Annotated in this window: 47 protein-coding genes, 4 pseudogenes and 1 riboswitch (1 of these 52 running past the window's edge); of the genes and pseudogenes, 13 read left to right on the top strand and 38 right to left on the bottom strand. The window is 36.7% G+C overall.

Annotated features, from left to right (window positions below; all coding sequences use genetic code 11):
* The 5 genes from I6L50_RS10535 to I6L50_RS10515 form a co-directional block, all read right to left on the bottom strand.
* Positions 1-556, bottom strand: the 5' end (the start) of a protein-coding gene (locus I6L50_RS10535; RefSeq protein WP_219301339.1) for a fatty acid--CoA ligase. Its footprint begins 1,001 nt before the window's first position; only the first 556 of its 1,557 coding nucleotides appear in the window; it begins with the start codon at positions 554-556; its stop codon lies off the left edge, out of view.
* Positions 557-826: 270 nt separating this feature from the next.
* Complete coding sequence (locus I6L50_RS10530; protein WP_002010930.1) at positions 827-2,317, bottom strand: coproporphyrinogen III oxidase; 1,491 nt, start codon at positions 2,315-2,317, stop codon at positions 827-829.
* A gap of 141 nt (positions 2,318-2,458) precedes the next feature.
* Positions 2,459-3,124 carry a prealbumin-like fold domain-containing protein gene (locus I6L50_RS10525; protein WP_257475378.1) on the bottom strand — a complete coding sequence of 222 codons (666 nt, stop codon included), beginning with the start codon at positions 3,122-3,124 and terminating at the stop codon, positions 2,459-2,461.
* 65 nt (positions 3,125-3,189) lie between these two features.
* A complete protein-coding gene (locus I6L50_RS10520; protein WP_257475377.1) occupies positions 3,190-7,434 on the bottom strand; it encodes a SpaA isopeptide-forming pilin-related protein in 4,245 nt (1,414 codons plus the stop codon).
* A 418-nt stretch (positions 7,435-7,852) separates the two neighbouring features.
* The gene (locus I6L50_RS10515; protein ID WP_219301338.1) at positions 7,853-8,725 is read right to left on the bottom strand and encodes a Cof-type HAD-IIB family hydrolase; all 873 of its coding nucleotides are present in this window, start codon (positions 8,723-8,725) and stop codon (positions 7,853-7,855) included.
* A 134-nt stretch (positions 8,726-8,859) separates the two neighbouring features.
* Here I6L50_RS10515 and I6L50_RS10510 point away from each other — a divergent pair, with 134 nt between their 5' ends.
* Positions 8,860-9,474: a DNA-3-methyladenine glycosylase gene (locus I6L50_RS10510; protein WP_219301337.1), complete on the top strand. Its 615-nt coding sequence runs from the start codon at positions 8,860-8,862 to the stop codon at positions 9,472-9,474.
* Positions 9,475-9,653: 179 nt separating this feature from the next.
* On the opposite strand, the gene I6L50_RS10505 is transcribed toward I6L50_RS10510, so the two are convergent.
* The 4 genes from I6L50_RS10505 to alsS form a co-directional block, all read right to left on the bottom strand.
* Complete coding sequence (locus I6L50_RS10505) at positions 9,654-10,763, bottom strand: glycosyltransferase family 2 protein (RefSeq protein WP_113936699.1); 1,110 nt, start codon at positions 10,761-10,763, stop codon at positions 9,654-9,656.
* A gap of 50 nt (positions 10,764-10,813) precedes the next feature.
* Entirely contained in the window at positions 10,814-11,893 is a 1,080-nt protein-coding gene (locus I6L50_RS10500; protein WP_215576785.1) for a tetratricopeptide repeat-containing glycosyltransferase family 2 protein, read from the bottom strand.
* A gap of 218 nt (positions 11,894-12,111) precedes the next feature.
* Positions 12,112-12,870 (bottom strand): acetolactate decarboxylase, encoded by a 759-nt coding sequence (gene alsD / locus I6L50_RS10495; protein WP_215599015.1) that lies wholly within the window; start codon positions 12,868-12,870, stop codon positions 12,112-12,114.
* 16 nt (positions 12,871-12,886) lie between these two features.
* On the bottom strand, positions 12,887-14,575 hold the full coding sequence (gene alsS, locus I6L50_RS10490; RefSeq protein WP_219301335.1) for an acetolactate synthase AlsS: 1,689 nt from the start codon (positions 14,573-14,575) through the stop codon (positions 12,887-12,889).
* Between the two features lie 399 nt (positions 14,576-14,974).
* Between alsS and I6L50_RS10485 the strand changes: the two genes are divergently transcribed.
* Positions 14,975-15,532 carry an HAAS signaling domain-containing protein gene (locus I6L50_RS10485; protein ID WP_219301334.1) on the top strand — a complete coding sequence of 186 codons (558 nt, stop codon included), beginning with the start codon at positions 14,975-14,977 and terminating at the stop codon, positions 15,530-15,532.
* Between the two features lie 24 nt (positions 15,533-15,556).
* On the top strand, positions 15,557-16,153 hold the full coding sequence (locus I6L50_RS10480) for an NDxxF motif lipoprotein (protein ID WP_219301333.1): 597 nt from the start codon (positions 15,557-15,559) through the stop codon (positions 16,151-16,153).
* A gap of 153 nt (positions 16,154-16,306) precedes the next feature.
* Here the strand turns inward: I6L50_RS10480 and I6L50_RS10475 are convergent, their stop codons facing one another.
* Positions 16,307-16,660, bottom strand: coding sequence for a YlbF/YmcA family competence regulator (locus I6L50_RS10475; protein ID WP_088035249.1), 354 nt, complete (start codon positions 16,658-16,660; stop codon positions 16,307-16,309).
* Positions 16,661-16,803: 143 nt separating this feature from the next.
* Positions 16,804-17,949: a DUF445 domain-containing protein gene (locus I6L50_RS10470; RefSeq protein WP_219301331.1), complete on the bottom strand. Its 1,146-nt coding sequence runs from the start codon at positions 17,947-17,949 to the stop codon at positions 16,804-16,806.
* Between the two features lie 125 nt (positions 17,950-18,074).
* Here I6L50_RS10470 and I6L50_RS10465 point away from each other — a divergent pair, with 125 nt between their 5' ends.
* Positions 18,075-19,127 carry a YheC/YheD family protein gene (locus tag I6L50_RS10465; RefSeq protein ID WP_219301329.1) on the top strand — a complete coding sequence of 351 codons (1,053 nt, stop codon included), beginning with the start codon at positions 18,075-18,077 and terminating at the stop codon, positions 19,125-19,127.
* 19 nt (positions 19,128-19,146) lie between these two features.
* A complete protein-coding gene (locus I6L50_RS10460) occupies positions 19,147-20,607 on the top strand; it encodes a YheC/YheD family endospore coat-associated protein (protein ID WP_113936707.1) in 1,461 nt (486 codons plus the stop codon).
* A gap of 16 nt (positions 20,608-20,623) precedes the next feature.
* On the opposite strand, the gene I6L50_RS10455 is transcribed toward I6L50_RS10460, so the two are convergent.
* Entirely contained in the window at positions 20,624-20,869 is a 246-nt protein-coding gene (locus I6L50_RS10455; protein ID WP_002087367.1) for a hypothetical protein, read from the bottom strand.
* A gap of 655 nt (positions 20,870-21,524) precedes the next feature.
* On the opposite strand from I6L50_RS10455, the gene sasP reads away from it, so the two are divergent.
* A complete protein-coding gene (gene sasP, locus I6L50_RS10450) occupies positions 21,525-21,728 on the top strand; it encodes a small acid-soluble spore protein, SasP family (RefSeq protein WP_000013349.1) in 204 nt (67 codons plus the stop codon).
* A 51-nt stretch (positions 21,729-21,779) separates the two neighbouring features.
* Here sasP and I6L50_RS10445 read toward each other — a convergent pair whose 3' ends face one another.
* The 5 genes from I6L50_RS10445 to I6L50_RS10425 form a co-directional block, all read right to left on the bottom strand.
* Positions 21,780-22,514 carry an amino acid ABC transporter ATP-binding protein gene (locus I6L50_RS10445; RefSeq protein WP_219301327.1) on the bottom strand — a complete coding sequence of 245 codons (735 nt, stop codon included), beginning with the start codon at positions 22,512-22,514 and terminating at the stop codon, positions 21,780-21,782.
* Positions 22,515-22,542: 28 nt separating this feature from the next.
* Positions 22,543-23,241 (bottom strand): amino acid ABC transporter permease, encoded by a 699-nt coding sequence (locus I6L50_RS10440; RefSeq protein ID WP_033706449.1) that lies wholly within the window; start codon positions 23,239-23,241, stop codon positions 22,543-22,545.
* Entirely contained in the window at positions 23,228-24,025 is a 798-nt protein-coding gene (locus tag I6L50_RS10435; RefSeq protein WP_002030008.1) for an amino acid ABC transporter substrate-binding protein, read from the bottom strand. The genes I6L50_RS10440 and I6L50_RS10435 overlap by 14 nt, the downstream gene beginning before the upstream one ends.
* Positions 24,026-24,328: 303 nt before the next feature.
* Entirely contained in the window at positions 24,329-26,329 is a 2,001-nt protein-coding gene (locus tag I6L50_RS10430) for an ABC transporter ATP-binding protein (protein WP_219301326.1), read from the bottom strand.
* Positions 26,326-28,086 (bottom strand): ABC transporter ATP-binding protein, encoded by a 1,761-nt coding sequence (locus I6L50_RS10425; RefSeq protein ID WP_219301325.1) that lies wholly within the window; start codon positions 28,084-28,086, stop codon positions 26,326-26,328. The genes I6L50_RS10430 and I6L50_RS10425 overlap by 4 nt, the downstream gene beginning before the upstream one ends.
* Before the next feature lie 628 nt (positions 28,087-28,714).
* Between I6L50_RS10425 and gapN the strand changes: the two genes are divergently transcribed.
* The 4 genes from gapN (at position 28,715) to I6L50_RS10405 (ending at position 33,706) form a co-directional block, all read left to right on the top strand.
* The gene (gene gapN, locus I6L50_RS10420) at positions 28,715-30,154 is read left to right on the top strand and encodes an NADP-dependent glyceraldehyde-3-phosphate dehydrogenase (RefSeq protein ID WP_002010835.1); all 1,440 of its coding nucleotides are present in this window, start codon (positions 28,715-28,717) and stop codon (positions 30,152-30,154) included.
* Between the two features lie 177 nt (positions 30,155-30,331).
* A riboswitch (Lysine riboswitch) is annotated at positions 30,332-30,513 on the top strand.
* A 146-nt stretch (positions 30,514-30,659) separates the two neighbouring features.
* Entirely contained in the window at positions 30,660-32,084 is a 1,425-nt protein-coding gene (locus I6L50_RS10415; protein WP_219301324.1) for an amino acid permease, read from the top strand.
* Positions 32,085-32,144: 60 nt separating this feature from the next.
* The gene (locus I6L50_RS10410) at positions 32,145-33,344 is read left to right on the top strand and encodes an ABC transporter permease (protein WP_219301323.1); all 1,200 of its coding nucleotides are present in this window, start codon (positions 32,145-32,147) and stop codon (positions 33,342-33,344) included.
* A gap of 158 nt (positions 33,345-33,502) precedes the next feature.
* A complete protein-coding gene (locus I6L50_RS10405; RefSeq protein ID WP_219301322.1) occupies positions 33,503-33,706 on the top strand; it encodes a hypothetical protein in 204 nt (67 codons plus the stop codon).
* Between the two features lie 54 nt (positions 33,707-33,760).
* On the opposite strand, the pseudogene I6L50_RS10400 reads toward I6L50_RS10405, so the two are convergent.
* Positions 33,761-34,468, bottom strand: a pseudogene (locus I6L50_RS10400) (MFS transporter); the annotation flags it as partial.
* 337 nt (positions 34,469-34,805) lie between these two features.
* On the opposite strand from I6L50_RS10400, the gene I6L50_RS10395 reads away from it, so the two are divergent.
* The 3 genes from I6L50_RS10395 (at position 34,806) to I6L50_RS10385 (ending at position 37,374) form a co-directional block, all read left to right on the top strand.
* A complete protein-coding gene (locus I6L50_RS10395; RefSeq protein WP_219301321.1) occupies positions 34,806-35,696 on the top strand; it encodes a cytosolic protein in 891 nt (296 codons plus the stop codon).
* A 187-nt stretch (positions 35,697-35,883) separates the two neighbouring features.
* Positions 35,884-36,792, top strand: a complete 909-nt coding sequence (locus tag I6L50_RS10390; RefSeq protein ID WP_219301320.1) for an IS982 family transposase — start codon at positions 35,884-35,886, stop codon at positions 36,790-36,792.
* A gap of 291 nt (positions 36,793-37,083) precedes the next feature.
* The gene (locus I6L50_RS10385; RefSeq protein WP_219301319.1) at positions 37,084-37,374 is read left to right on the top strand and encodes a DUF4183 domain-containing protein; all 291 of its coding nucleotides are present in this window, start codon (positions 37,084-37,086) and stop codon (positions 37,372-37,374) included.
* 52 nt (positions 37,375-37,426) lie between these two features.
* Here the strand turns inward: I6L50_RS10385 and I6L50_RS10380 are convergent, their stop codons facing one another.
* The 20 genes and pseudogenes from I6L50_RS10380 to I6L50_RS10285 form a co-directional block, all read right to left on the bottom strand.
* A complete protein-coding gene (locus tag I6L50_RS10380) occupies positions 37,427-38,212 on the bottom strand; it encodes an NTTRR-F1 domain (protein WP_219301318.1) in 786 nt (261 codons plus the stop codon).
* A gap of 61 nt (positions 38,213-38,273) precedes the next feature.
* Positions 38,274-39,100: pseudogene (locus I6L50_RS10375) on the bottom strand (IS5 family transposase).
* 180 nt (positions 39,101-39,280) lie between these two features.
* Positions 39,281-40,281, bottom strand: a pseudogene (locus tag I6L50_RS10370) (N-acetylmuramoyl-L-alanine amidase).
* 60 nt (positions 40,282-40,341) lie between these two features.
* The gene (locus I6L50_RS10365) at positions 40,342-40,545 is read right to left on the bottom strand and encodes a hypothetical protein (protein WP_219301317.1); all 204 of its coding nucleotides are present in this window, start codon (positions 40,543-40,545) and stop codon (positions 40,342-40,344) included.
* Positions 40,546-40,547: 2 nt separating this feature from the next.
* Positions 40,548-40,829 (bottom strand): hypothetical protein, encoded by a 282-nt coding sequence (locus tag I6L50_RS10360; protein WP_219301316.1) that lies wholly within the window; start codon positions 40,827-40,829, stop codon positions 40,548-40,550.
* Positions 40,830-41,596: 767 nt separating this feature from the next.
* On the bottom strand, positions 41,597-41,821 hold the full coding sequence (locus tag I6L50_RS10355) for a hypothetical protein (protein WP_219301315.1): 225 nt from the start codon (positions 41,819-41,821) through the stop codon (positions 41,597-41,599).
* A gap of 118 nt (positions 41,822-41,939) precedes the next feature.
* Entirely contained in the window at positions 41,940-43,799 is a 1,860-nt protein-coding gene (locus I6L50_RS10350; protein ID WP_219301314.1) for a BppU family phage baseplate upper protein, read from the bottom strand.
* 100 nt (positions 43,800-43,899) lie between these two features.
* On the bottom strand, positions 43,900-46,956 hold the full coding sequence (locus I6L50_RS10345) for a phage tail spike protein (RefSeq protein ID WP_219301313.1): 3,057 nt from the start codon (positions 46,954-46,956) through the stop codon (positions 43,900-43,902).
* Positions 46,953-48,443 (bottom strand): distal tail protein Dit, encoded by a 1,491-nt coding sequence (locus tag I6L50_RS10340; protein WP_219301271.1) that lies wholly within the window; start codon positions 48,441-48,443, stop codon positions 46,953-46,955. Before I6L50_RS10340 ends, I6L50_RS10345 begins: the two co-directional genes overlap by 4 nt.
* A gap of 14 nt (positions 48,444-48,457) precedes the next feature.
* The gene (locus tag I6L50_RS10335) at positions 48,458-52,303 is read right to left on the bottom strand and encodes a phage tail tape measure protein (RefSeq protein WP_219301270.1); all 3,846 of its coding nucleotides are present in this window, start codon (positions 52,301-52,303) and stop codon (positions 48,458-48,460) included.
* Between the two features lie 15 nt (positions 52,304-52,318).
* The gene (locus tag I6L50_RS10330) at positions 52,319-52,495 is read right to left on the bottom strand and encodes a hypothetical protein (RefSeq protein ID WP_219299817.1); all 177 of its coding nucleotides are present in this window, start codon (positions 52,493-52,495) and stop codon (positions 52,319-52,321) included.
* 29 nt (positions 52,496-52,524) lie between these two features.
* A complete protein-coding gene (gene gpG / locus I6L50_RS10325) occupies positions 52,525-52,842 on the bottom strand; it encodes a phage tail assembly chaperone G (protein WP_219299819.1) in 318 nt (105 codons plus the stop codon).
* A 12-nt stretch (positions 52,843-52,854) separates the two neighbouring features.
* On the bottom strand, positions 52,855-53,460 hold the full coding sequence (locus I6L50_RS10320; protein WP_219299821.1) for a major tail protein: 606 nt from the start codon (positions 53,458-53,460) through the stop codon (positions 52,855-52,857).
* On the bottom strand, positions 53,461-53,820 hold the full coding sequence (gp17, locus tag I6L50_RS10315; RefSeq protein WP_219299823.1) for a tail completion protein gp17: 360 nt from the start codon (positions 53,818-53,820) through the stop codon (positions 53,461-53,463).
* Positions 53,817-54,251 (bottom strand): HK97-gp10 family putative phage morphogenesis protein, encoded by a 435-nt coding sequence (locus tag I6L50_RS10310; protein ID WP_219299825.1) that lies wholly within the window; start codon positions 54,249-54,251, stop codon positions 53,817-53,819. Before I6L50_RS10310 ends, gp17 begins: the two co-directional genes overlap by 4 nt.
* Entirely contained in the window at positions 54,244-54,567 is a 324-nt protein-coding gene (locus I6L50_RS10305; RefSeq protein WP_219299827.1) for a phage head closure protein, read from the bottom strand. Before I6L50_RS10305 ends, I6L50_RS10310 begins: the two co-directional genes overlap by 8 nt.
* Positions 54,554-54,841, bottom strand: coding sequence for a head-tail connector protein (locus I6L50_RS10300; RefSeq protein ID WP_219299829.1), 288 nt, complete (start codon positions 54,839-54,841; stop codon positions 54,554-54,556). Before I6L50_RS10300 ends, I6L50_RS10305 begins: the two co-directional genes overlap by 14 nt.
* A 20-nt stretch (positions 54,842-54,861) precedes the next feature.
* Positions 54,862-56,034 carry a phage major capsid protein gene (locus tag I6L50_RS10295; RefSeq protein WP_219299831.1) on the bottom strand — a complete coding sequence of 391 codons (1,173 nt, stop codon included), beginning with the start codon at positions 56,032-56,034 and terminating at the stop codon, positions 54,862-54,864.
* Between the two features lie 37 nt (positions 56,035-56,071).
* Positions 56,072-56,782 carry a head maturation protease, ClpP-related gene (locus tag I6L50_RS10290; RefSeq protein ID WP_219299833.1) on the bottom strand — a complete coding sequence of 237 codons (711 nt, stop codon included), beginning with the start codon at positions 56,780-56,782 and terminating at the stop codon, positions 56,072-56,074.
* Positions 56,769-57,671: pseudogene (locus tag I6L50_RS10285) on the bottom strand (phage portal protein); the annotation flags it as partial. The pseudogene I6L50_RS10285 and the gene I6L50_RS10290, both read right to left, overlap by 14 nt.

Below are 57,671 nucleotides of genomic sequence, written 5' to 3'. Positions count from 1 at the left end.
TATCACGATGACGATGTAGTACGCCTTTCGGATGACCAGTCGTTCCGCTCGTATAAAGCATAGAACAAAAATCCATTTCATCGACTACAATATCTACTTTTTCAGCTGATGCTTCATTTACTTTTTCATGGTAAGAACTAGCATAGGAAGGTGCATCGTCTTCCACGTACCAAAAAGACGAATTTGGAAAATCTCGTTCAATCATAGCAACTGTTGATTCGACTGCTTTTTCAAAGACAACTACTTTCGAGGCTGCATCTTGGAGGATATACGATAGTTCTTTTGCTTTTAAGCGGAAATTAATCGGGTTAAAGATCGCCCCAATTTTGGCACAGGCTAAGTAAACGTTTACAAATTCACGACAGTTATATAAGTAAACAGATACAGAGTCTCCTTTTCTTACTCCTTCTTTCAATAGAGCTTGCGCCGTTTTATTTATTTGCTCATCCCACTGTTTATATGTCCAACGAATATTTTTTTCTGGTTCTACTAACGCCTCTTTATTCGGATATTTGCCAACTGTCAAATCAAAAATTCTCCCTATCGTCATGTACATGCCAACAATTTCCCCCTTTTCTCTTTCATAAATCTATCATTTCGTCTATAAGTAGACATTGTCCTCTAATAATATGACTAATTTTTCTGATTATTATCGACATAGTTTTACAAATGGACCGTTTGATGGTAAATGAAATTATATTGGCGATTTTTTGAATATATCGAACGCAACCAAATTTATATCAGCTATTTTTCGAATATATCGACTTACCGACAAAAACTGACAATATAAAAAAGGCTGTTCCCAATCGGAACAACCCCCTTCTTCTTACACGAATAGCTCTTCTAAAATTTTCAGTTTATCTTCTGTATATTTCACGAAGCCATCGTTATATGATTTTGGATCTTTCGGATTCGCAAAGTGTGTAATTGCTCCTGTTTGTGGGTGAACAAATTTACTTGATGCCCCGCAACCAAGTCCGATAATCGATTGTACTTCTTCCATAATAACAATATTGTAGATACTTTCTTGCGTCGGTATTGCATACCCAACGTTTTCTAAGTTACCTAAAATATTTTTTTGACGATATAAATAGTATGGTACGTAATTATGGTTCTTCGTCCACTCTTCCGCCTCATGCATCATCGCAGTAATTTCTTCGCGACCTGCTACTTTATATTTACGTTTGTTTTGCGTCATTTCAGAAGCACGTTTAAATGATAACGTATGAACTGTTAACGATTCTGGCATTAACTTTTCTGTTTCATCTAACGTATGCTTGAAGATGTCTAATCCTTCACCAGGAAGACCAATAATTAAATCCATATTAATATTGTTCATTCCCATTTCACGTGCTAAATGATACTTCTCAATCGTTTCTTCTACAGTGTGATGACGTCCAATTGCCTTTAGTGTCTCTTGATGGTATGACTGCGGATTAATACTAATACGGTCAATGTTCCATTTATTTAACACTTCTAGCTTTGCTGGTGTGATTGTATCTGGGCGACCTGCCTCAACTGTTACTTCACGTACATCTTTCACATCAGGGAAAGCTTGGTACATTTCTTCATACAACATATCCATCTCTTCTGCTGTAATACTCGTCGGTGTACCGCCGCCGTAATAAATCGTCGTAACTGTAACACCTTTTTCTTTTAAAAACTTACCAATTTCACGAACTTCATAATGTAACCCGCCTAAGAACGAATCAACTGATCCTTGGCGTCCGTTAATTGCATAAGCCGGGAACGTACAGTACGCACATTTTGTAGGACAAAACGGAATACCGATGTAAATACTTACTTCTTCTTTCAAACGGTATAAATCCGGAACAACCGCTAATTGGCAATCAACAATACGCTGAAGAAGTTCAATTTTCTCTTCATGAATTAAATAACTTTCACGAAGTTCTTTATGTGCTTCTTCTTTTGACATACCATTTTGAAGCAGTTTGTGAAGAAGTTTCGTTGGGCGTACCCCAGTTAATATTCCCCAGCTCTGTTCAAGTCCAGTTAGCTGTTGAAGTACAGAAAGATATACGTAAGAAACAACATGTTTCACTTGCTTCATACGTTCTTTTTCTTCTGTGAAAGCAGATAAATCTTTTGCGAATGTTTCTTCATATACATTTCCGGTTGCAACATCTGTTAAACGAGCCGATGCTGTCACATTACCTTCTATCTGTATATCAACGATAAGATTTGCTTCTTCTTTCTCAAACCCTATCGTGCTCTCTTCAAAAAATAAACCGCCAATATTTTGTAGCGGACGTAAAAAACGATCATCTTGTAACGTTTTAATTGAAATTAACAACATTATCACCTTTTCATTTGCAAACTCTCTTTAGTTTACTTGAAGGGCGTTTGAAGGTCAATACAGAAGGTTTTACCTTATTTCTTCTATTAATAACTTAAAGGCATAAGAGATAACATTCCTCTTATGCCTTTTATACATCTATTAACTATTTTTAGTCATAAATCTTAAACGTATTCCTAATAACAGAAGAACAAAACCGACGAATGGAAGATAATTCATATCATGCCCTGTAGCTGGCAGTTGTTGATTATTAGAAGAACCCGGTCCTTTTTCTGGTAAATTAGGCTTTCCTGTTTCTTCACCTGGCTTTTCTGTTCCTTCACCTGGTGTTCCCGTTCCTTCACCTGGTGTTTCCGTTCCTTCACCTGGTGTTTCCGTTCCTTCACCTGGTGTTTCCGTTCCTTCACCTGGTGTTTCCGTTCCTTCACCTGGTGTTTCCGTTCCTTCACCTGGTGTTTCCGTTCCTTCACCTGGTGTTTCCGTTCCTTCACCTGGTGTTTCCGTTCCTTCACCTGGCTCTTTTTGATTTGTAATTTGAAGTTTTATAGCTTCAATTTTTTGATTAGAAATCGTAAATCTGATTTCTTTATCAGATAAAGTGTATCCTTCTGGAGCCTGAACTTCTTTTAAAATATAATCTCCTGGCTCCAATTCTTTCGAAGTTACTTTACCATTTTTATCTGTTGTTAATGTGTCTATTTTTGTTCCGTCTTTCAAAATTTCAAAGACTGCGCCTGCTAATGTTTTATCTGTATCATTAGCATCTACCTTTGTAATTTCTACTTGGCCTGTAATTTTTTCTTTCACTTTTTCATTCAATACTTCTTGTTTTGCTACTTCATTTGCAACAATGTTTACTTCTACTGTTACTTCTAGCGCTTTATAGCTTTATAGCCTTCTGGCGCTTTCGTTTCTTCTAACGTGTATTTTCCTGGTACTACGTTTTCGAATTTCACAACACCATCTTTATTTGTTGTTTTCGCTTCTCCAACTACTTGACCAGCTTCGTTCTTTAACTTAAATTCCGCACCTGCTAGAACTTTTCCACTTTCTGCATCCTTCTTGATTACTTGTAAGCTTCCTAGTTCTTTTGCGTTTTCCACTTGTACTTGTACTACTTTGTTTGCTTCCACAACGACTTCAATCTCTTCTTTTAGTAATTTATATCCTTGTGGTGCTTTCGTTTCTTTTAACGTGTATTTTCCTGGTTCTAATTTCGTAGATATTACTTTACCTGTTTTATCTGTTCGTAATGTCTCTACTTTTTTACCATCTTTATACACTTCAAATTCTGCGTCTGATAATACTTTCGCTTTATCATTCGCATCTACTTTCACGATTTCGAATTGACCTGCTATTTTTTCGTTCGTAACTTCTTGTTTTATTACTTCATTCGCTACAACGTTTACTTCTACTGTTACTTCTAGCGCTTTATAACCTTCTGGCGCTTTCGTTTCTTCTAACGTGTATTTTCCTGGTACTACGTTTTCGAATTTCACAACACCATCTTTATCTGTTGTTTTCGCTTCTCCAACTACTTGACCAGCTTCGTTCTTTAATTTAAATTCTGCACCTGCTAGAACTTTTCCACTTTCTGCATCCTTCTTGATTACTTGTAAGCTTCCTAGTTCTTTTGCGTTTTCTACTTGTACTTGTACTACTTTGTTCGCTTCCACAACGACTTCAATTTCTTCTTTTAGTAACTTATATCCTTGTGGTGCTTTCGTTTCTTTTAACGTGTATTTTCCTGGTTCTAATTTCGTAGATATTACTTTACCTGTTTTATCTGTTCGTAATGTCTCTACTTTTTTACCATCTTTATACACTTCAAATTCTGCGTCTGATAATACTTTCGCTTTATCATTTGCATCTACTTTTACGATTTCGAATTGACCAAGGCTCTTACTATTCGTTACTTTTACATCAATAACTTTTTCACCGTCGACTGTTACATGAATTACTTGTTTTGTTAACTCATAACCTTCTGGTGCTTTTGTTTCTTCTAACGTATACTCACCCGGTACTAGTCCTTCTACTTTAACCGTTCCAGACTTATCTGTTGTAATTTTTTCTTTTACAACATTTCCTTTAGCATCTTTCAATGTAAATACTGCGCCTGCTAAACGTTCCGCTTGATCTTTATCATCTGTTTTAATAATTTGTAGAGAGCCCAAGAGCTTTTCATTTTCTGCCTCTACTTTTACTACTTCTTTCTCATTTTGAATTGTTACTTTCCATTCTTTATTTGAAATCTTGTAACCTGCTGGTGCTTTCGTTTCTTTCACTGTGTATTCACCTAATGGTAATTTCGGTGACATCGCTTTTCCACTCTCATCAGTTTTCAACTCTGCTACCTTTTTACCATCCTTATACACAGTAAATTCTGCATCTGATAATAGCTTTGTTTTATCTTTCGTATCTACTTTCACAATTTCAAATTGACCTGTTACTTTTTCGTTCGTAACTTCTTGTTTTACTACTTCATTCGCTACAACGTTTACTTCTACTGTTACTTCTACTGCTTTGTAGCCTTCTGGTGCTTTCGTTTCTTCTAACGTGTATTTTCCTGGTACTAAGTTTTCGAATTGAACTACGCCATCTTTATTCGTTGTTTTCGCTTCTCCAACTACCTGACCACTTTCGTTCTTCAGTCTAAATTCCGCGCCTTCTAGAACTTTTCCACTCTCTGTATCCTTTTTGACTACTTGTAAGCTTCCTAGCTCTTTTGCGTTTTCTACTTGTACTTGTACTACTTTGTTCGCTTCCACAACGACTTCAATTTCTTCTTTTAACAACTTATATCCTTGTGGTGCTTTTGTTTCTTTTAATGTGTACTTTCCTGGTTCTAATTTCGTAGATATTACCTTACCTGTTTTATCTGTTCGTAACGTATCTACTTTTTTACCATCTTTGTACACTTCAAATTCTGCATCGGATAATAGTTTCTCTTTATCATTTGCATCTACTTTCACGATTTCGAATTGACCTGTTACTTTTTCATTCGTGACTTCTTGTTTTACCATTTCATTTGCTACAACGTTTACTTCTACTGTTACTTCTACTGCTTTGTAGCCTTCTGGTGCTTTCGTTTCTTCTAACGTGTATTTTCCTGGTACTAAGTTTTCGAATTGAACTACGCCATCTTTATTCGTTGTTTTCGCTTCTCCAACTACCTGACCACTTTCGTTCTTCAGTCTAAATTCCGCGCCTTCTAGAACTTTTCCACTCTCTGTATCCTTTTTGACTACTTGTAAGCTTCCTAGCTCTTTTGCGTTTTCTACTTGTACTTGTACTACTTTGTTCGCTTCCACAACGACTTCAATTTCTTCTTTTAACAACTTATATCCTTGTGGTGCTTTTGTTTCTTTTAATGTGTACTTTCCTGGTTCTAATTTCGTAGATATTACCTTACCTGTTTTATCTGTTCGTAACGTATCTACTTTTTTACCATCTTTGTACACTTCAAATTCTGCATCGGATAATAGTTTCTCTTTATCATTTGCATCTACTTTCACGATTTCAAATTGACCTGTAGCTTTTTCAACGATCTTTTTATTCAACACATCTACAGTTACTGTTTTATTAGCAGCTACATCAACATGAACTAAACTAGATGATAGTTCATAACCTTTTGGTGCTTCAACTTCTTTTAATGTATATGTTCCAACTGGAAGTTGTTTTGATAAAGCTGCACCTTTACCATCTGTAATAATTGTTTCAACAACATTTCCATCTTTATCTATAACATCAAATTTTGCACCTGGTAGAAGTTGACCAGATTCACTATCTTTTTTCAATAATTTAAATTGGCCATTCTCTACTTTTTTCGTATTCTTCATAACAATTTCAATTACGTTTGTACTATCAATTGTTACTTTTACTGGTGTATCAACTTTTATATATCCTTCTGGTGCACTTATTTCTTTTACAAAATAGTCACCAAGTGGTAAATCCTTGACTTCAGCAATACCCTTTTCATTCGTTGTAACAGTAGCCACAACAGTATTATCTTTGTCTATAACATCAAACTTTGCGTCTTTTAAAACAATATTTTCATCATTTGCATCAACTTTTTTAATTTGTAAGTTTCCTTTTTCAACTACTGGCTTATTCCACTTTGGCCAATTAAATTTAAAGTTATGAACCTCAAATCCATCTCTTTGGTGTAATCCTCCAACATAGGCTTGTCCGTTAATAGAACCACCTTTTGTCTCTACAACAGCATTAGGCGCAAACAAACTACCTACTACACCATAACCTTTAGTTGTTATCTTTGTAGCATTAGGGAACACCCAAATGACTTTATTAGCTAACTCAGTAAAAGCTGAATTAGGGTCATATGCTTGAGATGTATTAATTAAGTCTGTTGCCATCCCAGTATTTCTCGTATCGTACAAAATTGCACCGCTACCAAAATTCACTTCTTCTGCGTCTGAATAAATAACAATAAAGTCTTTGTTATTTACATTCGGAAGATAAACATCTCTTACATCAAATATTTTCTTTCCTGTTAAGCCTGAAGAAACGTAAATATTAGGGTTGTTTACATCTTCACCGATTCCAAAGCTCATATTAAGTTTTGGCTTATCAGTTTGCAATTGACCCGCATCCCCAATTACACCATCAACGTCTTTTCTAAATTCTTTGAACTTGGCATCAATCTCTGCTTGCTCTTTATAAGAGATACGGTCATAAGATGATTTCATTGCACCTTCTGGGTCACCATCTTTTGTCATCGCCACTGTTCCATCTTGGATGATTACTTGTCCTGCTCCCGCTTTCGTAAATTGACCACCTAGTAATAATGATGGATATCCTTCATCTTTCCATGTTGCTCCAGCTAAGTTGTTTGCTCCAGTTGCAGCCGCTAGGACTGTATAACTTGATGCGTTCATATTTTTTTGAACAGCCATCGCACCCTCAATATCCGCACTCGTTGCACTATGATCTCCAAAAATGATGGCGTTGTAATAAGATACATCACCTAAACCTTTTAATTCTGTTGTAGCTGCCTCTGCTTTAAATGGTAAATGGATTAAAAAATTCATACATATTAGTAATACAACTATAAAACTACTACTTATTTTTTTTACTTTTTGATTAAATGATTTCCTCAAGAAATTCATTCCCCCTTTTAAACTTCCTAAACCCACAAAAGAAGTACATTTCATATGTACCAAGTCTTACTCACATTAATTTAAAATAATCCATTTAAATAAAACAAAGAAACTCTACAACTAATTAATAAAATTACTACAATTCATTTTTGAGATAATACGTGAACTAAACTATCACGCGGAAATGTTTTTACGTACGGGAGCTCAATAAAATTAATCTGAAGAATATTTCATGTGGTGTAAATATTTCGGCAACATCATCCACTCTACAACAGTTTCCTAGAGTATTCAAGTGAATTGTATAGATTCCAGACACAATTCATCCCCTGAAAAGCTTTCATTCCCTATTGGAATATTGATTTAAACTTTTCAAATAAAGTCGACAAAAAAACGTAGCGAAAATGCTACGTTTCTTTTTTCATCGTTTCGGTGTATGCTTATGATTCTTTAAAAAAGGAAGCGGGAATTGCTTACGAAAATGCTCTTTAATCATATACTCTACGCCGTTCTCAGTATTAGAACGTGTAATCCAGTCTGCGGCTTTCTTTAATTCTACAGGAGCGTTCCCCATCGCTACCCCAAGCCCAACATTTTCAATTACCTCTAAGTCTTCTACGCTATCTCCAATCGCAACCATTTCACTAAGGTTAATATTTAAATGCTCCCCAAGTAATTGTAAACCACGTAGTTTTGATACATTTTGAGGGAGAATTTCTATACGTCTCTCATCACACTCAACGTACTCCACATCTTGAAATGCCTTTCTTAACGTATTCATCCCTCTTTCTTTTTCACCTTTCGTATGGAAAACAATATCAATTTTTGGTGCAGCTACTGGATGATCGCGCAGTGCATCCCCTAGCGAATCTACAAATTGAACCGGATAAAATAATGGATCTGCGCTTGATAATACAGTACGCGCAATTAAGTTTGGTGTATTTCTCTCACGATTCCCAATTGAATATCGTTCATGAGAAATGCGAACATTACAATCAAAATGCTCTAACACTTGCACGATATTAAAGGTTTTCTCTTCAGATAATCTCCTTTGAGCGAACGGCTTATCTAACGTTGCTGAAACGAAAGCACCACCATGTGTAACTAATATAGAATCTAATCTTAACGCCTTCGCTATTTTATGAGCAGATTGAAAATTACGATTCGTAAACAATGTAACGTATACATCTTTTCTTTTCACAAAGTCAATTGTCTCCCGTAACCCTTTTGCGATTTTTCCGTTGTTGTATAGTAGTGTCCCATCTATATTAAGAGCTAGTAAGCGATAAATCATGTCGCACTCCCCCTCTTCGCTGTTGTACTCTATCCATAATTTATGAAATAAATGTAGTAAATAGAACGAGTTAGAATTACTACTGAAAATTTGGTTTATTATATACATATACAACTGGCAAAGGAGATAGTACAATGCAGGCACCACCTTCTTTTTATGAAGGCGATACGTTAGTGGTCGCAAAGAAGTTACTCGGACATAAACTCGTTCATATTGTAGACGGCATAAAGCGGAGCGGAATTATTGTAGAAGTAGAAGCATACAAAGGTCCAGATGATAAGGCCGCTCATAGTTACGGAGGCAGACGGACTAATCGAACAGAAGTAATGTTCGGCGCACCAGGACATGCTTACGTATATTTAATTTACGGCATGTATCATTGCTTTAACGTAATTACAGCACCAATCGGCACCCCGCAAGGAGTTCTCATTCGTGCTCTTGAACCTGTAGATGGAATCGAAGACATGAAACTAGCGCGCTACAACAAAACTGACATTACGAAAGCTCAGTATAAAAACTTAACAAATGGCCCCGGAAAACTATGCGGCGCGCTCGGAATCACTTTAGAAGAGCGCGGCGTATCACTTCAAAGTGATACGTTACATATTGAATTAGTTCCTGAAGAAGACCATTTATCATCCACACATAACATAATAGCTGGCCCTCGTATTAACATTGATTATGCAGAAGAAGCCGTTCACTATCCATGGCGGTTTTATTATGAAAAGCACCCGTTTGTTTCAAAATAAAGAAGCTATCCTATAAGTAAGTGAAACCAACTTATAGGGTAGCTTTTTTTTCGTAATTCATCACACGTCGAAAAGCCGAAATCCGGGATCGGATTTCGGTTTTGTTTCTATAAAAGAAACCGTTGTTCCTAAAGCATTGCCAAATACAGTTCATCTCCAAAGAGAAAATCTTAAAAGCATTATTTTTTTAATGCATAATAATTTTCCAAATTGAATTTCGACATAACGAAAGTTCCTGTTGGCGTTAAAAGTTGTGCCATAGATTGTATGACATGCGGTAATTTCGCTGGCTCAATGGGATGTGATAGTAGGATGTACTGAAATTTTTCATCTATAAATACCTCATGTAACTTGTCATACGCAGCAGAAGTTGTAGGAGCTACCCTATTTGCAAGAGCTGCCGCTTTTTCATTACTTTCCGCTCCGAATAAAGAAACTGCCTGATAACACCCTTTCATTTTTAATAAAGTGGCACCACATCCAGCTCCTATATGAAGAATATTTACTTTATCAGGCGCAAATCGCTCTAAAATCGCTAGTAAGTCACAATGAATATATAAACTTTCACCATAAAATCCCCATTTTTCATACAATTTTATATTATTCGCATGTAAACAAATAGAAAATTTAACACTATCTTCTCTCCATGAGACACTTCCGTAGTGATGAATAAATGTATCTTTACATAAATACAATTTATATCCTTTTTCAAACATTCTTAGTGACAAATCATCATCTTCATAATTCCCCGGTGTAAATCGTTCATCTAATAATCCAACTTCATCTAACACTGATTTTTTTATAAGCATACAGAATCCGATTAATTTCATACGTTCTTCCCATTTATCTTTATCACTTTGATTATATAAAGTTGCAAACTTCTGCATTCCTTCAATATCTTTATAAAAAGTTTGTATAGCAGTATAGTAAGCGGCATTATTAGTTACGGGCCCTACCGCTCCAGCATCCTTACTTTCATATAAACACCGAATTAAGTTGCTTAGCCAATTTTCAGTTACGACCACATCATTATTCAATAATAAAATATTGTCACCTTTTGCCTCTTTAATTCCCTGATTGCATCCCTTTGGAAAACCCATATTCTCCGCATTTTCCACTAGCATAATATCCGATTGTTTTTGTAACCATTCTACAGTACCATCTGTTGACGCGTTGTCCACAACTATTAACTCATACTCTTGTTCCACTGTATAAGTTCTAATACTTTGGATGCATTCTTTTGTATATTGTAATTGATTATGAGTCAATATAATTATACTTGTGAGCATGAATCAAACTCCTCTCAGCAGCCAAAATGATTATCTAGTATTATTAAATATTATTTTTCCGATAAACTATCAAAATATTTTCTATTATATTCAATGCTTGGATTATTAGGTATGAACTGTGCAGCTTGTTCGTTATGATAAATTGCCTTTTCATATTCTTTTATTCGATCATAACAAATACATAGTTGAATATGCGGCAACCATGTATGACACTCTTCTCGGACAAACGGCGAATCCTTTGGCCTTGGCCCGTCAATTGCTGCATGGTACCAATATATCGCTTTAGAATATTCCCCTTGTTGCAAAAATACACGTCCTAAGTGGCAACAAAGTTCTCCTCTAGGCGTGTCATACGTAAATGATTGCAAACAAGACTGTATAGATTTTTTTAAGTCCCCCAATTCTAAATAACATTCGGCTCTTTTTAAACAAGCTTGAATGTTATCTTCAACCCAACCCTTTTCTTCATCTAAAAACCTAGAATACCCCTTAACAGCCTTATCAAATAATCTGTGATCCTTACATTCATTTGCATAATAGTACACATCGCGGGGGCTAAACTCTTTTCCACTCTCAAGATGTTTTTCATATATTTTTAAATTACGATTAGTATATGCTTTTTCTTTTTTATGACTTACCCCTACGTCACTATTTATAAGATTTCCATACACCTCTAAATATTCATGAACAAATCCATACCATTGAAAATTTTTACTTCTGTTGACTAATCGATATCTCCTTAAAGAATGTGTTGGATTTCCTTCTATATCAAAAGTTAAATAATATTTCATAGATACTGCATCCGTACTACGATCTAACGTATGTTTTAACTGCAACAATTTCTTTATATCTTCCGTATCTATTATGTCATCTGCGTCTAGCCAAAGAATATATTCTTTTGTAGCTTTAGAAAACGCAAAATTTCGTGCCGCTGAAAAATCTTCAATCCATTGAAAATCATAAACTTTCGCGTCGTACTTCTTCACAATTTCTTTTGTACCATCTGTTGAACCTGTATCTACAATAATAATTTCATCCACAACACTTTTAACCGATTCTAAGCATTTTGATATAGTTTGTTCTTCATCTTTTACAATCATGCATAAACTAATAGTAATGGAGTTTTCCATCATATCCCCCCTATCCTTTTGATGTATATGTTTGGAGAGAAATTTATATTTCTTTTGCTTCAAAATTGAGTTTTCATTTTACAAAAGAAACATAATGAGGCGGTGCAGTGAAATTGGATAGGGGAATTTCACTCGAAGATTGCAAATCAATGAAAAAAACCGAAGCCTGAACAAGACTTCGGTTCTTTATATAGAGAATACATAATTTCGATTCCTTTTTACTCCGCACCTTCCGCGGCCGCAATATCATTCTCTAAGTTTTCTCTTGATAATTCCGCCGCCATAAAATCAGCTGTTTCAGGAAGTGCTAAATGCATATGAGCTTTTTGACAAATTTGGATCGTACAGTTTTCTACAACATAGTCGAAAACATGTCCGCCACCGCGAATTTCATTATCAATGTAATGTAAGTGGAAACCAGCTACACCAATACCTTGTGCGTAATCTGGTGTCCAAAATCCAGCTAGCGTACCTTCTGTATCTTTAAATGAAAAGATCGGTTGTGATTTCGTCACTTCAACGAGCGGCGTATACGGTTTTTCTTGTCTTGGAACAGTTCTCGTTCTTACTTCACGGAACGTACCATCCATTCGAATCGCATAAAATAAGTTTTTACTTGGCATTAATTCATGTAATAACGCTTCCACTTCTTCACGATTCATCGGATGCTCTACCGTATAACTCATTTCTTTTTCAAAAAACGTTACAGTCGCAAACGGTGTTGTTTCCTCTGGCTCTACTTTTTCTGCGGAGCCGTCTGAACGTAAATGGTAAAATTCGTTATCAAACGCGATCATTTCACCATCTAATTGATCAAATGTGCCGATGCCGAAATCACCACGTTCTTTCAATTCCTCAAAGCTAATCACACCATCATATATACCATCTAATAGCGCAAGCATTGTAGATGTTTGATATACTTCATTATTCGTTTTCGTTCTTTTTGCATCAATATCAATTAATTGCGCAACAGTCATCTCACTCATGCCCCCATTAGTTTAATTGGTTTGGTAATAGTTTTTCGCTTAATTTAATGTTGTCACGGTAGTCAATTGGAATATCAATAATGACAGGGCCGTCTGCTTCTAACGCTTCTCTCAATACACCTTCTAATTCGTCTGGTGTATTGACACGAAGACCTAACGCCCCGAAACTTTCTGCATATTTCACAAGATCAACATCGCCAAACTCTGTAGCTGATGTTCTACCGTATTTCATCATTTGTTGGAACGCAACCATATCATATGTACCGTCTCTCCAAACGAGATGTACAACCGGTGCATTTAAACGTACCGCTGTTTCTAACTCCATCGAAGAGAATAAGAAACCACCATCACCTGACACTGAAACAACTTTTTTACCCGGCTCAACTAAAGTAGCGGCAATTGCCCAAGGAAGTGCAACACCTAACGTTTGCATACCGTTACTAAATAATAGTCTACGTGGTTCATAAGAACGGAAACATCTTGCCATCCAAATAGAATGGGAACCGATGTCACATGTAACGGTTGTATCGTCACTAATTAAAGAACGAAGTGTACGAATGACTTGAAGTGGATGCGTAACACCTTCTGAAGCACGATTTGGAACTTCTGCTTGCTCTGATAATTTCGAGCGTAATCGTTCTAAAACTGCTTCTGATTTCGTATTTAATACAAGCTTCGGTAATTTCTCCGCAATGCTATTTACAGTTAAAGCGATATCACCAATTAATTCACGCTCTGGTTGGTAATCATGGTCGATATCTGCTTGGTGATCATCAAGGTGAATAATTGTTCTATCGCCAAGTTTATTCCAGAATTTCGGATCATACTCAATTGGGTCATAGCCGATAGATAAAACAAAATCCGCTTCTTCTAGTAAAATATCACCTGGTTGGTTACGGAATAATCCAACGCGGCCGAAGAAATGATCTTCTAACTCACGTGAAATTGCACCAGCTGCTTGATACGTTTCAACAACAGGAAGTTCTGTACCAGCAATTAACTCACGAACTGCTTTCGTTACTTCATTGGTACTTGCTCTCATACCGAGTAAAATAACTGGTAATTTTGCTGATTTTATTTTTTTTACTACGTATTCAATATGATTTATGGGAGCGATTCCAAGCTGTGGCTTAGAAAGCGCACCGATAGATTCTACTGTCGTTTCTGCAGTCATAACGTCTTGCGGAAGACTTACAAGTGTTGCTCCTGGATTTGTAGAAGTAGCACTTCGAAATGCATTAGTAAGTGCTTCTGGTACATTATCAGGATGCTCGACTTCTACGCTATATTTAGTGATTGGTTCAAATAATGCAGCATTATCCATAGATTGATGCGTACGTTTTAATCGATCTGTACGCGGAACTGCACCAGCTAAAGCAACAACGGGATCACTCTCCGCATTCGCAGTAACAAGACCTGTCGCTAAATTTGATGTCCCTGGTCCTGAAGTTACAAGACATACGCCCGGTTTCCCTGTTAATCTACCAATAGCAGCTGCCATAAATGCTGCGTTTTGTTCATGACGACAAACAATTAACTCTGGTCCTCTTTCTTGCAGTACATCAAATACAGAATCAATCTTCGCTCCTGGAATACCGAAAACATGTGTAACACCTTGTTTAATTAAACAATCAACAACAAGATCTGCTCCTCTTGTTTTTGTTTTCACGTCGTTTGCTTTTACACCTGTACTCAAACTAATCATTCCTTTATTTCATAATGTGTGTAATAAAGATTTTTAATTTCACCTAGTTAATTAATGTGGTGAAGTATTATTTATCATTATATTACAAATGCATTATTTTTCCAACAATATGAATTTGACAGTTTTTTGACAACCTCTAAGGAATACGCTTACAACCCTTTGTTTATCCTAAAATAATATTTTTATATCTCCTCTAAAAATGCACGAAAAAATTCCATCTAATCACAGTATTAATAAGATTATAGTACCTTGCAAAGAACACTACTAAATGATATATTTGTAAATATTGGAATACCCAATAATTGGAACGCACCTTGTAATTCGTATCCCCTTTTCAAAAGATAGGATTCTCAGCTGTAATTCATCATTTTATAAAGGAAAGTGATTGTTATGAACAAAAGTGAATTTTTGGACCAACTTAGTTCTTCCTTGCGGAATATGCCTAATGCAGAAAAGAAAGATATTATTTCAGAGTATGAAACTCATTTTATCAGTGCTAAACAGGATGGGAAATCTGAAGAAGAAATTTCTAGAAAACTAGGAGACCCTAAAACTATTGCTAAAGAACTTAATGTTTCCTATGCAATAAACAACGCTAACAATAAACGAAGCTTCAAAAATATGATAACCGCACTATTTTCTGTTATGAGCTTAAGTGTTTTAAACTTTGCCTTTATCATTATCGCCTTTTTCGTACTACTCTTTTTATTACCGATTCTTCTAGCCCTTATCATTGCCACTCCATTATTAATCATTTCACCTATTTTATTAATAGGGTTAGGATTTTTTTACGGGTTTCATCAAATCAGTTATTCCGATGTTTACAATGTGTTCATCGCTTTTTGCAGCGGTTTACTCATATCCGTAATATCTTACCAAATGATAAAACATGTATACGTAACTTTAGTAAAGTATTTGAAATGGAATATAGCTATTTTACAAAGATAATAATGAATGTAAAAGGAGATTAAAATGAAGAAATATACTTTATATCTACTCATGTTACTTACAATTTTATTTCTATCAGCTTGTTCAAATAGTGCACAACATAAGGAAGAAAACGATGTGCAATCTATTAAAGATGTAACGATAAAAATTCCAGAAACTATATTTAGTTCCTCAAAGAAAAATGAAAATATTAATGAAAACGAAATGAAACAAAATATAAAGACTTATTTAGATTATAGCGGCGAGTTATTTGAAAACATCGTTCCCCTTTCATCAGCCATGTCTGACGAGAATGTCACGGAATCCGACCGAGAGAAATTAAAGCAACTAGTAGATTTAGCAAAACAAAATGATGCGAATTTCCATACTTTTATTAGTAACAATACTATACCTGATGATTACAAAAAGCCTTCGAAAGAAATCTATGAATTTATTTCATCGTCTACAGCACTTTCAGTAGAACTAGATCAAGAAATAGAAAAAATCGCTCAAGATGGTAACTTATTCAAGACCGATTTTTCTTTTACAAAGCGCTTTGAGAAAGTTAATGGTAGAAAGCAAAAAGAGATTGAAAAGTTTTTGAAAGAAAAAAATATTAGAACTGAGTATTTCAACAAGTAATTATGTATATAAAAGAGAAATTGAAAGATACATCATATATTCCCGTCAAAATAGTCACTAACACATGGCTATTTCGGCGGGGATTTTTTTGTGGCAGGACTATCAAATTACCCACAAAAAAAAACGCCCCCATACTAGGAGCGTCTTCCATCATTACGCTTGTTGCGCGCTATATAATTCTTCAAGTGGCTTCATGATGATTTTGTTAACGTCAGTGATAACGATGTTTAAACGTTGCTCAGTTTCCATTAACTTTGTGATTTTTGCATCTTGTTGAATGCGAGTTACAACTTCTTGTGCTTTTTGGTTATCTTCTTCAGTGATTTCTTGGCCTTGCATCATTTTTTGTTGTAAGCCAAGTTGCATCGCGCGGAACTCTTCGAATAAGTTCTTTGACTCTGCATCTCCTTGTACTGCTGCGTAGCTTGCTTTTAATGTTTGGAAATCTTCGTTTTCAGCGATTGTTTTTTGTAATTCATATGCAACATCATGAATGTTTTTTGTCATTTTATTTTTCCTCCTTTAGAAGGCTAGCGCTTTTCGCTCACACTGCCTTTTAAGTGCATTTACATACGCACCTCTTCTTACCATATCAAACTATGCAAGAGATGGGAAGAAATTTCACTTTTATTTCTATACACCCATCTTTATTACTTAAGGAACAAGAGTAACAACCCTTGAATAAATCCAATTGTCCCCCCTAATAACGCCCCTAAATATGTAATCATTTTTAACTCATTTTTTGTAATGGACAATACGAGATCTTCTAGTCTCTCTGTTGAAAATGTAGATACTTCCTGCTGGACAATTTCCGCAAGCTGTAGATTTCCCAATATACTTCCCACATTTTCTGTCCCCCACTTCAAGCCTTTCTCTACTACGCTAGGGACCACTTTTTCAACGATTGTTTCTCGAACTGGCTCACATACTTGCTGAACAGACTGATTTAAAAATCTACTCACTGTTTCCTCTACTTTAACTGCTGACAATATGGAGTTCACAATCATTTCTTTCTCTACGAACATTTCTAATTCTTTTACGTCTCTTCCTTTTAACTTTTCCCACTCTTTTTGCAGTACATCAGTTAACAGACGCTCTGTTCCATCTTGTCCTAAAAACTTAATGACTTCCGGCTGCACGCGATCAACTAAACTTACATTCCCTAAAAACATACCAACTAAGTTAAGCAGCGTCCCGCGAGAAGCGAAAAAGTCATCAATCATTTTTGAAAGGCGTTCCTTTCCTTCTTCACTTTCCAAAAAGCTAATTCCTCTTTTTAAAATAAAAGATGCTACATTCGGAATCGCATTCTCTACTTTTTCATGAACAGAATGAGGTAACGCCTGTTCCCATGTATATGTATAGTACTCTGCTAAAAATGCATGAATTTTTTCTGTAATAACATGTTCGATTTTCCCGATCGCCTCTTCTTCTACATGTTCTAAATTCCATTTTTCTAACATATCCCGTAACGACTGTTCATTTGTAATTACTTTATCGACTTCCACTTGTGTCCAGCGAATTAAACTGGTTTGAAACTCTTTATTTGTTAGTTTCTTTCCGATTCCTTCTGGTGTTAACAAATGGTCTACAACCATTTTACCTAATTGAACAGCAAGCTCATCGCGGCGCTTCGGAATTAACCCTGGCGTAAATGGAACCTGAAACTTCCCAATATAAATCGGACGATGAGGACGAAATAACATTTTTATCGCTAAATGATTTGTGTATCCTCCAATAATTGCCCCGAGCCCTGTCGTTATTAACATATTTAACCATATATTCATCACAATCAACCTTTCACTTCTCCAAAACTATAGCATATCATCATACCGACAAAAGTATAATGGTATAAAAACGTATTTGCAATATATAGCTTCGCCTATAATGCAAACATCTTATTACTAAAGGAGTGATTTCGTTGGTTCTTGGTCTTTTAACTTCCGGGCTCCATCACGAGCAAACGTATTACACCGAAATCGCTAAGCGAGCTCGTCTTTATCATAACGTCGTTGCCCAATTCACACCGTTTAGCATTGATTCAAAGACAGATCTTGTTTCTGGTCTTATTTACGATACAGATACAGGAAATTGGATAGATCAAACCTTTCCCATTCCTTCATATATATATGATCGTTGTCATTTCAAAGAGGATGAGGAATTCCAACAAGCAAATGCGATTATTCATTCATTACACAAACGTTCTTCCACTACTTTTTTAAACAACACACTTATTAACCCAAGCGATTTGCACAATCTTTTTCTTACTAATAAACGTCTTTCCCCTTACGTACCAAAAATAATAAAAGGAACAGTACAAGGAATTTTTAAATTACTACTAGAAACAAGAGATATTATTATAAGACCAATCAATATACACTCCAATGAAAATTTATATCGAGCCACTTACAAAAATAAAACATTTCATATCGAGACAATAAATGAACAACATCATACTTCTACTCAATTCAAACGAACAGATGAATTTATATCATGGTGCAAATCGAACATACACTCATTCCGTTATATGATTCATCCAATGTTACAACCTCCAAATCAACTATCATATCCGATTCATATTCGAACCATTATGCAAAAAAATAAAGAACAGAATTGGAAAGTGCTCGGTCAATTTATACAAAAATCTTCATTCCCAGCACAATTTTTACTTTCAGCAACAGAACGTTCTATGTTACATCCATTTTCTAAAATTAAATATTTACTTTCTCCAACTGGCGTCCAATTATTAAAAGATGCTTTACATGATGTTGTAACCGAAGTTTTTAAAACACTCGATCAGTCCTATTCTTCATTATTTGAACTAGAGCTTTCTACCATTATGGATCAAAAAGGTGCCATTTGGCTTATGTACGTCAATACGATGCCTTCTTACGAAGTTTATACTAGGTACAACGACGAACTCGCTGAACAAATTTTTCATGGTCCATTAAAGTTTAGCCGATTTACACCATAACGAAAGGAGGAAATCCCCGTTGAAAGAGCACATATATACATTAAGTATTTCAGATGAGCATCCAAATAGTATTACTTTACCTTACGTTTTTTCTATTACACCACCAATTACATCCTTTTTCTTTGGCTTACGTTATATTACATGTGAGAATATTAAAATTCATTATTCATTCACGCGAGAAATTATTATTGGCGAACAGATTGCAGCCGATCTTTTACTACCGCATTCGACGACAATCCATGCCTTCTTACACAATCAAACCATTGTTTTCGGCCCATTAATCGGGATTTTCACAACTGGCTTTAACGATGATTCTAATTCTCCTTTAGGAAGTCGTTCCATCTCTCTCAGTGAGTTATTAACACCACCATTCACATTACAGCCATTTGTATTTGTCTTTGGCCTTCAACATATAAACTGGGAAGAGGAAACAATTGAAGGGTACTTCTTTCAAGAAGGAAAATGGGTAAAAAACAAAGTCCCTTTACCAAATGTCATTTACGACCGTTTACCAAATCGGCAAGCAGAAAATTACAAACCTATCGTAAGAGCAAAAAAACGTTTAGAAAGCGACTATGCGATTCCGTGGTTTAATCCGGGATTTTTCAATAAATGGGAAGTGCATCAACTTTTAATGAAAGAAGATTCAATTAAACCATTCTTACCAAATACAGAAGTATTTCAACATTTTGAACAAGTAGAACGACTTCTCGGTACGTATAAGTACATTTATATGAAACCAATACACGGTAGCTTCGGCAGAAATATTCATCAAATACTCTATTCTCAAACTGATAATTGCTACTATTGTCGTTATCGTGAAAATGAACAAAACAAACTAAGAAAGTATCAATCATTAGAAGCCCTTCTTAACCATGTGTTAAAAGGACATGATTTAAAAAAGTTTATCGTACAACAAGGTATCTCACTGCTCCGCTTCGAAGGGCAACCCGTCGATTTTCGCATTCATACAAATAAAAACCATTTTGGTAATTGGGTAGTCAGTGCAATCGTCGCAAAAATCGCCGGCAAAGGTAGCTTAACAACTCATGTAAATAGCGGCGGTGATACGAAATTACTTCAGGAACTATTTCCTGATTCAACAAAGCAAGTTCAAATTGAAAATAAACTAAAACAAACAGCCTTACAAATCAGTTATGCACTTGATGGGCAAGTAACCGGGAACATTGGAGAGATTGGTTTTGACATTGGTTTAGACACCACGGAAAACCCGTGGCTATTTGAAGCAAATTCTAAACCGGGGCGAACTGTATTCCAAGATGAAAAGTTAAAAGAACAAAGTGAACTTACGCGCCAATTATTTTATGAATATGCCATCTATTTAACTGAACACTCTTTGCGCGATACGAAAGAAAAAATGTCACAAATAAAATCAGATCCTTCGTCACATACCGAAAACATCCCTTCCCCTATGATTAACTCACAAATACAAAAACAAAAACTTCCACCTCCTTCATAAGGTGGAAGTTTTTTATTTAAACGAGCTTCACTACAACTTCAGTTTCCACATTACATACTCCGCAATAAAAAACATGATTGCAATACTCCTGTGAATTATTATGTGTTAAACCGTCTACTGCACTTAATAATTCTTGATCCATATATGCACTGTAATCGTCTATGTAATCTACAGTTTTCCCATAATCTTGGAGTATACCTTGGCAATTTTGACAAGAATATGTTTGTGATTCTAGCGCGTTGCAAAGCGGGCAAATTCCCATCATGATTCCTCCATACGTTATCGTTTAAAAACAATTAAAAAGCCCTTTTTTTAGATTGAAGAGAGCATCTAAGCCGTGCATAGACGCGGTCAGTTCCTTTTTCTACCCTACCCTGGGTTAAAACAGAACTATGCAGTTGTTGCCGTTTAATTTTCATTTTACTAAGCTTTAATTTATCTCACTTTAATTACATTTTCGTTTAAAAGCTTCTTTTTTAGATTAAAGAGAGCATCTAGCCGTGCATAGACGCGGTCAGTTCCTTTTTCTGCCCTGCCCTGGGTTAAAACAGAACTATGCAGTTGCTTCCGATTTAATTTTCATTTTACTAAACTGGAATTTGTCTCACTTTAACAAATCATAAGTTAAGTAAGCCAAGCTGGTTATACAAAGAAAAAAACGCATATGATTTCGCTCTTAGTTTAGCCTTCTTTCTTAAAAATACAACGATTACTCTTATTTCATAATTTACGAAATGATGAAATATTTTTTTACAAAATTTACAAATTATTTTTTTGTATATCTTTCTAGGTAACATCCATACTATGAGTACAAACTTAATTACCGATGGATTAGCGCCAAACGGGGCGATAATCTGGTTCAAATCCAGCTAGTCCAACCAAAAAAATTTTTATAACTCTAAGGAGGATATATTCCTATGGCAAACCAAAGCTCTTACAATCAATTAGTAGTACCAGGTGCAACAGCAGCAATCGATCAAATGAAGTACGAAATCGCTCAAGAATTTGGTGTACAATTAGGAGCAGATTCTACGGCTCGCGCTAACGGTTCTGTTGGTGGAGAAATTACAAAACGTCTAGTTGCAATGGCTGAGCAAAGCCTTGGCGGATTCCAAAAATAAATATATATGGCAAAAAGGTCTCAGGGCATATGCCCTGAGACCTTCCTTAATTTACTGCAACATTTGTAAAAACTTCTTCGTTCGTTCTTCTTTTGGATTTGTAAATACATCTTCCGGTGTACCTTGTTCGACAACGACACCGCCATCCATGAAAATAACACGGTTCGCAATTTGATGAGCAAAGCGCATTTCATGCGTTACAATGACCATCGTCATTCCTTCTTTAGCAAGTTCTTTCATAACCTTTAAAACTTCTTGAACTAGCTCAGGATCAAGTGCTGACGTTGGCTCATCAAATAGTAAAACTTCCGGCTCCATCGCAAGCGCACGAGCGATTCCAACGCGCTGTTGTTGTCCACCTGATAATTGGAACGGATATAAGTCTACTTTATCCGCAAGACCAACTTTTTCAAGGAAATAGTTTGCTTTTTTCTTTGCTTCTTCTTTCCCCATCTTTTTCACTGTAATGAGCCCTTCCATTACATTGTGAATTGCTGTTAAATGAGGAAATAGATTATGGTGTTGGAATACCATACCTGTTTGCGTACGAAGATTTACAATATCTTTCTTCGATACTTTTTGAGAGAAATCGAGCTCTTTATTGCCGATGCGAATGTTACCAGCGTTCGGCGTTTCTAACACGTTGAGACAACGCAAGAATGTCGTTTTACCAGATCCAGATGGCCCGATAATAACAACCACTTCGCCCTTCTCAACTGATAAGTCTATATGTTTTAATACGGTATTATCTCCGAAACTTTTTTGTAAATGTTGAATTGAAATCATAAAAACAAAAACTCCTTTTATGAAAGGGTTATTTTAGAGTATAACGTTCTGAACGTTTTTCTAATATTTGTTGCACGATAGATAATAAGAAGCAAATTACCCAATAAATTAGACCTGCTTCAAAATAAACAATTAAAAACTCATAGTTCATTGCCGCAATTTCCTGCGCTTTTCGGAACATTTCTGTTACTAAAATTAACGACGCTAATGAAGTATCCTTCACTAAACTAATAAATGTATTCGAAAGCGGCGGAATTGATACGCGTGTTGCTTGTGGTAAAATAACACGTTTTAATGCTTGCGGGTATGTCATCCCAATTGTGTAAGCTGCTTCCCACTGTCCTTTCGGGATTGAAAGGATAGAAGCACGAATAATTTCAGATGCATATGCACCTACATTTAATGAAAATCCAATAACTGCTGCTGTATATGGCTCAACCTCAATATTAAGAGTTGGAAGGCCATAGAAAATAATAAATAACTGTACAAGAAGTGGCGTTCCGCGAATGATAGATACATAGATACGAGCAATCCATTGTAAAATACGACTACCTGAAATACGTGCGAGCGCTGTTAACGTCGCAAGTATAATACCGATAATAAATGTAATAAGCGTTAACGGAATTGTCGTAAAGACAGCTTCCTTCAGCATAGGCGCGAAGGAAGTCTGCATAATATCTATCCAAGTAGACAATCGATCTGACATCAATGCGCTACTTAGATACATTTTCACCGAACCATTTTTTCGTTATTTTATCGTACGTACCATCTTTTTTCATATCTTCTAACGCTTTATTTACTTCCTGTACAAGTTTGTCGCTACCTTTACGGAATAAGAATCCACTTTGTGACGCTTCTTTTTCTGTATCTACAATTTTAATTTTTGCATCTTTTTTCGTTTCTAAATAGTTTAACACTGATAATTTATCATTGATTGTGAAATCAACGCGGCCAGAACTTAATAATTCTGCTGCTTGGCTAAATCCTTCTACACCTGTGATTTCCGCACCATTTTTCTTAGCAATATCTGCGTAGTTACTTGTTAAAGATTGTGCTGCTTTTAATCCTTTTACGTCAGCAAATGTAGCAGGTTTATCTTTATCTTTCGCAATAACTAATGCTGCTGAAGAAGAAATATATGGACTAGAGAAGTCATATTTCTTTTGGCGATCTTCACGAATACCAACTTCGTTCGCAACCATGTCGAAACGTTTTGCATCTATTCCTGCAAGTAAGCTATCCCATTGTGTTTCTTTAAATACAGGCTTTACACCTAAACGTTTTGCAACTTCTTCTGCTAATTCAACGTCAAACCCAGTTAATTTATCGTTTGTATCGTGGAACGTAAATGGTGGATATGTACCTTCTGTACCAATTACAAGCTCACCGCTTTGTTTTATCTTCTGTAATGCATCTTGATTAGCTGTATCTTTTTTCTCTTCTTTACCGCAGCCCGCTACAATCCCAATCGCTAATGTAGTTACTGCAAGCACTGAAAATAACTTTTTCATGATAGTAGTCCTCCAAGTATTCTGATAGGAATTTAAAAACTATATTGATTGTATGCAATTTCGAACAATTTTTCAATGAAAATGTTCTTATTTAGTTTAACCTTTTTCTTCATAATCAAACAAAATGGAAAAATAGCGCTACATACAAAAAATAAGTAACATTTTTTAATATAGCATTTATAAAGAAAAAGGTAAAATAATACCTACTTATTTATAAGTTTTTCAGCCGGTGAAATATATTAACTTCTAAGCGGACAATCCGATCAAAAAAGAACTTGCGAAAATCGCAAGTTCTTCTAAAAATTAAGCACTCTGGTTTCCTTCCATTTGCGTTTTATACATATCGTAATAACGCCCGCGCTTTTTCATTAATTCATCATGGGAACCTTTTTCCAAAATCGTTCCTCTATCAAGCACAATAATTTGATCAGCGCTCTTAATTGTTGAAAGACGATGAGCGATAATAAACGTCGTTCGTCCTTTCTTCACAACTTCTAGCGCTTGTTGAATCATCGCTTCTGTTTCTGTATCAATACTGGAAGTCGCTTCATCTAAAATTAAAATAGCAGGATCAAAAGCAAGTGCCCTAGCAAACGATATAAGCTGACGTTCTCCGGTTGAAAGTGTACTTCCTTTCTCCGTAATTTTTTCATCTATATTGTTAGCAAACCTTTCCGCACCAACATCTCGTAACGCCTTTACGATGCGATCTTTTGTAATTTTTTCATTTTCTAAGCTTACATTGGATGCCACTGTCCCGCTAAATAAAAACGGATCTTGCAATACAATTCCCATATGTTCACGTGTTGCTTGTTTCGGCATCTCTGTTACATCATGACCATCAATCGTAAGCTTCCCTTTTTGAAATTCATAAAACTGAAAGAGCACATTCATAATGGAACTTTTTCCTGATCCAGTATGACCGACAAGTGCCACTGTCTCCCCTTGTTTCGCTTCAAAAGAAATATTTTTTAACACTTCATCTTTTCCATTGTAAGAAAACGAAACATTATCAAATTTCACATTTCCGGTTAAGCGAGGCATACGTTCTTCTTCTACTGCCTCTCCCTTTTCCTCTAGCAATTCAAACACACGCTCTGATGCAACACGCGATTGCTCTAAGTTAGCAAGTTGGTTCACCATGTTCGTAATTGGCGAGAATAACCTCGTTAAATAATCGACGAAAGCATACAGTATCCCTAGAGAAAGGAGGCCAGAAGCACTTAATGAAGCACCACCGAAATACCAAATTACACCTGTAAAAGCGATATTTCTTAATACAGACACTAAATTATGCGAAGTTGCTGCATTTAAATTTAAAATTTTATTTTGATATTTAAAATAATCACCATTTAACTCTTCAAATTCCTTCTTCGTTTCATGTTCTTGACGAAATGCTTGAATAATTGGCATCCCTTGAATTGATTCATTCACTGTTCCGTTAATATCCGATAAACGCGAACGCATTTTATGATTGTATACAGACGCATACTTTCTATACATAATCGCCCAAACAATTAAAATTGGGATGATAAGTAAGCATAGCGCCGCCAGTTTTACATCAAGTAAAAATAGCGCAGCGAAAATCCCGATAATATAGATGATACTAGAGACGAATGTCGCAAGCACTGTTACATATAAATCACGAATCGCTTCTGTATCATTCGTTACACGTGATACAATTTTCCCTGCTGGTAAATGGTCAAAATAACGAATTGGCAACGTTTGAATATGGGAAAAGACGTCTTCCCTCATAATTTGAATAATTTTGTTTGCCGCCTTCTGTAAGAAGAACTGCTTTCCGTATGCAAATAATGATACGACTACTAATAAAGCGAAATATCCACCGCCAAGTAGTAATAACCTATTTATTTCTGGTTTATAAAACGCAAATACTTCTTCTTTCGTTAAGGCTTTCGATTTATACACTTGCACTGCCTTACCACTTTGTACTGTAAGCACATCACCCTTAACAGAACGAGTTCCTTCAAGCGTTATTTTATTCGGTACAAAATAGTACTGAAAACCAACTTGAATCACTCGGACTTCTTTCCCTTTTTGCTCACCTTGTTCAAAGCGATCACTTCGCTTATAAAAGGCGCCATTATATGAAACAGCATCCTCACTCTTTTCTGTTTCATACCAGGGTCTCTCTATTCCAACGATATGCTCATCGATCATCGTTTTTGCGACGAAAGGACCCGCGAGTTCTGCAATAACGAAAACAAATAGCATCGCCATCGCTGCAAAAATCGGCCCTTTTACTTTCATCGCGTATTGAAACAATCGTTTTGAAACACTCATATTTTCACCCCACTATCCGTACTTTCACTTTCACCTTGTTGTCTTTCGAACTGCTCTGCATACCAGCCCCCATTTCGAACGAGTGCTTCATGCGAACCTTCTTCAATAACCTCACCGTTATCCATAACGAGAATCCAATCAGCATGCTGCACTGCTGACAAACGATGCGTTGTTATAATCGTCGTCTTCCCGCTTCTTTCTGTTCGTATGTTTTCAATAATTGCCGCTTCAGTACGAGCATCAACAGCTGATAAAGAATCGTCCAAAATTAAAATTTCCGGATTTTGAATAACAGCCCTCGCAATCGAAATCCTTTGCTTTTGCCCACCTGATAAAGAAACACCTTTCTCTCCAACGAGCGTTTCTAAACCTTCCGGTAAAAACTCTAAATCCTTTTTAAACGCAGCTATTTCAATCGCTTTTTCAAGTTCTTCTTCAGTCGCTTCTCTATTTCCGAATAAAATATTTTCCTTCGCTGTTTTTGAGAACAAAATGTGTTCCTGAGGTACATACCCAATCCAGCCAAGTACGTTATCATTCGTAATTTTATCTAGCTTCACATCAGAAACCGCAATATCCCCTTCTCCAAGTGGATATTGACGAAGAAGCTGACGAACGAGCGTCGTTTTCCCGCTTCCTGTCTTCCCAACAACTCCAAGTGTCTCTCCTTGTTTTAAAGAGAACGAAACATTTTTCAAATTCGTTTCAATTGATGAAGGATATGAAAAAGTAACGTTATCAAACTGAATGTAATCTGGCTCTTGTACAACCTTTGGATCTTTCGGATTCTTTACATCTGGTTCATAAGCTAACGTTTCATTTACACGGTCGAGCGACGCATTTCCTCTTTGCATAACATTAATCAATTCACCAATTGCAAACATCGGCCAAATCATCATCCCTAAATAGACGTTAAAAGAAACGAGCTCACCAAGTGTCACCTTTGATTGGAATACGAGATATGCACCGTACACTAAACCAATTAAATAACTAAGACCGACGAGCATTTTCACAGTCGGCTGGAATAATGCATCGATTCTTGCTACTCTCATATTTTTCTCGTATACGTCATCTCCTAAATGATGAAACCTTTCTTGATCAGCGTTCTCCTGTACATACGCACGAATAACGCGTACACCCGCAATTGATTCAAGTACTTTATCGTTCATATCCCCGAACGCATCTTGCGCGACTGTAAATCTTTCATGCAACTTCTTTCCGTATCTATTCATCGCATACGCCATAATCGGAAGTGGTATAAGCGCAGCAAATGTTAACTGCCAACTAATTGAAAAGCCCATCATACAAACGATTGTAAGCATATATAGACTAGAATCAACGAGCGTTAATATACCAAAACCAGCTGTCATGGAGATTGCTTTTAAATCATTTGTCGCTCTCGCCATTAAATCGCCAGTACGATTTTTTTGATAAAACGTCGGTGTCATCTTAAGTAAGTGCCCCATAAATTTTGAACGCATCGTTTTCTCAAGTACGAACGCACCGCCAAATAGTTGGTGCTGCCAAATGAAAGTAAGTACATACCCACCAATCGTTACCCCAAGTAAAATAAGAATATATTGCATAATCGCCTCATTCGTTAAGGCTCCCGTTTTAATACTATCAATTGTAATTCCTAACACTTTCGGTGGAATTACCTCTATCACGTTTACAATTAAAAGTACCCCAATTGCGATACTATACCTTTTCCAATGCTCTCTAAAAAACCAGCTTAACTTTAGTAATACTGAAAACAATATAACCTCTCCTTTCTCTTTCTCGTTTGATTCACATTTCTTTATCCGCTATCCAAACCCATCACATTTACATTTCGTAAGCCATACAATTTCATCACATTTTTCCACCTTCCAAATTCTAATTTTTTATAGTAACAAGGAAAACAAACAAAAAAAAGCATACCGCCGCTTGACGATATGCAATAGAATGCATAAAAGCGTACGTTACGATATACGCAACGTACGCTTCTCATAAGACAAAAAGGTCCTATATATCCGCACGGGTTGCGTAATGATATGAATGTTTTCCGCCATTTAACAGAGCTAAGCCCATTACATTTACGATTACAATCATTACGCACACCCCCTTCATTTATTTTCCATTTATAATCTTACAACTTTATTGAGTATTCTGTCAATTATTTTTTTCGCTTTAGAATAAAATAATCTTTTATCACAAAAAATAAAAGTGATGCATTCTGCTTATAATTCAGTTTGAAATAAGAGAATCTTCTGTAAGAAAGGGCATACAAAACAAAAAAATAGTAAGAAATCGTTTTCACAAACATTTCATTTGAAAAATATTATCAAACCACCTACAATCACCTTATACTCACTCTTACAAGTTGCTATTTTAGGAGGACTAATCATGACAACTAGCAATACGTACAAATTTTATTTAAACGGAGAATGGAGAGAAAGCTCTTCAGGTCAAACAATCGACATTCCATCTCCATACTTACACGAAGTAATTGGGCAAGTACAAGCAATTACTCAAGGAGAAGTAGATGAAGCAATTGCATCTGCAAAAGAAGCTCAAAAATCATGGGCTGAAGCTTCTCTACAAGATCGCGCAAAATATTTATATAAATGGGCTGATGAGCTCGTAAATATGCAAGATGAAATTGCCGATATCATTATGAAAGAAGTCGGTAAAGGCTATAAAGATGCGCAAAAAGAAGTCGTTCGTACAGCTGACTTAATTCGTTACACAGTTGACGAAGCACTTCACATGCACGGTGAAAGCATGATGGGTGATAGCTTCCCTGGTGGATCTAAATCTAAACTTGCGATTATTCAGCGCGCACCACTTGGTGTTGTATTAGCAATTGCACCATTTAACTACCCAGTAAACTTATCTGCTGCAAAACTTGCACCAGCACTTATTATGGGTAACGCTGTTATCTTCAAACCAGCAACTCAAGGTGCAATTAGCGGTGTTAAAATGGTTGAAGCACTTCATAAAGCTGGCCTTCCAAAAGGTCTTGTAAATGTAGCTACAGGACGCGGTTCTGTAATTGGTGACTACTTAGTAGAACATCCTGGCGTAAATATGGTATCGTTCACAGGTGGTACAAATACAGGTAAACATTTAGCGAAAAAAGCTGCGATGATTCCACTTGTATTAGAACTTGGTGGTAAAGATCCTGGTATCGTTTGTGAAGATGCAGACTTACAAGAAGCTGCAAAGCATATCGTAAGCGGTGCATTCTCTTACTCAGGTCAACGTTGTACAGCTATTAAGCGTGTACTTGTACATGAAAATGTAGCAGACGAACTAGCTGGCTTATTAAAAGAGCAAGTAGCTGAACTATCAGTTGGATCTCCAGAACAAAACAGCACAATCGTTCCATTAATCGACGACAAATCTGCTGACTTCGTTCAAGGTTTAATTGACGATGCTGCTGAAAAAGGTGCAACAATCGTTATCGGTAACAAACGTGAGCGCAACCTAATTTATCCAACGTTAATCGACAACGTAACAGAAGAAATGAAAGTTGCTTGGGAAGAGCCATTTGGCCCAATCCTTCCAATCATCCGTGTTTCTTCTGACGAACAAGCGATTGAAATTGCTAACAAATCAGAGTTCGGTCTGCAAGCAAGTGTCTTCACAAAAGACATTAACAAAGCATTTGCAATTGCTAACAAAATCGACACTGGTTCTGTTCAAATTAACGGACGCACAGAGCGCGGCCCTGACCACTTCCCATTCATCGGTGTAAAAGGTTCGGGTATGGGCGCACAAGGTATTCGTAAGAGCCTTGAGTCTATGACTCGTCAAAAAGTAACTGTATTAAACTTAGTTTAATCTTATATGTAGCAGCTGATCTAATATTTAGGTCAGCTGCTTTTTAGTTAAAATCCTCCGGGACCTAATAACAAATTCTTCTCTATAATCTGATTATTACTATATCCATTGACGTATAAAAATACATTTGTTACTCTTAAACATGTTAATTTAATACATAAATCCTCATTCGTATCTCGGTGAGGTAGAGGTTGCAATCATTAAAAGTATCATTTCAGGAGATGTAGTGGCATTGATGAAGAAATGAGAAAGGAATGATTGCCGAAGTAAGTCGTGTCCACCATGCACGCTTGCTGGGTCTGCATTTAATAAGTGCAGAACTGTCACAAACGTTTCGTTTGTGGAGAGCTATCGAGAGGTATGTCGTGGGTTTCTTATAAGATAGAAAGCATGTAGCGGCAAATTACGTGCTTTTTTTGTTTTGTTTGGACCTTCTCTTCCTTATCAGGAAGACATACATATCTCCTCGCTTGACTTGGTTATACTAACTTTGGAGGTATTTTCTATGCAACAAAAAAAATGGGGCTTTTGGGTACTAACAGCTTTCGTTGTCGGTAACATGGTTGGCGCTGGTATTTTCATGGTGCCAAGTACGTTGGCACAAACAGCAAGCCCACTCGGTGTCACTTTAGCTTGGTTAACAACAGGGTTTGGTGTTTTAATGCTAGCTCTTGTTTTCGGTAATTTAGCAATTCGTCGTCCTGATTTAACGACAGGACCACAAAGTCATGCATATGCTTTATTCTCAACACCAAAAAGAAAGAAAATGGCTGGTTTCAGCATGGTGTGGGGATATTGGGTTGCAAACTGGGCAAGTAACGTTGCCATCATTACATCTTTCGCGGGATATTTATCACTCTTCTTCCCGATTATGAAAGATACGCGACTATTATTTTCAATCGGCTCGTTCGATATAGAAGTTGGAAAGCTCATTACATTTACTATTTGTTCCGTCTTACTATGGGGCACACATTTAATTTTAACAAACGGTGTAAGCGGAGCTGGGAAGCTCAACTTCCTAGCAACAACAACGAAAGTAACTGGATTCCTTCTATTCATCATTGTTACGTTATTTGCGTTCGAAGCTTCAAAATTTGGACAATGGTACACACCAATGATCGATAAAGAAGGCGTATCACACGGTCTACTTTCACAAGTAAACTTAGCGGCTCTTACAACGCTTTGGGCATTTATCGGGATTGAATCAGCCGTTCTTTTATCAAACCGGGCTACCTCTCCAAAAACGGTAAAACGCGCAACTGTTGCAGGATTACTTATCACAGTTGCAATTTACTTAGGAATTACAATTTTAACAATGGGTGTACTTCACGTTGATAAATTACAAGCTTCTGAACGTCCATTAGCAGATGCATTAAACGCTGCAATGGGTCACGGCGGCGGGAAACTTATGGCATTACTTGCTCTTACTTCCCTATTCGGTTCAATATTAGGCTGGATTTTATTAAGCTCTGAAGTACCTTATCAAGCAGCCAAAGAAGGTTTCTTCCCTTCCTTCTTTACAAAAACAAATAAAAAAGGAAGTCCAATTTACTCATTACGATTAACAAACATTATGTCGCAAGTGTTCTTATTCTCAACACTATCTGGAACCATTGCGGAAGCTTATACATTCGTTATTACCGTATCAACACTGGCCTACCTCATTCCATATCTCGTTTCACCAATCTTCCAGTTAAAACTGGTCGCAACTGGTGAAACTTATAAAAATGAGTTACGGGCAAGAATTATAGATGGTGTGGTCGCAGTTATTGCAATTTGCTATGCACTATGGGTTATTAAAACAGGAGCATCCGATATAAAAACATTTCTTCTCGGAATTGGTTTATTCGGGATTGGCTTTGCCTTCTATCCATTAATGAATCGTGATCAGAAAAAAAATAAAGAAAAGAAAAACGAGCAAGTTGCGTAACGCAATTTGCTCGTTTTTTACTTTATAAAACATATATAATAGAAAAAAGAGGTGAAAAACATGTCAATCGAATCACTATGGAGCTCTCGCTTTCAACAACATATTCAAAATGCCATCACATACTTTGCACGTATGATTAACGGTTTACTATATAGCTTCATCTTCGTCTCATGTGTAGGTGCATATTATTACGCTAAGTTTCTTAAAACGGATCCTTCTAAAGGAATATCACTATTGCTTATTACAATCGTCTTAACAGCGATTATAACGAGATGCCCAATACGTACATTTATTCAAAAGCCCGATGCTGTCTATTTACTAGCACTAGAAGAGAAATTAACTTCTTATTTTAAAAAATCTCTTCTATATAATTACATCATTCAGCTCTTCTCATTATTATTTACGTTCCTTATTCTCGTACCACTTGCACTGCAATCATTACAATTAACCGTACCTTTTTTATGTACAATCTTTATCGTTTTAATGATTTTAAAAGGCTGGAACATATACATACATTGGATATGGCGTGATAGTTATGAAAAAAGCATATGGCTTATCATTCGTGTTGCTTGTAATGCACTTTTCATTTACATGCTGTTTTATGTTGCAAATATCATTGTGCTAGGCGGCTTACTATTACTTCTTGCCTTTCTACTCCTATATACAAAAAAACAGCCCACAAAGCGAATACCGTGGGAATACATAATCGAGCAAGAAGAAAAAATGGACATACGATTTTATCAATTCGCTAGCATCTTTACCGATGTTCCGCAGCTAAAAAAACAAGTAAACGGCAGAAAATGGCTTACGAATTGGATCGAACCTTTACTACATAAAAAACAAGCTACTTTCTTCTATTTACATACACTTGCATTTTTACGTGGTAATGATTATTTCGGTATATATATTCGCTTGGGGGTAATCGGTGCTTTCATCCTATATTTTGTTCCGAATATATACGTAAAAGGTGCTATCGTTTATATCATCCTATATATGATTTCTATGCAGCTTCGTTCTCTGTGGAAATATTTTTCGGGAAATATTATCGTAGCATTATATCCAATTGATACTGAAGAACGAATGAGTCAATTTCTTAGCTTAATCTTTATATTACTAAGCATTCAACTCATTGTATTTTCAAGTGTTATACTCATTGCTACAGTACAATTTTTACATAGCCTTATCATTATGGTTATCGGGTTACTCTGGATCAAATTTATTATTGTACCAAAAACGAAGAAACGAATTTCCGCATTTTAACGAAAAAGAGGCTGCACATCGCAGCCTCTTTTCTCGTCCCAAAATTTCTAATCACTTTTCATAGGCAGTTCTCATATAGTGAAAATGACTATACAATTCCTATCCATAAGTTAAATAATGATTTTACACATATAAATAAAAAAGATAGGAGACCTATTATGAACAACAATCCGCCTGCAACGCCCCAAAACAACTCAGAAAAAAATAGCCGTGACATTAAATTGCAAACATTACGAGTCATCGGACTCATCGTCCTCATTAGTGGTTATATTCTCGTCGCTCTCTCAGAAGTGGGTGAACTGAAGAATCTTTTAACAAGCCCGAATACCAATCCTGACTTAGCTGAAGTTGATCCGTTTTAAAAATTATATAAAAAGCGAGTCCCAGTATATAACTGGCTCGCTTTTTATATAGTTTTATCCAATCTGAGAAACCTCCCTTTCATCCTCATACTTTTCTTTCCCTATCGCCTTCATAAATAATAAAATACTGCTCATACCAACGATGAAATATAGAGCGCTCATGCCCCAAGATGCAATAAATGAACCTAGCATAACACCTAATGCACCATTCATTTTCGCAACTTGAAAGACCATTCCGTTAATCGCCATATATGAACCTCTTGCCTCATTCGGCACCATATCTGCCATAATAGATTGACGAACTGGCACATACATCATCTCTCCTACAGTTTGGAAAAGCCCTGCGATTAATAAGATCCATAAACTATTGCTCGTTCCGAGTATTGTAAATCCAATTGTATAAATGAATAAGCCTACATATAAAATTTTTAAATCGTTAAAGCTTTTCAGCATTTTAATAAGAAGCGCCGAACATAACACAACTAAAATTGTATTCTCTGCTGAAATCCAGCTGAGCATTCGAATACCTGTTAAATCGAATGTAAAACCATTCCCAAAGAAAAAGTGCACCGTTTCAAATTCCTTCTGTAAACGTATCCCTAAATAATTATTAATTTGAAACTCTAACGATAGTGTACATATACTTGCTGCACAAAAAATTAAAAACGCTCTATCTTTCATCACGACTTTATAACTATCTGCCATATCTTTTAATACATTTTTCTTCTCCACCGTTTTTCGTGCCACATACACTTCTTCCATCTGTTATATATAAAACTTTCATTTCCGAAAACAGTATAAAACAGCTATATTACGCAGTTTCGTACTATAGCTGAATTTATAAATAGCAACACTTTTCTAGTTATTCGTGACCAAATTCGTTACCGAAAAAAATCAAAATTAAACCCATAAAAAAATAAAAGAGCACAGCGTGTTAATAAAGTGTTCCACCACTTTATTAACCGTCCGCCTACCCAGATAGGCAAACACCTGCTGTACTCATACGTATTATTTTACCGTACGTAAGGGTCTCCTAGCAACAGTTTGCTTACATTTGGCATTCTGTTGCTTTTTTGTTTATACAAAGGAGCCTACTATTATGAAGAAGAATTGTATTGATGTCATAGCTCAAGAAGAGTCCTATCACAATTTATCCACATTTACTGATGTCAAAGAACTAAACAAAGTAGTTAGAACGTATAGTGACGTCATTACCACGTCTGTTAAACGTGTCGATGTACAAGCTAGGCTTATTACATTATTGGATATTTTAAAGCGTCACAGCTGTAAATATGTAGGCGTTAGCTTCCTATGTAAAAATTCAATTGCTGACATAATGGACGTTTCCTATAAAACTGTACAACGTTTAATGAAGAAACTTGTGGATTTAGACATGATTAATCAAATAGCAATGAAGCGTAAAAAAGATATGCGCCAAACTTCTAATGCTATTATCATTCAACCGATTGTGGAAGAAGTGTCCGACAAGACCCCTACCGAAATGATTGAAAAGTGTCCTACCAAGAAAACAAATACTATTTCTTTAAAACAAAATATAAAAGATATAAATATACGTAAAGAGGACATTTCGCAATCTTTTCAACATGATTTAAATTTCATCGATTACCGTGTACCCCAACCTATGCGTATGAACTTACAAACTGCTTTTGATTCAAAGGTGATAAATGAGTCTTTCAAAAATGCCAGAAACATTGCACGAAAGGCTGCTCAGAAATTCAATTTACTAGCGGATACAGATGTATTCCACAACCTTCTTGCGAACGCTTCTTCTGTCTTGTTCTCTAAAACGCATGAGTACGAACATAACGGTACTTTGATGAGAAATCCGATTGGCTACTTTACAAGAACATTCAAAAAGATGGTCTACGACTACATAGATAGCTTTAGGGAGATACATATTATGGCACAACGTAAGGCTCATATACATACTAGCAATCTGGAGCTTTTTCAGCGAATGCTCGAATGTTAATTTTGGATTAAATATAAATAAAACCCTACATTCCCAACATATTCATTACTAATTCGATAAAGCAAATATTACTTTAATCTATAACTAACCTGTGGTGCTAGTTGATTTAGAATCTTAAACGATGCTGGAAAAACAAAAAAAGATTGCATATATTGAACTCAAAACGACCAAGAAATGAGTGAATGATATGCAATCTACAAAATACACAGATAATTATACAGATACCCATACCGTTTTCAATCAAATTTTAGAAATTGTCGTTAAACTTTATAAAAAATATGTGCCCGACACGATTAAACATCGTAAGAATGTTGATAAGTTAGTCCAACCCGATACCGTGATAATTGCTTGTGTTTTATGGGGATTCATGCTTGGCTACAATAGCCAAAGAGCCACGTACCGTGCGGTACGAACGATTCTATTCTTCACTGAATTTCCAAGCCGAACACGATATACCCGACTGTGTGCGAGTTTAGCTTATGCTATAAAAATCATTCGTTTCTTTTTTGTGAAGCAGAAAACTGAAAGCATGACGACGACAATTGTTGATAGTTTCCCAAGCCCTTTTTGCAAAGAAATCCGAAATCGACGAGCAAAAGTTCTGCGTTCAATCGCTAAGATTGGTTATAATTCCACCAAAGAAATGTATTATTATGGAGTTAAAATAAGCGCTGCAGTCACTGAAACTGGCTTTCCAGTAGCCTATGCGGTTAGTTCGCCTAAAATCCACGACATTCAACTGCTGGAAACCCTAAGTGACGAATCCTCCGTCCCCCATATTCTTGGTGATAAGGGCTATATTAGTAGTTTTATTCAAGAAAAAATAGCCCAAAAGGGCGTCACAGTTACCACTCCATTCCGTAAAAATATGAGAGGTGCAGACAAAATTAATGATACTTTGTTAGGCAAGCGACGTAAAAAAATCGAAACAGTCTTTTCATCCTTAGAAAAATTAGGGATACAAGACTTTAGGAGTCGTTCCCTATCAGGATTTGAAAGTAGACTAGAAAGCATTTTTCTTGTTTATTGTCTTATGCTAGATAAGGCTAGGGAGCGGTTTGGAAATACTTTGAAGTACTCTTTAGGGTGCTTTTAAATCAACTAGCACCACAGGTAGATTATATTTTCCATAGTGGCCTCCTATTGTCATAAGGTGCAAACCCCATAATAATGTTTGTTCTCACTCATTATTATGGGTTAAAATCCCTGACTTGATAATCTAGGCGGTCACTTCATATTATCTCGCTTAACATCAATATACCTATATGATAAATTGTACTTATATACTAGTCCATAAGCCGTTTCTAATATTAAAGAATTTCATAGAATACAATACAGGACAAGGTTTCATCAAATTGTCCTAATAAAAACTCAGGAGTGATGAAAAATGGCACTTATACCACCGTATGTAGTTTCCAGAAGGTTTACTTCTACCCTAGGTGCAGGTACAGGTACAGGAGCTGCGTTTGCGATTGCTGCTACAGCTTGTCTAAATGATGCTGGTACAGCAGCTACAGCATTTCCAACCTTCACTTATTATAATTTCTATCTGAATGGTGTACTTCAATCGGGAGGAGACTCTACTGTTACTACGGGTGCAACTGGCGCAATCACAATTCCAGATGGAGATGCATTAGATCCAGGAATTCCAGTTACTGTTGAATTTATCATAACTTAATCCACGTTTTTTTACTTTTGGACAGATTTCTTAATAAAGAAATCTGTCCTTTTTAATTAATAATAATAAACTGTAGAATAATTGAGGCTCCCTGTACTGGGGCCTCAGGTACTAACAATGTTAACTGCCCCGTTGCAACTTGATATACAGGTTGTGGTTGAAGAATTCCATTTATAAACAAATTAATGTAGGAAACATCACTTACTGACAATATCTGTGTTGTTCCATATTGAGATAAACCGTCAGCATTTGTATATACGAGTTTTTGTCCATCCGAAAAAGTAAAGTACAATAAGTTTGTCGTTTGTATTGCTCCAACAGGTCCTGTTATTCCCGTTGGACCCGTTGGACCCGTTGGACCCGTTACTCCCGTTGGAGTAGTAATAAGTTCTACATCATCTATTAATAGGTCTACCATTTCTACTTGTGGTAAACTATTAATAAGGACAAAAGCTTGTGTGGTTCCTACAGGAGCCGCAGTGACAGCTTGATACACGGTTAACCATGTATCAGCATCGCAGGTCGGAAGTCCATCTACGAGTATATTAATGAATAGACCATTTCCAAGTGAGTTAAACAAACTATCTAAAAAAATGACTTGTAGTTGAACGGGAGCTGCGATTCCTACTCCAACCTTAGCTAATGATACAAAAAACTCAAAGGTAGATCCTGCTGTTACAGGTACAAATTGGGCGATATAAGACGTTACATTTCCACCTGTTAATCTAGCTGAAAAAGAACCAGTATGTGAACATAGATTTGTTACCACCGCATTGCTACCAACCCATGGAGGCAATGTTCCGGTTTCAAACGAACTATTTTGAATTATATTTGGCATGAGTGCTCCTTTCAAATCGTATTTTATCTATTAGACCTCTTCGATAATTAATATTGCAATATCAGAGTTCAAAGTTATAAATCCCACAAACAAGAGACATGCGCAACTGATGACGTTTTCTACGATTACGATATTTCTGTGAAAAAATTTTGAAAACCTTGATCTTTGCATTGATATTTTCAATCAAAATACGCTCGATGGACAGTGCTCGATTCTATCGTTTTTCTACTCTAGTTAGAGGACGTTTCTTCGATGACTTTTTGGGAATGCGACTCTTGGCATGGATCTTTTGTATTCCTTGATAGCCACTATCTGCAAGCAACGTGATTTTCCTATGAATGGCATGTCCCATGCTTTCTTTGAACAAACGAAAGTCGTGTATATGCCCTTTTCCTTGCGTAATACCAAGAATTTCTTTCGTTTTCTGATTCAAGAGAATTTGTGTTTTGATGGTGTGATATTTTTTCTTACCTGAGTAGTAGTCTTTTTGTTTTTTTTGGGACGCTCAATCGGACTCTCCGTCACGTCCACAAGGACGTAATCTATGGAAGAATTTGATTGAAACAGTGCTTTTCTGCTTGGTAAAGTGAATTTTCGACTGCGGATGAGTGTATCTTCCACCCAAGTAATGGTACGATGAATCGTGCTCTCTGCTACATTATACTCAAAAGCAAGTTCCTTCATGGTCGGATACTGGCGGAGATATTTCAAAGTAACGAAGAGCATCTCTTCCAGCGAAAGTTTGCTTTTTCTTCCGCGGCTTTGATGGATATAGGCATACGTTTTGCGAAGAATTTGTAACATTTCTTCAAAGGTTTCTCTTTGCACGCCAATGAGACGCTTGAACTCTGAATCGGAGAGTTTGTGACTTTTTTCGTAAATATTCATAAAAACCTCTTTTTTATTTTTTTACACTATATTACCATGAAAGCTTTAATTCTCGAAGAGGTCTATTCAATGTTTTAACATGCAAAAATTTTAGTGAATCGATAACATATTGCATAAAAAATCGTTGCGTTTATACGGTATATCCAACTCCCCTAATTTAGAATGAACTGACAGACTGGACTAACTATTTCCAGCAGTAATATAATATGTGTCTCCCCTCGAATTGTGCACCTTAAATTGCGATGAGCCGTCCACAATTACCTTTTCATCAATTGTAAATCCTTCCCCTATATCCAACGTACCCGCTACCTCTTCATCCTGCCAGGAAGGAGAATGGTAGAACCGAAGGTTAGCTACTTTGGCAATGACACGCTTTCCTTCCATTTGATTTCCAACCTGATGTACGCTGGATTATATTTTATCCATTGGTCACCACCAAGATTTAACCATCCGTCCTTTTCCGTCCACACAATATAAGATTCAGGCTTGCTTAGCTGACGAATTACGCCATAATTTGTTCCTGGTCCTTTTCGCAAGTTTACGTTGTTCCCAAGGATATAGGCAATGCCTTGTGTGTGGACGACTGGGCTACTTCCACCTGTTGTTTCCATTCTTCCATCATTATGATAAGTCCGCTGCACATCACTTCTAAACTGAGATTCGGATACACCATGGCTACGCAAATAATCAATCGGGTCTTCATGATCTGTACCACCCAAATACTTTCTCACATCGTTATGTGTCCACAATCCTTTCTCTACAGGTAATTTGTTATCTTTTAAGATTTTCGCAAGTAATCTCACATACTTCTCATAACTACGTTTAAACTTGGCGTAATCGGCTGTTTCACACAACTCCACATGTACAAATCGTTTATTTGCTGCTGGCCCTGCACCATAAGCAATATAATCTGTAGATGCGATTTGAATAATTTCATTCCAATCGACTGCATAGTGAACAAATGCGTTTCTCCATGTACGAGTTTCATAACGTTGAATGTTAATGGCTGGCGCTTCCGGTGTTGCCGTACTGTGGGCAACCACTCCTTCATACGCCCCTACACCGCCCCTGTATGGCGTTTTCGGCAAATCAGGTATCAGAAGTACCCTATCTGCAAACGCGCTTACCGAAAGTGAAAACACCATACATAACATTGCAATTATCCCTAGTAATCGTTTCATGTTTGTTTCTCCTCCCATAGAAAAACGCACCACCGATTAGTGATGCGTCCTCTTTGTTTTTTATTTGTCTGTTTGTACTGTGCCTTCGTGATCACTCCAGATTCCTAAGGCGACACCAAGTGTGAAAATATAGGGTAATACCTCATCAATAAAACTTTTTGTCTCCAGTAACCCAGTCTTCGCACAAATGAATCCCAGGAGAGAGGCGAGTGCCACCCATGTTTTCCAGTTTTGCAATCGCTTTTGGATGTTTTCTTTTGTCATGTCTAATCCGTCTCCTTTTCGATTGTATCCAAGCGTTTATGCGCTTGTTTGGTACTTTCTTCTACTCTTGTCACACGTTCCCCCAGTGCGACCATCTGTTTTTCACTTGCTTTTAAATCAATGCGAATATCATCCACTCCTTTTCTGATATATCCCAGTTCTGCTTTTACTTCTGCACTCTGTTGTCCATCTACTTTGATGGACTTGGACTTATTCAGTGCATAGCCAAAATAGCTGATTGCGAGTGATAGTACTGCAATCAGTACGCCAAGTTCGATTGTCATCCTTTTACCTCCCTCTATCAATACTCCTCATCTATAATCGAGTAGAGGGAAAATAAAATAATTTATTTTCGCCCCTCTCACACCACCGTACGTACGGTTCCGTATACGGCGGTTCAATTTATATTACAGTGTGTACCTTCAGATAGTATCCTAGGACAAAAGAAATCCTTTTTGCCTTTAGGTCCTTTCAGGGACCGCACTCGTTTCTTCTTTTCCATTCATGTATCAGAAAACATTTCTCTTTTGATTATCCTTTGAGATACGCTCATACTTTCCTCATTAACACATTCTGAAATGTATCTTCCAGGCATTCGTGGTGGAGAAACACTATAAATTGTTCAGCCCTTCGTGGATTTACCACTACTATGGCTTCAGCTGACTTCTCACGATAAACCTTTTTCGACCGACTTTCTTAATAGGGGTCTCCTCAATCGTCCGCGAGATCTCCCAGGGTAAGGCAACTATCTTTCCTCTTTTACTCGCCTAATTTACCCGATAAGGTTACGCACATCTTTTGGACTTTGATTTGTCTAGGAATCTTATCCGCTTATCGGGCCTTCGTATCAGGTTTCTGTTCGTCGAGCCAAGATTTCGATACACGCTTCCTTCAGCCCTTACCTCACGGTAAATACCTTGCGCTTCTCTAGTGGTTGATTGATGTGTACCCCCACAGTGGACTTTCACCACCTAGATAGTTGCCATGCCTGGCACACTAAAAAAAGAGAGACACTTGTCCCTCTTTCAATAAGTACTTTTATTTTAGGATTTTAAATCATCCCTCTTAATATCAAACCTAAAATTGACATAATGATTGTGCTAATAATAATTCGTAAAATCCAAGTTGTATTCATGCTAATTTTCTCTAATTGCTGATTAATCGTTGAAATATCTTTTTCATTTATCATTGTACGCGTCTCTAAGCTCCTTATATCTCGCATGATTTCTTTTTGCTCTGCTTTTAAGCTATCAATTTTTACATATATGTCTTCCAATGCATTCACATCCTTCTTGTAAATCTCAATAAAGCAATCTTTATATAATATGAGACAACCTTATTCATGGTGAATGTATCGCAGACTTTTCCATACAAAAGCCGTATTTTATTAAGTTTTATATCAATAACTGCGCTGCGAGTGGTAGTTCACCAACAAAGTATGTTGCACTAAATTGATGGGTATCATTCGCCTTTACCACACAGTTTTTATACACTTGTGGATATAACTTTTGTAAGGTAGCATCCCTATGCTGTAGCCATACGAGCGGCTTCCTTCCCCCTTCTTGTCCTTTACGTAAAGTCGTGTTCACATTATTAATTTTCATTGCCACTACATAATCTGTTCCAGAAGTATTTAACATCGCATAGCTCGTAATTTTCTCACCATTTACAACGTCATTAAAGCTATTATCAGTAGCTACTGTATCCAATGATTTACCTGTCGCATCCACCAATTTCTCTACAAATGGACGGCTCCCCGGAAGCATTGCTATATAACCATCTTCTATGAAAGTATCTTGTAACCATTTTACTTTTATATCAAACGTCACACCTTGATTCGTAACAGTATGAACAGAATAAATCTCACATAATGCATTCGTTAGATCGGAAGGATGGAATCCTTTCATCAATTGAACAACTCTCACAATTTGCGCTTCTTTTACAGTTGCATCTGCTGTCCAAGAATTTATTTCTTTATCATCTATATAAAGCTTTTGACTACCTTTGAAAACTGTTGCCGCACTATGCTCTGGTATCCATTCAGCGTTTACAGATGAGTCGTTTGGTTTCATACGAAATGCGAATTCTTTATTACTGAAAGGAACAAGTAAATCCACTTCTTTAACTGGATTCAAAAGGTCATCATAAATAAAAGCTGTCTTATGTGCTTCCGCTGCTTGTGCATAGCCAGTATCATTTTTTACCCATCCTCGAGAAGTGTTCGCACCACCTGTCGGTGGATTAGCTGGATCGTCACCTTTGAAAGTTGCTACGACCGTATGTGTTCCTTTTGCTAAACCCCGTACAACTGAACGGGTTCCATAATTCACTTTTAATTCGTTCGTTGGAACATCGTTAATGTGTGTACTTATTGTTTTTACTACCGTACCATCTACCTTGAACTCCCATAGTCCACCACGATTATCAGTGAAATGTTGAAAGTCAAAACCCGTTCCATCAAATGTAAATGTGAATGTATCACCTACTGTAGTCGTGTAGTAGTTTGGTGGATTCGCCTTTTGCATGGCTCCTGTATCCACTTTATAGTTGATTGCATTTACTTTCTGCGCTACCACAGATAGATTAGAAATCGCACAATCTTCTAATTTTACATAGTCATCTTTTGTATCTTTACGCAACGTGTAATGGGCCACCTTGTTCCCACGAAGTGGTATCAGTATATCAAGTGTACGGTCCCCTACAATACGTGTATACATGTTCGATGGAGTGTTATGGTTCCGAAGTAATTCAATAAAATCCCGTTGATTCGGAAGGAAGTCTGTAATTGTAGTTACATCCACTCCTTCTAATGTTTTCCCAGCTTGAATAATCTTTTCAAAAAGCTGAAATTCATTTTTAGATTCAATCGTTTCATCTGCCAATAACGAATCTCTCACCTTGAAATAGAAAGGGTAGGTACTGACTCGCTTTTTTATACCAGATTCTTCTCGTTCAATCGATATTTCCCCTTGTACCGTACCTACTTTGACAAGAGTTTGCGTGGTCAATACAACACTTATTTTTCCATTTGTTTTACCTAGCATCTTTACATTTTCGCTTTGAAACACCAATGTCTGATCTGGCTTCTTGAATGCTACGATAATTGTATCTGTATCTTGTAAAATAAAAGGTTCTTCATCTTCCTTAATGTTTATTATTAATTCTGAAGTGTTCAAGTTATTTTGAGAAAATTCTATATCATACATACAGTTTTCTTTTCGCATATCCACAGTAATTTCATAGGAACGATTCATCCTCTTTCCTCCTCATCTATATAAAAAAAGAGACAGTTATTCGTCCCTCTTTTGTTATACAACCCGTATTTTATACAAATTAAAAAAGACCAGCTTATGCTTATGGTTGCTCTGGTTTCTTATCAATTAATTTTTGAACTAACTCTTCTAATGTTGCTATTTTTCTGTTCATTGATGTAATTTCTGCCTTATGCTTCCTCTCGTTTTCTTGTATTTTCTCATTTTGAACTTCTTCAAGTTCTTGTAAAGCTTTTATAGTAAGTGATGCGTATGAATACAAGTGAATCCCTTTCCCACTTTCATCCACAAATGCTTCATCAGATTCATCTACAATTGCTCCATAATACTTTTTTATATCTTGCGTTGTTACTGGTGGATCATTGGGATCTTTCTCTTCTCTCATTTTGTAAAGCTCATTTACCGCGTTCTTATAGTTAAATTCTCTTACTCTAACATTTCTAATTTTTTCTAAAGCAGAAAAGGATACATCTCGGATGTTAGATTTGTACTCACGTAGCGAAGGACTCATAAAGTTACCTTGAACAGCTCCCCATCCATTTTGAGTAACAGGCGACTTAACTTGGAGAACTCCGGTATATCCTGCTACACGGCTATTACGTAATGTGATAGTAGGTAATCTTACATCTGCATCTGAGCTATTATCTTCGATTGCTAATGTAGATTGATATAGACCACTTTTTCCTCGTCTGAAATGCCAGTTTCCATTTCCGGCATAAAGAGCATGATAGTCGTTTGCGTGTAAAACACTAATTCCGTTTCTGTTAAGCTCCCAAAACACAGATTTTCTTATCTCACTATCAACTATGTCATCAGTAATACCAATGTTCGCACTAGCTTGAGGCCATCCGGTCCCCATTTGAGATATAAATAAAGCACCTTCAGGAGCGCTAGTTTTTTCATCTGTTCCTAAGATGAAAGTTGGTTGTACTGCACCGTCTCGTCTTCGATAATATCCAAGAAACGCTCTAGGAACACCACTTTCATATAGACGTAAAAACTGGTCATCTAAGCTTACATAGTTATTGGTATTTGATGTTCTAATTTTGCAACCACTTAACAAACCTGCCATTAACCACTCTGCTTTCACTTTTCCGACTAAATCTATTCTTGCCGCATTTAGCTTAATATTTTCTTTACTCATATTAAAGGCTGCAATGACATCATTTTCTTTTACAGATATGCTAATGCCTTTTTCTGTTAGCTGAAGTCGTGACTCCATATCTCTTACATAGGAATCTTTTGCAAATTGCCCATCTGCTTGCGTCTTCGTATATACTTCCGTTGTTTTTGCTGCGGCATCAATACCTTTTTCAGTAATCATAAAGCGATTATCAATGTGAGTCATTTGTTGATTAAATTGCGCGGTTGCAAGTTTATTAGCTAATTCGCCCAATAAATCTTGTTTATTTGTATCAACTGTTTGTTTCAATTCAGGTATCTGAAATCCAGCAACATAGTCTTCTACTTGTTTCAGCTCAACTTTTGCTCCGATTGCGGTTGCCTGTTGTTCCACTTTAGAATTTGCTTCCGTAAGTTTTTTACCTTGCGCATCTACTATATTGTTTAAATTACCCACTGTGGCAGATAATCCGCTTGCTGTTTGTTCGATTGCTGTAACTTTTTTATCAATCGTACCCTGATCGTGTTTTAAATCAACCATATTACGCGAGAAGCCTTGCAGCGTTTCTTTCACTTCGTTATATTGACCAGCAACCTCTTTTTTTACTGATTCGATATCAGGTACAACAGGATCCCAAATACCATCTTTCCAAAGTTTTAACATACCAGGCTTACCGTTAGAAATATCTAACCATACTGTTTTTCTGTCTATAAGCCCTGTTTTCGGTGGATTCTTGGATTCTATAATTTCAACCGTATTGTTTTTTATATTCTCTTGTACTTTTTCAGCTAGTGTTTTTGCTGCTTCTGACTCCTTCTTTGCATGACTAGCGGTTTCATTCGCATCTTTCACTAATGTATCTAACTGATCGATCATTTCTTGTTTATTACCTAATGAACTAAGGATACGATGGTACATTTTCCGTAGTTCTTCATTTTGATTCACTATCTCTCGGTAATCCCCGAATTCATATTTATCCTGCGTTGGGTCTGTAAAAGATTCGTCTCCAGCTATTACTCGCGCTTCAAGATATAATTTTGGCGTGAATCCTGTATCTTTAATTTTTATCGTGTCGCCCTCATAAATGAATTCATGTTCTAAACCGAAAATTCGACCAATTGATTGTGCTTCCACCTCATAAGAGATGGAGGAATTGACACGCTTTTGTAATTCTATTTCCATAAGCGTCAGTAAACGTTTTGGAGTCATATCTAATTCTTCTGTTTCTGGTGTATAAAAACCGAATTTATGTTGTCCGTGTTCATTCCATCTTTGAAACGCATCTGCATCTACGATATAAGGTAGCCCCTTATTCATGCTTTCAATAGTGATTACTTTATCGCCTTCACCTTTTACAAATCCAACTAAAGCAGTACAAATATTACGGCTGTGCTCAACACGAGTTACACCGATTAAATCTTTTCCTAATTCTATTTCTTTGCCTGTATCATGCCCACGCTTTTTAACCATATCTACATACCAACCGGTAATTTGAGAGCCTATTATTTCTACACGATATTGAATTTCTAAACCAAATAAAGAAGCGATTTTCTTTAAAAACGTAAGCGGATCGATAAACTCATCAATGGTCATGGTATGGAATCCAGCGTATTCAGTCTTTCCACGTTTCCACTTCATTCCCAAGAGTGCCATATCAATGAATTCATTAACCGTTTTGCTCTCTATCCGTTGTGGATTTATAATTCCGGACTTAGCAATTTGAACCCAAGCACCTGAAGCATATGTGGTAATAGATCGTTTATCGGAATCCTTCTCGGCCTCTGTGATAACATATGGTACAATTCTTCCGTCACGGACTTCTTTTAAAACTAGATTTTGTTGTTGTAATGTAATTGCGTGTTCTGTTCCATCAAAAGTTGTGAAATCTAGCATATCTATATTGTTTTTGATTTCCCAATGACGTTTATCGCCCCAATAGTCCTGCGGTGGAATAGCTGAGACAATTTGATCAGTTTTAAAATCAACCACATGAAGAATTCCGCTAGGCGTTCTCATCTATATCTCTCCCTATAACTAACTGTTGCGTTTACATCAGGCGGCATAATATCGATTCGATTGTCACTCCGTATTACTTTTGGAAAGTTACTGAATATATCTTTTATATTGATTGCATTCTTCCCATTGATTGTGACGAGACTTCGTTCTGTATCAACAACAATTTTGTCTCCGGTATCGAAAATATAAGGCTTTGTATTGGAAGGTACTTTGTTTACTTTCCAAATCTTTAAGTCATCAATCTGCATGACATCAACAGGTTTATTTACATCCCAACTCATGATTGAAATCATTACTTGTGCAATTTTTCGTTCTGTCATTGGATTTCCGGTTTCATCAATCCAACGTTCAACAAGTGAAGCGTCATCTATTTCTGTACCATCTCTAAAACGGGCTACATAAACAGACCATTCTTTCCCACGTCTTGCAATACGTAACCTACCGTAAAATTGATTAAATGTATTAGGATGTGCCCCACTTGTATCTACTAATTTTCGTATACTGTTAGGCGTTCCTGCATGTCCAATACGCATGTATGCTTTCGTCATTTCAGCATCCCAATATAAATCATTCATGTTAATTCGCGTAACGATATTACTTGTATCATCTAAAAGAAGTACCTCTACACGGCCCATTTCCCCAATACTTTTGGACTTCAAACGCACCCAAGTCTCCATTTCAAAATCTTGTAACGGTCCACCTGGAATATTTTTCTTAGCAATTGCACCGTGGAATCCTTTCTCTTGTCCGTAATCTTGACAATACAATGCGTAACCATCCCTTGATTTAAAACTACCTGTACCTTTCATGTCATCAAAAACTCCAGTAACAGGAGTCCATCCTACAGCTGTAGTCATTTCATCCCACATGACTCTTTCTCGTTCTTGTACTGTTGTTTCTTCCACAGTGAGAGGATAGCCAATTCTAAAATAATCACGATTATGTGGATATTCTCCAAACCATACATCTAAAAAAGCGCTTGGCTTTTTTGCAGTCATTTCAATTAATGCTGGTGTTTCTACACTACCTTTATTCGTGAAATGAGACGTGATTTCTGTGGACCAATTTTGCGTGAATGTTTGAGTCTGTACTTTTCCTAATTTATAAGGCATAGGGCAAACGAAAGTAATAACACCCTTCCCCCTATTCACTAGTTCATCCAAATCTAGTGAACCATCAATAAAAGCAAGATATGTTCGATCTAACTCATCATCAAAAATAAGTTCAGCTGGTTGTTCCGTGAATAACCAGTCTGCTAAATCTTCTTTTATCTTTTGTAAATCCGCCATGTCTTTTTTTGCTTTAATAACAAGAGGAACGTCAATACGACGCTCCTCCGTTTCTGTATGAATAAAAAAAGCTCCTGGACGATGAGGAACTCTGACAAGATTTCTTTTAATTGGAGCCCATGAAGGACGTTTCCTACCTACAAGCATTTGAATATAATCTTTGCGAATATTATTAAATATAAAGCTTAGTTTATCCAAAAATATCACCGTCCTTAAAATTGCTCTTTTCGTTGTCGATCACGATCTTGAAGTTCTGTGGTATACCTATAAGTTCCACCTGCTAACTCTTTCCCATCTAAAACGTTTGTCATATTCAATGTAAAATTTAGTTCTTTTTCTTCAGGTCGTCTATTTGGGAATACCTTTTTACTAGTAGCCGAGTTATTAGGAATATTAGGCTGCATATAATTCGTTAAACCACTTACCACATCATTCGGAACACTATAATGAGAAGTTTGGAATCCAAAATCAAAAACAGATGGCATATTACTCATTTGCTTCTTAACGGTTCCAACTACATTTTTTGCTGCATCCACAACAAAACGTTTCCCTCGATCCATACCAACTCCAACACCTTCTGGAACCGCACTACCGACTGGAATCATTACTTTTGATGGACTGTTTATTTCAAGCGCTCCAGAAATAGTTTTTTTAATATCGTTTGCAATGCTTTTCGCCTTACGATATAAGCCACCTGTTGCATCATCTAATCCATTTTCAAGCCCCTCTATAATTGATTTACCAATGGAACGTAAATTTATAGTACTGAAAAACTTTTCAACTTGTCCCCATTTTTCTTCAATTCCACTTTGGATTTCTTTCATTTTATCAGTAACAGATTTTTTCTTTTCTTCAAATTTCCTTGAAACTATATTTTTAACTTCTTCAACTGTACTACTTGTAGATTTTTTTGTTTCTTCCCACCAATTTGTTACATCTGAACATGTTTCTTTCATCTTTCGAACTACATCATCTTTCATAGCCTGATATTTCGACTTTACTTGTCCAGTTTCCCAATCAACTTGATTCGCATGTTCACCTGCTTGGGATTTAGCTTCACTTATAATTTCATTATGCTTATCTTTCGCTGTGGAAACTGCGCTATCATACTGACGTTTTGCTTCAGCAATAATTGCATTTGCCTCTTCAGTATTAATCGTTTTATTTTCATCTCGTTGTCGAATAGCCTCTGCAATTTTATCATCACGAGTTTTCTTTGCATCAGCTATTACTTTATCTCTAGTCTCCGCACTGTGTTGGACAACTTCAGCTGCTTGTCTAGCCGATATTTCACTTGCTTGTACTCGCATATTTTCCAGGATAACTTTCTGTTCCATCTGATTTTTAGACATATGTTCAACAGCAACTCTGTCCATTTCATCTTGTAAAGCCTGTAAGGAAATTCGTTCTGATGTTGTTAACTCTCTATTTTCTCTAGCTGCTGTTTGTAGGATTTCTTTGATTTTATTTTCTTTTTCTTGTGTTTTTAGTTTTTCTTGCTCGTAACGTTGATTCAGTTGTTCCATCCTCTTGTTTTCTTCTTCAGAAGTTAAAACATATGAATCAGAAAAGAACTTTTTAAGTCCTTCCATTTCTTTTTGTTGTCTTGCGTTTGTTTTTTCTATAATCGTGTTAGCTAATTTGTCATACTGTCCAATGAGCTTTTGCGACTGTTCTTCTGTTATTACTTCATGGTTTAGTCTAATGTCAGTTAACTTTTGTCTAATACCATCCGATAACTTGAAATACTCACCAAGAACTTTCTTTGTGGAAGAACTTACTTTACCTTCTGTATTCGTAGTAAAACGATCTACTGAAGCAATACTGTCTTCAGTTGCTTTTTGATATCCCTTGTATGCTAGAACGCCAACACCAACTGCCGCTGCTACCACGCCTAAAGCAATTGCTACTGGTCCTAACGCTGCGGCTACTATCCCTAAAACTGCGCCCGTTACACTAGTAGCTGCAGTAGCTACACCCATTGCTACTGCCAAAGAACCAATCCCAGAAACCACCATTCCAACTGCTGCTAGAACCACTCCAATACCTGTTGCAATAGCCGTTAAAGCAAGAACAATACCTGCTGTAATTGCAATAGCTTTTTGTACAGGACCTGGCAATGCATTAAATCCATCCACAAGCTTTTGCAACCCAGCAACAAAAGCACGAACCACAGGGGCAAGCGCATCACCAATTGTCTTTTTCATTGTGTCAAATGCTCCACTTAACTGTTCAATACGACCTTTCAAAGTGTTCATTTTCGTTTCAGCTGTTTCTAAAGCTGTGACTTTAGACATCTCGGTATACATTTTATTTACACCTTGTGAGCCTTCATTAAACAAAATCGTTGCACCACGAACTGCGTCTGAACCAAATAACGTCTCTAAAGCCATACTTCGTTGTTGGTCTGTTAAATCTTTCATGGATTCATGAAGAATTCCGGATATGTTTTCTAAACTTTGAATATGACCCTCTTGATCATAGAATTTCGATGATAAGAAAGCGGAGCTAGTTGCTAACTCACGGAATGTAGTATCACACTTATCATTCCATTTCTTTACACCTTCAGTTTTCATTACATATTTTTCTAATGCAACTTCAATATCTCCCACACTTCTAGATGCTGGTGTGATTCCGTTTTTAACCAAGAAATCAAATCCAGCCTGCGCATTATAAGTGATAAGACCCAAATCTGCCATCTTGTTATACGCTTCTTTAGTTGAAGGATTCAACCTCATAAGCATTGTTTTTAGTGAAGTACCTGCATCAGAACCTTTTAATCCATTCTGTGCAAATACCGCTAAAGCTGTTGCTGTATCTTTAAATGTCATACCAGCTCCTGCTGCAACTGCTGCGGTTGCTGATAAACCATATTTCAGTTCATGTACATCAGTAGCTGAAGCATTAGCAGCTCCTGCAAGTAAGTTGGCGGCATCTGTAACACTTAAACCATCTCTTTTAAATGCATTCAAAGCGGTTGAAGCGATTTCTGCCGCTTCTCCTAGTTCTAGTTCACCAGCGGCCGCTAGGTTTAAAGCCCCTTCTAATCCACCATTGATGATGTCTGTTAAACCAACACCGGCTTTTATTAATTCTTCAATCCCTTTTCCAGCTTCTACAGAAGAATATTTCGTGTCTTCCCCATATTTAACAGCTAATTCGGAGAGTTTACTCATTTCTTGTCCAGTTGCACCAGATACCGCTTTTATGTTTGCCATCTGTTGTTCAAAATTCATTGATTCTTCCACAGCTGATTTTAGACCTCTACCTATCGCATACGTCATACCACCAAATACCATACCGATTTGCATGCCAGCATTTTGTAGGTGGTTTCCCATTGCCTCCATACGATTCCCAAAGTTCAATAGACGATTTCCTTGCTGATCCAATTCATGATTTGCCTGTTGTAATTGTGATTCGAATCGATTTAACTCACTTGTGGCTCGATGAATTTGTTCAGCATATCGTTGCGCTGACTGACTCGCTTCACCTTCTTCTGTTTTTGCACGATTATAGGCTTGTTGAAGTTCCCTAATTTTTTCTTTTTGCTTATCTACCGTACGAGTGAGAACATCAATTTTCGCTCGTGTCTGTTCAGTTGCATGAGAAAAACCGCCCATGCCTGTTGTAATAGACTGAAATTCAGCCTGTAGGGATTGTAAAGAATGATTTAATTTATCCATCCCTTTTTGTTCAGCTTGCTTATTTACTTGCTTTAATTCATTTTCAAATCTATTTAAATCAGCAACAGCTTTATTAACTTGTGAAGCGTATCGCTGAGTTGCTGCATCATTCTCACCTAATTTAGCCTTATTTTGATCATATGCTTGCCGTAACGCTTTAACTTTCTCTTTTTGCGCGTCAATGAGCCTACTTAGAGTATCCATTTTCGCTTGTGTTTGTTGACTAGCACTAGCGAAACCACCCATACCTGTACTTACAGATTTCAATTCATTCTGTAATGTCCTTACCGCACGTCCTGAATTTGCTATACCTTGACGGAAATTCACATTATCAAGGGAAAGCTTAACTACTAAATGATTCATTTCATTTGCCAATGTCTCACCCCCTCGTTAGATAATGTTTTCAGCTGGAACTTCTATTTCATTTGAATTTTGATTTTCACTATTTGAATTACCTTGTTCACGATGCTTTCGATTTATCCTTAAATAATGCCAAATATCCATTTCGTTATCGATATGATGATGTTTATATCCTTGACGTAATAAAGAGAGGTAGAGCTCGTCCATAAACTCACTGAACGGTATCCCTCCCCCCTCTACGCGTTTGGGTTTTCTTCTTCTCCAGTTCCAGGTGTACCACTAGCCGCTTCCACAGTTTCATTGATAACAGTGTTAATTACCTCTGAAGTTGTCGATAAAAACTTACGAGCATCCACACCGTCCCAATATTGATCTAATGTAAATTGTTCATCGAAAACATTCACTACAAATTGAACCATTTTATCCATATCCTCTGGACCAGGATTATTTGGAATATCAGCAAGCTCAGGTGCTTGACGGATTAAACGAGCTGGAATGAACCCCGGTAAATGAAAAGTTTTCTTTTCCTTATTGATTCGTAATGTTAGTTTCATAGTTTATTCCTCCTACTTGCCTGTTGGTGGTGTTACGGCTTTTTCATATACCTTACTAAACCAATTATCTCCTACAACTTTTGTAAACGTAGGTTCATCGGCATCAGCTGTAAATTTTGGTCTATCATCAAAATCACGCTCAATGAATGATCCTTTCAGTTTTGTTGTTTGGAAGTTCGGTTTGTCTTTTTTCGTTTCAGCTTCTTCTTCCTCTTGTGAAAGTTTTCCTTTAAGTAACCAAACATAACGATACTTACCGTTAGCCTTTAAAAAACGGTATCCAATCGCTACATATGGTTTTTCCCCCTCTCGTTTCTCGTCTAATACACCATCCTTAACTTCTGGATATCCTTCAATATCTGCTTTCGTGGATAGTGAAAGTCCTCGAACTTCAATTTCAACCTCGACTTCACCGTCAGACTCAGCGATTTCTGATTTCTTGTTATCGCTCCACATAATCTCAGAAGCTACCTTTTTAGATGTTTTAACCTTTACTGCACCTTCCAATTTCTTTACCGTTGCATACGCAACACCTGTTATATCATCTTTTGTTAATTTTGCATAAACAAGACTATCGACACCAACAGTCGAACTAATTGTAATAACCTCTCCAGCCATCTATAACTCCACTCCTTTCGCGAATCGCATCGCGTAATGAAAAATTTGTGTATCCTCTTCATATAGATCAGCAACCGCATAACGCGAGAAACCAATACTTTTCATAATTGCATTCACTTTTTGATGAATTGCTGTTGTACTGACCTTTGACCAAATATCGATTTGAAATGTGATTTCACTTTCACCTTCCTCATTATCCGCAAATCCACTTGGCCTATTGTCTAATTCGAAGAATGTAATACGTGGAAATTCTTCTGCATGCTTGGCTTTACGATAATAGACTCGCTTTCCCCCTAACAAAGAAACAAGCTCCTGATTATTTTCAAGAGCTTGCAAAATTTCAGGGCGTAGATTTATCATAAATTCAGCCTCATTTCGTTCTTCAAAATGTCTGTCATAGCACGAACCGCAGCTTCTTTTGAAGAATTAAATCCTGGTTCTATAAATGGTTGAGCTGGCATTTTAGATGTTCCCCATTCTACGAACTTCCCATAGAAATATGGAGAACGATCCGCTTTGTCTATTCCAATCTTAATAGTTTTTATGCCGCCTTCCATTTTCGCTTTTGTAACTCGTATATTATCAGCCAAATGTTGTCCTGTACGCCACGATTCGCTTTTCGTTGATTTTTTAGGGCTATCACTCCTTGGAGCTATTTCTGAAATAGCTTTTCGAATCAGTTCCCCACCCGCTGCAAGGGCTTTATCTTCAATCTTTTCTCCACGTAGACCCATTTGCTCTAATTCAGAAATGAGACGGTCAAATCCTAAAAAATCAACACCATTACCCATTCATACCACCACGCTTCCACATAATTGATAACATGTGTCTTTCAGTTGAAATCACTGAAACAATGTCATAAATCGTGTTCTTATACTTAATTTTCATATCAGCATTCACATCAGCACGGAATCGGATTTCTGTTTCACCCTGTACTTCACTGTTGGCTGAGGCTGCTTCAAAGTACTTTCTTCCCTTTAAAAAAATGAAAGAACCCCATACAGCGAAAGAATCTTTATAACCATCTATTGGCTCACCATCCGGGCTCTTTGCATCTTCATCTTTTATTTGAAATACAAGACGTTTATCTAAATCACCCGGATTCATTTGAATCACCACCGCAATATTGCAATTGAACTAATATTGACTGCAAACTGAATGCTAATTGTTCAGCTTTTCCAACCACTTCACGGTTTTCATACCAATGAGAAATTAAGATACGAGCCGCTAGTTTAGCAAGCTCACTCTTTACATCTACAGTTTTACCTGTTGCATTCTTAATATATATTTCAGCTGCTGTTATAAAGGATGAAATGAGGGAGTCCTCCTCATCGCCATCCACACGAAGATACTCTTTAGCTTCCTCTAATTTCAGTACCAAGAAGGACACCTCCTATATCATTAAGCTCCTGTTTTCGCCACAACTGTAATTTGCCCATACACAACCGCTTCTGCATCCCATAATGTAACGTCTTCACGTTCAATTGCTCGGAATTCAGTTGTATTGCTTCTCCAAGCGTTTCCGCCTTCTTTCGTCATATCGATAGATAATTGTTGTCTATCCCATAACACAACTGCTTCTTTCAAATCACCAACGATAAATGGTGCTTTACCATCTTTATCTGTAGCAATTGTTTTGTTTGATAAGACAATTACTGGCTTACCAGCGAAAAGTTTTCGCGTTGGATTTGTTGGGTCTGGTTGAAGTAGCGGACGACCATTTTTATCCTCTAATTGATCTAAGTAGTTAAATCCATCTTGGTTTGTGATAATATTTGCTACTACTGCAAAAGCTGGATCTAAAGTTACATTCAATGTTTTCTTTAGTCCGTTATAGTCCTTTAAATCAACTTTTGTAAGCTTATTAATCTCTTGTAAAATCAAATAATTTCGAGTCGCAATTGATTTCTTCGCAATCCAACTACGTAAATAATTTTCTAAAGCTTGATCTGTATCACTTAATAAATCATTTGGTACTGGTAAGAAACCTGCATAATCATCAATTGCGTAAGGTATACGGTCAAATTTCGGAGAAGTAATCTCTTGCATTGCATTTGGATTTCCATACTCAGATAGTGGTGCAAATGGTGTAGATGCTGCACGTTTTTCTAATGTACGAGATCCTTTGTTTGTTGAAACAGGTTGTACATTTACATATTGTTCTAAGCTATCTGTTGTTTGTTTTAACTGATTAATTGTAGTTGTGATATCTTCTGGAACAATGTATCCACCATCTTCACCTTTATTCTCAGATAGTGCTGCCTTATATTCTTGCATGATGATTGCTTCTTCAGAGCTTAAACTTTGACCACGAATAGCTTTCATAAATACTTCTTTGTACGATGAATCTTCATTTTTAACTGGTGCTGGAGGTAAAGCCCCTGTTTGTGAATTTACAGGTTCAGGAACTTCAATGCCCTTCATAGCCAAATAATTATCGAATTCATTTTTTGCATCTTTTAATTCTTCAATTTTAGCTCTTGCATCTTCTACTTTCCCGCTATTGTTTAACTCTTCAGCCTTAGCTTTTAAATCAGCAACCCTCTGACGTAATTCTTGTTCCTGTTTATCCATTCGGTATTTCCTCCTTGTTTTGGCACAAAAAATAGACCTATATTTCTAAAAGGTCTAGTGCATTTTGTATTTTTAATTGTTCATTATTATCCTTCTTTGGAATAGAAGGAGCCTTTGCTACTACTTTATTAGGTGTTTTTTGATATTTATCAAAATAATCACTCATACATGCTGCGACTTCTTTTGCTTCCACAACTTCGATGTTGAAGTATTTTTCAGCTTGTTCACCACTTAACCAGGTCTCAGCATCTACTAATTGTTGAATTTCTTCAATTCCAATGCCTTCTTTTAAGTTTTCCTTGTATACATTCATGATTCCAGACTCAATGTTATCCAAATCTTCTGCTGCCTTTCGGAAATCAATTGCATTTCCAGCTGCATAGGTCCAAGGCCTATGAATCATTAAAAATGCGTTAGAAGGGACAACAACACGATCACCAGCTAGGGCGATTACAGAAGCGATGGAAGCTGCAACACCATCCACATAAACAGTTTTTTGGGCTTTATTGCGCTTTAACATATTATAAATAGCTAAGCCAGCGAATACTGAACCCCCACCGCTATTTACATAGATGTTCAGGTTACTTTTATCATCCAATTGCCCCAAAATGTTTTTTACATCATCGGGCATAATGTCAGAGTCATCCCATTTCCAACCTGTATTATTTATGATGTCACCATAGATAAATAGGTCCGTTGAAGAATCCGTTTGATTTTTAATAGTAAACACGTCTTTAATTGCCCTCACCTCTTTTCAGCGACGAACCTCCACTAGCTTTCGCTAATTGGTATTCATCTGCAATTTCAATAGATACATGATTTAAATCGACTCGGCTCTTATCACCTAATTCACCAATACCATCCATATCTTCAAGTTCTAAAACTTTATTAATAGAAAATACACCTCTATCTAACATAATGTTATAGAACTCCGCTCTAGATTTCTGGTCCGCTCGTAAAAGACTGGTTAAGTTAAACTTGAGATAATATCGTTTTTGTTCACCAAAAGAAAAGACTTTATAAGAAAATTCCTCTTCATACTGAATGAGAATCGGGCTAAGTGTATTTTGAATAAAATCCAGTGCTTGTTGTTCAATATTGGAGAATGTCGCACGATCTAATTCATTAATCATGTGCAAGGGAATGTTAAAAATATTTGCGATTTCACCTTTATCAAATTTCATACCTTCAATAAACTGGGCATCTTTTAACGGCATACCCACTTTTTCAAATTCGAGACCTGCATCTAATATCGCAATACGCTGCGCATTACTCAGACCTGTATTGGCTTCTTCCCACGCATCACGAAGCTTGTCTTTTGCCTCTTTATTCAGGGGTTGCGCTGTTTTTAGCAACCCACTATGGGTCGCACCTTTCCTATAGAATTTCCCCTTGAACTTTTGCGCTGCCTGTGAGCTTCCAATCGATTCTCTTGCGACTTGAATCGGTGGGTTCCCCTTCAGACCCATCAGTCGATAATGTCGTGAGATGAATGACATCATCAGCTGCTAGTTTCACAGGTGTCCCATCTGGTAAACTCGTGAAATACCACAGTTGATTTGTTTTCACATCGGATAACGGGGTTTGTGACAGCTGGATTCAACACCCACAATTCTTTTGGTCTTCCATCCACTCCC

Origin of the sequence: Bacillus sp. FDAARGOS_1420, from assembly GCF_019344915.1 — a bacterium.
Taxonomy (GTDB): domain Bacteria; phylum Bacillota; class Bacilli; order Bacillales; family Bacillaceae_G; genus Bacillus_A; species Bacillus_A mycoides.
This window is presented reverse-complemented; position numbering and strand designations above follow the sequence as displayed.

Coding starts and splice junctions, on each gene's coding strand:
- I6L50_RS10530 (WP_002010930.1), bottom strand. CDS start 2,317: ATGTTGTTAATTTCAATTAAAACGTTACAAGATGATCGTTTTTTACGT.
- I6L50_RS10515 (WP_219301338.1), bottom strand. CDS start 8,725: ATGATTTATCGCTTACTAGCTCTTAATATAGATGGGACACTACTATAC.
- I6L50_RS10510 (WP_219301337.1), top strand. CDS start 8,860: ATGCAGGCACCACCTTCTTTTTATGAAGGCGATACGTTAGTGGTCGCA.
- I6L50_RS10505 (WP_113936699.1), bottom strand. CDS start 10,763: ATGCTCACAAGTATAATTATATTGACTCATAATCAATTACAATATACA.
- I6L50_RS10500 (WP_215576785.1), bottom strand. CDS start 11,893: ATGGAAAACTCCATTACTATTAGTTTATGCATGATTGTAAAAGATGAA.
- alsD (WP_215599015.1), bottom strand. CDS start 12,870: ATGACTGTTGCGCAATTAATTGATATTGATGCAAAAAGAACGAAAACG.
- I6L50_RS10485 (WP_219301334.1), top strand. CDS start 14,975: ATGAACAAAAGTGAATTTTTGGACCAACTTAGTTCTTCCTTGCGGAAT.
- I6L50_RS10480 (WP_219301333.1), top strand. CDS start 15,557: ATGAAGAAATATACTTTATATCTACTCATGTTACTTACAATTTTATTT.
- I6L50_RS10475 (WP_088035249.1), bottom strand. CDS start 16,660: ATGACAAAAAACATTCATGATGTTGCATATGAATTACAAAAAACAATC.
- I6L50_RS10455 (WP_002087367.1), bottom strand. CDS start 20,869: ATGGGAATTTGCCCGCTTTGCAACGCGCTAGAATCACAAACATATTCT.
- sasP (WP_000013349.1), top strand. CDS start 21,525: ATGGCAAACCAAAGCTCTTACAATCAATTAGTAGTACCAGGTGCAACA.
- I6L50_RS10445 (WP_219301327.1), bottom strand. CDS start 22,514: ATGATTTCAATTCAACATTTACAAAAAAGTTTCGGAGATAATACCGTA.
- I6L50_RS10440 (WP_033706449.1), bottom strand. CDS start 23,241: ATGTATCTAAGTAGCGCATTGATGTCAGATCGATTGTCTACTTGGATA.
- I6L50_RS10435 (WP_002030008.1), bottom strand. CDS start 24,025: ATGAAAAAGTTATTTTCAGTGCTTGCAGTAACTACATTAGCGATTGGG.
- I6L50_RS10430 (WP_219301326.1), bottom strand. CDS start 26,329: ATGAGTGTTTCAAAACGATTGTTTCAATACGCGATGAAAGTAAAAGGG.
- gapN (WP_002010835.1), top strand. CDS start 28,715: ATGACAACTAGCAATACGTACAAATTTTATTTAAACGGAGAATGGAGA.
- I6L50_RS10415 (WP_219301324.1), top strand. CDS start 30,660: ATGCAACAAAAAAAATGGGGCTTTTGGGTACTAACAGCTTTCGTTGTC.
- I6L50_RS10410 (WP_219301323.1), top strand. CDS start 32,145: ATGTCAATCGAATCACTATGGAGCTCTCGCTTTCAACAACATATTCAA.
- I6L50_RS10405 (WP_219301322.1), top strand. CDS start 33,503: ATGAACAACAATCCGCCTGCAACGCCCCAAAACAACTCAGAAAAAAAT.
- I6L50_RS10395 (WP_219301321.1), top strand. CDS start 34,806: ATGAAGAAGAATTGTATTGATGTCATAGCTCAAGAAGAGTCCTATCAC.
- I6L50_RS10390 (WP_219301320.1), top strand. CDS start 35,884: ATGCAATCTACAAAATACACAGATAATTATACAGATACCCATACCGTT.
- I6L50_RS10385 (WP_219301319.1), top strand. CDS start 37,084: ATGGCACTTATACCACCGTATGTAGTTTCCAGAAGGTTTACTTCTACC.
- I6L50_RS10380 (WP_219301318.1), bottom strand. CDS start 38,212: ATGCCAAATATAATTCAAAATAGTTCGTTTGAAACCGGAACATTGCCT.
- I6L50_RS10365 (WP_219301317.1), bottom strand. CDS start 40,545: ATGACAAAAGAAAACATCCAAAAGCGATTGCAAAACTGGAAAACATGG.
- I6L50_RS10360 (WP_219301316.1), bottom strand. CDS start 40,829: ATGACAATCGAACTTGGCGTACTGATTGCAGTACTATCACTCGCAATC.
- I6L50_RS10350 (WP_219301314.1), bottom strand. CDS start 43,799: ATGAATCGTTCCTATGAAATTACTGTGGATATGCGAAAAGAAAACTGT.
- I6L50_RS10345 (WP_219301313.1), bottom strand. CDS start 46,956: ATGAGAACGCCTAGCGGAATTCTTCATGTGGTTGATTTTAAAACTGAT.
- I6L50_RS10330 (WP_219299817.1), bottom strand. CDS start 52,495: ATGGACGAGCTCTACCTCTCTTTATTACGTCAAGGATATAAACATCAT.
- gpG (WP_219299819.1), bottom strand. CDS start 52,842: ATGAAACTAACATTACGAATCAATAAGGAAAAGAAAACTTTTCATTTA.
- I6L50_RS10320 (WP_219299821.1), bottom strand. CDS start 53,460: ATGGCTGGAGAGGTTATTACAATTAGTTCGACTGTTGGTGTCGATAGT.
- gp17 (WP_219299823.1), bottom strand. CDS start 53,820: ATGATAAATCTACGCCCTGAAATTTTGCAAGCTCTTGAAAATAATCAG.
- I6L50_RS10310 (WP_219299825.1), bottom strand. CDS start 54,251: ATGGGTAATGGTGTTGATTTTTTAGGATTTGACCGTCTCATTTCTGAA.
- I6L50_RS10305 (WP_219299827.1), bottom strand. CDS start 54,567: ATGAATCCGGGTGATTTAGATAAACGTCTTGTATTTCAAATAAAAGAT.
- I6L50_RS10295 (WP_219299831.1), bottom strand. CDS start 56,034: ATGGATAAACAGGAACAAGAATTACGTCAGAGGGTTGCTGATTTAAAA.